This window comes from Halorubrum sp. ASP1 (assembly GCF_005435135.1).
In the GTDB taxonomy this organism is placed as follows: Archaea; Halobacteriota; Halobacteria; order Halobacteriales; family Haloferacaceae; genus Halorubrum; species Halorubrum tropicale.
The window spans coordinates 113325-167788 of the sequence record NZ_SGUA01000006.1; the positions used below are offsets into that span (position 1 = coordinate 113325).

General features: G+C 71.7%; 59 protein-coding genes and 1 pseudogene (2 of these 60 cut by a window edge). 25 read left to right on the plus strand and 35 right to left on the minus strand.

Annotated features, from left to right (window positions below; translation table 11 throughout):
- A protein-coding gene (gene sucC, locus EXE48_RS10680; RefSeq protein ID WP_053771354.1) for an ADP-forming succinate--CoA ligase subunit beta crosses the window boundary here: on the minus strand, positions 1-1051 show its 5' portion. Its footprint begins 95 nt before the window's first position; 1051 of the gene's 1146 nt are visible here — the first part of the coding sequence; it begins with the start codon at positions 1049-1051; its stop codon lies beyond the left edge, outside the window.
- Positions 1052-1190: 139 nt separating this feature from the next.
- On the opposite strand from sucC, the gene EXE48_RS10685 reads away from it, so the two are divergent.
- On the plus strand, positions 1191-1574 hold the full coding sequence (locus EXE48_RS10685; protein ID WP_053771355.1) for an ACT domain-containing protein: 384 nt from the start codon (positions 1191-1193) through the stop codon (positions 1572-1574).
- A 44-nt stretch (positions 1575-1618) separates the two neighbouring features.
- On the opposite strand, the gene EXE48_RS10690 is transcribed toward EXE48_RS10685, so the two are convergent.
- Positions 1619-3028, minus strand: a complete 1410-nt coding sequence (locus EXE48_RS10690) for a class II fumarate hydratase (protein WP_137711388.1) — start codon at positions 3026-3028, stop codon at positions 1619-1621.
- A 194-nt stretch (positions 3029-3222) separates the two neighbouring features.
- Between EXE48_RS10690 and EXE48_RS10695 the strand changes: the two genes are divergently transcribed.
- Positions 3223-3813, plus strand: a complete 591-nt coding sequence (locus tag EXE48_RS10695) for a hypothetical protein (protein WP_137711389.1) — start codon at positions 3223-3225, stop codon at positions 3811-3813.
- 11 nt (positions 3814-3824) lie between these two features.
- On the opposite strand, the gene EXE48_RS10700 is transcribed toward EXE48_RS10695, so the two are convergent.
- From EXE48_RS10700 to EXE48_RS10725, 6 genes are all read right to left on the minus strand, one after another.
- Positions 3825-4358, minus strand: coding sequence for a hypothetical protein (locus EXE48_RS10700; RefSeq protein ID WP_394347757.1), 534 nt, complete (start codon positions 4356-4358; stop codon positions 3825-3827).
- A 44-nt stretch (positions 4359-4402) separates the two neighbouring features.
- Positions 4403-4726, minus strand: coding sequence for a BolA family protein (locus EXE48_RS10705; protein ID WP_053771358.1), 324 nt, complete (start codon positions 4724-4726; stop codon positions 4403-4405).
- Between the two features lie 128 nt (positions 4727-4854).
- A complete protein-coding gene (gene mvaD, locus EXE48_RS10710) occupies positions 4855-5853 on the minus strand; it encodes a phosphomevalonate decarboxylase MvaD (RefSeq protein ID WP_053771359.1) in 999 nt (332 codons plus the stop codon).
- A 73-nt stretch (positions 5854-5926) separates the two neighbouring features.
- A complete protein-coding gene (locus tag EXE48_RS10715) occupies positions 5927-6319 on the minus strand; it encodes a PIN domain-containing protein (RefSeq protein WP_137705324.1) in 393 nt (130 codons plus the stop codon).
- Positions 6316-6558 (minus strand): antitoxin VapB family protein, encoded by a 243-nt coding sequence (locus tag EXE48_RS10720; RefSeq protein WP_053771361.1) that lies wholly within the window; start codon positions 6556-6558, stop codon positions 6316-6318. The genes EXE48_RS10715 and EXE48_RS10720 overlap by 4 nt, the downstream gene beginning before the upstream one ends.
- Before the next feature lie 76 nt (positions 6559-6634).
- Positions 6635-6895: a hypothetical protein gene (locus EXE48_RS10725; protein ID WP_137705325.1), complete on the minus strand. Its 261-nt coding sequence runs from the start codon at positions 6893-6895 to the stop codon at positions 6635-6637.
- 157 nt (positions 6896-7052) lie between these two features.
- Here EXE48_RS10725 and EXE48_RS10730 point away from each other — a divergent pair, with 157 nt between their 5' ends.
- Positions 7053-7394, plus strand: coding sequence for a 2Fe-2S iron-sulfur cluster-binding protein (locus EXE48_RS10730; protein ID WP_053771363.1), 342 nt, complete (start codon positions 7053-7055; stop codon positions 7392-7394).
- Between the two features lie 56 nt (positions 7395-7450).
- Here EXE48_RS10730 and EXE48_RS10735 read toward each other — a convergent pair whose 3' ends face one another.
- Positions 7451-7771 carry an ASCH domain-containing protein gene (locus EXE48_RS10735; protein ID WP_053771364.1) on the minus strand — a complete coding sequence of 107 codons (321 nt, stop codon included), beginning with the start codon at positions 7769-7771 and terminating at the stop codon, positions 7451-7453.
- A 189-nt stretch (positions 7772-7960) separates the two neighbouring features.
- Between EXE48_RS10735 and pyrB the strand changes: the two genes are divergently transcribed.
- The 3 genes from pyrB to EXE48_RS10750 all read left to right on the plus strand — a co-directional run bounded on the left by pyrB (position 7961) and on the right by EXE48_RS10750 (position 10543).
- A complete protein-coding gene (gene pyrB, locus EXE48_RS10740; RefSeq protein ID WP_137711390.1) occupies positions 7961-8902 on the plus strand; it encodes an aspartate carbamoyltransferase in 942 nt (313 codons plus the stop codon).
- Positions 8899-9357 carry an aspartate carbamoyltransferase regulatory subunit gene (gene pyrI / locus EXE48_RS10745; RefSeq protein WP_053771366.1) on the plus strand — a complete coding sequence of 153 codons (459 nt, stop codon included), beginning with the start codon at positions 8899-8901 and terminating at the stop codon, positions 9355-9357. Before pyrB ends, pyrI begins: the two co-directional genes overlap by 4 nt.
- Before the next feature lie 325 nt (positions 9358-9682).
- Positions 9683-10543, plus strand: coding sequence for a glycoside hydrolase family protein (locus EXE48_RS10750; RefSeq protein ID WP_137711391.1), 861 nt, complete (start codon positions 9683-9685; stop codon positions 10541-10543).
- Between the two features lie 178 nt (positions 10544-10721).
- Here the strand turns inward: EXE48_RS10750 and EXE48_RS10755 are convergent, their stop codons facing one another.
- Positions 10722-11465: a ThuA domain-containing protein gene (locus tag EXE48_RS10755; RefSeq protein ID WP_137705326.1), complete on the minus strand. Its 744-nt coding sequence runs from the start codon at positions 11463-11465 to the stop codon at positions 10722-10724.
- A 92-nt stretch (positions 11466-11557) separates the two neighbouring features.
- Between EXE48_RS10755 and EXE48_RS10760 the strand changes: the two genes are divergently transcribed.
- Entirely contained in the window at positions 11558-11773 is a 216-nt protein-coding gene (locus EXE48_RS10760) for a hypothetical protein (RefSeq protein WP_053771369.1), read from the plus strand.
- Between the two features lie 15 nt (positions 11774-11788).
- Here EXE48_RS10760 and EXE48_RS10765 read toward each other — a convergent pair whose 3' ends face one another.
- A complete protein-coding gene (locus EXE48_RS10765; RefSeq protein ID WP_053771370.1) occupies positions 11789-12172 on the minus strand; it encodes a TlpA family protein disulfide reductase in 384 nt (127 codons plus the stop codon).
- A gap of 130 nt (positions 12173-12302) precedes the next feature.
- Between EXE48_RS10765 and EXE48_RS10770 the strand changes: the two genes are divergently transcribed.
- The 6 genes from EXE48_RS10770 (at position 12303) to EXE48_RS10795 (ending at position 17522) form a co-directional block, all read left to right on the plus strand.
- Positions 12303-13220 (plus strand): PLP-dependent cysteine synthase family protein, encoded by a 918-nt coding sequence (locus EXE48_RS10770; protein ID WP_137711392.1) that lies wholly within the window; start codon positions 12303-12305, stop codon positions 13218-13220.
- A 91-nt stretch (positions 13221-13311) separates the two neighbouring features.
- Complete coding sequence (locus EXE48_RS10775; RefSeq protein WP_053771372.1) at positions 13312-13701, plus strand: hypothetical protein; 390 nt, start codon at positions 13312-13314, stop codon at positions 13699-13701.
- Complete coding sequence (locus EXE48_RS10780) at positions 13701-14294, plus strand: MOSC domain-containing protein (RefSeq protein WP_137711393.1); 594 nt, start codon at positions 13701-13703, stop codon at positions 14292-14294. The genes EXE48_RS10775 and EXE48_RS10780 overlap by 1 nt, the downstream gene beginning before the upstream one ends.
- Before the next feature lie 152 nt (positions 14295-14446).
- Positions 14447-15583: a DUF3179 domain-containing protein gene (locus tag EXE48_RS10785; RefSeq protein WP_137711394.1), complete on the plus strand. Its 1137-nt coding sequence runs from the start codon at positions 14447-14449 to the stop codon at positions 15581-15583.
- Positions 15573-16205 carry a hypothetical protein gene (locus EXE48_RS10790; protein WP_053771375.1) on the plus strand — a complete coding sequence of 211 codons (633 nt, stop codon included), beginning with the start codon at positions 15573-15575 and terminating at the stop codon, positions 16203-16205. Before EXE48_RS10785 ends, EXE48_RS10790 begins: the two co-directional genes overlap by 11 nt.
- A gap of 99 nt (positions 16206-16304) precedes the next feature.
- Positions 16305-17522 carry an MFS transporter gene (locus EXE48_RS10795; RefSeq protein WP_137711395.1) on the plus strand — a complete coding sequence of 406 codons (1218 nt, stop codon included), beginning with the start codon at positions 16305-16307 and terminating at the stop codon, positions 17520-17522.
- Between the two features lie 65 nt (positions 17523-17587).
- Here EXE48_RS10795 and EXE48_RS10800 read toward each other — a convergent pair whose 3' ends face one another.
- On the minus strand, positions 17588-19660 hold the full coding sequence (locus tag EXE48_RS10800) for a peroxidase family protein (RefSeq protein WP_053771377.1): 2073 nt from the start codon (positions 19658-19660) through the stop codon (positions 17588-17590).
- A gap of 210 nt (positions 19661-19870) precedes the next feature.
- Between EXE48_RS10800 and EXE48_RS10805 the strand changes: the two genes are divergently transcribed.
- Positions 19871-20656, plus strand: a complete 786-nt coding sequence (locus EXE48_RS10805; protein ID WP_053771378.1) for a PHP domain-containing protein — start codon at positions 19871-19873, stop codon at positions 20654-20656.
- Between the two features lie 147 nt (positions 20657-20803).
- Here the strand turns inward: EXE48_RS10805 and EXE48_RS10810 are convergent, their stop codons facing one another.
- Entirely contained in the window at positions 20804-21655 is an 852-nt protein-coding gene (locus tag EXE48_RS10810; protein WP_199236380.1) for a DUF502 domain-containing protein, read from the minus strand.
- Positions 21656-21859: 204 nt separating this feature from the next.
- On the minus strand, positions 21860-23098 hold the full coding sequence (locus EXE48_RS10815; protein WP_137711396.1) for a mandelate racemase/muconate lactonizing enzyme family protein: 1239 nt from the start codon (positions 23096-23098) through the stop codon (positions 21860-21862).
- A 96-nt stretch (positions 23099-23194) separates the two neighbouring features.
- Here EXE48_RS10815 and EXE48_RS10820 point away from each other — a divergent pair, with 96 nt between their 5' ends.
- Positions 23195-23671: a TRAM domain-containing protein gene (locus EXE48_RS10820; RefSeq protein ID WP_053771380.1), complete on the plus strand. Its 477-nt coding sequence runs from the start codon at positions 23195-23197 to the stop codon at positions 23669-23671.
- 13 nt (positions 23672-23684) lie between these two features.
- On the opposite strand, the gene EXE48_RS10825 is transcribed toward EXE48_RS10820, so the two are convergent.
- On the minus strand, positions 23685-24815 hold the full coding sequence (locus EXE48_RS10825; protein ID WP_137711397.1) for a geranylgeranyl reductase family protein: 1131 nt from the start codon (positions 24813-24815) through the stop codon (positions 23685-23687).
- A gap of 90 nt (positions 24816-24905) precedes the next feature.
- Entirely contained in the window at positions 24906-27143 is a 2238-nt protein-coding gene (locus EXE48_RS10830) for a thioredoxin domain-containing protein (RefSeq protein WP_137711398.1), read from the minus strand.
- 140 nt (positions 27144-27283) lie between these two features.
- Here EXE48_RS10830 and purD point away from each other — a divergent pair, with 140 nt between their 5' ends.
- Positions 27284-28567 carry a phosphoribosylamine--glycine ligase gene (purD, locus tag EXE48_RS10835; RefSeq protein WP_121599514.1) on the plus strand — a complete coding sequence of 428 codons (1284 nt, stop codon included), beginning with the start codon at positions 27284-27286 and terminating at the stop codon, positions 28565-28567.
- Positions 28568-28629: 62 nt separating this feature from the next.
- A complete protein-coding gene (locus EXE48_RS10840; protein ID WP_137711399.1) occupies positions 28630-29178 on the plus strand; it encodes an acyltransferase in 549 nt (182 codons plus the stop codon).
- Positions 29179-29190: 12 nt separating this feature from the next.
- Here the strand turns inward: EXE48_RS10840 and EXE48_RS10845 are convergent, their stop codons facing one another.
- Positions 29191-29502, minus strand: a complete 312-nt coding sequence (locus EXE48_RS10845) for a DUF5798 family protein (protein WP_137711400.1) — start codon at positions 29500-29502, stop codon at positions 29191-29193.
- A 155-nt stretch (positions 29503-29657) separates the two neighbouring features.
- Here EXE48_RS10845 and surE point away from each other — a divergent pair, with 155 nt between their 5' ends.
- A complete protein-coding gene (gene surE, locus EXE48_RS10850) occupies positions 29658-30452 on the plus strand; it encodes a 5'/3'-nucleotidase SurE (RefSeq protein WP_137711401.1) in 795 nt (264 codons plus the stop codon).
- A 27-nt stretch (positions 30453-30479) separates the two neighbouring features.
- Here surE and EXE48_RS10855 read toward each other — a convergent pair whose 3' ends face one another.
- The 10 genes and pseudogenes from EXE48_RS10855 to budC form a co-directional block, all read right to left on the minus strand.
- A complete protein-coding gene (locus EXE48_RS10855) occupies positions 30480-31151 on the minus strand; it encodes a nucleotide exchange factor GrpE (protein WP_121599516.1) in 672 nt (223 codons plus the stop codon).
- 299 nt (positions 31152-31450) lie between these two features.
- Complete coding sequence (locus EXE48_RS10860; protein WP_137711452.1) at positions 31451-32980, minus strand: cryptochrome/photolyase family protein; 1530 nt, start codon at positions 32978-32980, stop codon at positions 31451-31453.
- A gap of 90 nt (positions 32981-33070) precedes the next feature.
- Entirely contained in the window at positions 33071-33517 is a 447-nt protein-coding gene (locus tag EXE48_RS10865) for a phosphate-starvation-inducible PsiE family protein (protein ID WP_053771388.1), read from the minus strand.
- A gap of 39 nt (positions 33518-33556) precedes the next feature.
- The gene (locus EXE48_RS10870; protein WP_137711402.1) at positions 33557-35989 is read right to left on the minus strand and encodes a DEAD/DEAH box helicase; all 2433 of its coding nucleotides are present in this window, start codon (positions 35987-35989) and stop codon (positions 33557-33559) included.
- A gap of 81 nt (positions 35990-36070) precedes the next feature.
- Positions 36071-36733, minus strand: a complete 663-nt coding sequence (locus EXE48_RS10875; protein ID WP_137711403.1) for a GNAT family N-acetyltransferase — start codon at positions 36731-36733, stop codon at positions 36071-36073.
- Between the two features lie 75 nt (positions 36734-36808).
- A complete protein-coding gene (locus tag EXE48_RS10880) occupies positions 36809-38026 on the minus strand; it encodes a sensor histidine kinase (protein ID WP_137711404.1) in 1218 nt (405 codons plus the stop codon).
- A 61-nt stretch (positions 38027-38087) separates the two neighbouring features.
- Positions 38088-38876: a mechanosensitive ion channel domain-containing protein gene (locus EXE48_RS10885; RefSeq protein WP_121599522.1), complete on the minus strand. Its 789-nt coding sequence runs from the start codon at positions 38874-38876 to the stop codon at positions 38088-38090.
- A gap of 3 nt (positions 38877-38879) precedes the next feature.
- Complete coding sequence (dacZ, locus tag EXE48_RS10890) at positions 38880-39689, minus strand: diadenylate cyclase DacZ (protein ID WP_053771393.1); 810 nt, start codon at positions 39687-39689, stop codon at positions 38880-38882.
- A gap of 112 nt (positions 39690-39801) precedes the next feature.
- Positions 39802-40263: pseudogene (locus EXE48_RS10895) on the minus strand (GMC oxidoreductase); the annotation flags it as partial.
- A 38-nt stretch (positions 40264-40301) separates the two neighbouring features.
- A complete protein-coding gene (gene budC, locus EXE48_RS10900) occupies positions 40302-41030 on the minus strand; it encodes a meso-2,3-butanediol dehydrogenase (protein WP_053771395.1) in 729 nt (242 codons plus the stop codon).
- A 268-nt stretch (positions 41031-41298) separates the two neighbouring features.
- Here budC and EXE48_RS10905 point away from each other — a divergent pair, with 268 nt between their 5' ends.
- The 4 genes from EXE48_RS10905 (at position 41299) to EXE48_RS10920 (ending at position 45216) form a co-directional block, all read left to right on the plus strand.
- Positions 41299-41919 (plus strand): class I SAM-dependent methyltransferase, encoded by a 621-nt coding sequence (locus EXE48_RS10905; RefSeq protein WP_137711405.1) that lies wholly within the window; start codon positions 41299-41301, stop codon positions 41917-41919.
- Positions 41920-42003: 84 nt separating this feature from the next.
- Positions 42004-43116 (plus strand): aldo/keto reductase, encoded by a 1113-nt coding sequence (locus tag EXE48_RS10910; RefSeq protein WP_137711406.1) that lies wholly within the window; start codon positions 42004-42006, stop codon positions 43114-43116.
- Between the two features lie 79 nt (positions 43117-43195).
- Positions 43196-43861, plus strand: coding sequence for a hypothetical protein (locus tag EXE48_RS10915; protein ID WP_137705342.1), 666 nt, complete (start codon positions 43196-43198; stop codon positions 43859-43861).
- A complete protein-coding gene (locus EXE48_RS10920) occupies positions 43861-45216 on the plus strand; it encodes a hypothetical protein (RefSeq protein ID WP_137711407.1) in 1356 nt (451 codons plus the stop codon). The genes EXE48_RS10915 and EXE48_RS10920 overlap by 1 nt, the downstream gene beginning before the upstream one ends.
- 78 nt (positions 45217-45294) lie before the next feature.
- Here EXE48_RS10920 and EXE48_RS18780 read toward each other — a convergent pair whose 3' ends face one another.
- A complete protein-coding gene (locus EXE48_RS18780; RefSeq protein WP_167551897.1) occupies positions 45295-45465 on the minus strand; it encodes an HVO_0758 family zinc finger protein in 171 nt (56 codons plus the stop codon).
- 173 nt (positions 45466-45638) lie between these two features.
- Here EXE48_RS18780 and EXE48_RS10925 point away from each other — a divergent pair, with 173 nt between their 5' ends.
- The 3 genes from EXE48_RS10925 to EXE48_RS10935 all read left to right on the plus strand — a co-directional run bounded on the left by EXE48_RS10925 (position 45639) and on the right by EXE48_RS10935 (position 48655).
- The gene (locus EXE48_RS10925) at positions 45639-46823 is read left to right on the plus strand and encodes an MFS transporter (protein WP_053771400.1); all 1185 of its coding nucleotides are present in this window, start codon (positions 45639-45641) and stop codon (positions 46821-46823) included.
- A 114-nt stretch (positions 46824-46937) separates the two neighbouring features.
- Positions 46938-48125, plus strand: coding sequence for a glycosyltransferase family protein (locus tag EXE48_RS10930; protein WP_137707554.1), 1188 nt, complete (start codon positions 46938-46940; stop codon positions 48123-48125).
- A gap of 2 nt (positions 48126-48127) precedes the next feature.
- Positions 48128-48655, plus strand: coding sequence for a DUF7109 family protein (locus EXE48_RS10935; RefSeq protein WP_137711408.1), 528 nt, complete (start codon positions 48128-48130; stop codon positions 48653-48655).
- Between the two features lie 31 nt (positions 48656-48686).
- Here the strand turns inward: EXE48_RS10935 and EXE48_RS10940 are convergent, their stop codons facing one another.
- From EXE48_RS10940 to EXE48_RS10970, 7 genes are all read right to left on the minus strand, one after another.
- The gene (locus tag EXE48_RS10940; RefSeq protein ID WP_053771403.1) at positions 48687-49139 is read right to left on the minus strand and encodes a DUF5804 family protein; all 453 of its coding nucleotides are present in this window, start codon (positions 49137-49139) and stop codon (positions 48687-48689) included.
- 47 nt (positions 49140-49186) lie between these two features.
- Positions 49187-49903, minus strand: a complete 717-nt coding sequence (locus EXE48_RS10945; protein WP_053771404.1) for an SDR family NAD(P)-dependent oxidoreductase — start codon at positions 49901-49903, stop codon at positions 49187-49189.
- Positions 49904-49951: 48 nt separating this feature from the next.
- Positions 49952-51154: a methionine adenosyltransferase gene (locus tag EXE48_RS10950; RefSeq protein ID WP_053771405.1), complete on the minus strand. Its 1203-nt coding sequence runs from the start codon at positions 51152-51154 to the stop codon at positions 49952-49954.
- 113 nt (positions 51155-51267) lie between these two features.
- Complete coding sequence (locus tag EXE48_RS10955; protein ID WP_137711409.1) at positions 51268-52389, minus strand: pyridoxal phosphate-dependent aminotransferase; 1122 nt, start codon at positions 52387-52389, stop codon at positions 51268-51270.
- 76 nt (positions 52390-52465) lie between these two features.
- Positions 52466-53482, minus strand: coding sequence for a transcriptional regulator TbsP domain-containing protein (locus EXE48_RS10960; protein ID WP_137711410.1), 1017 nt, complete (start codon positions 53480-53482; stop codon positions 52466-52468).
- 84 nt (positions 53483-53566) lie between these two features.
- Entirely contained in the window at positions 53567-54307 is a 741-nt protein-coding gene (locus EXE48_RS10965; protein WP_137705347.1) for a tRNA (adenine-N1)-methyltransferase, read from the minus strand.
- Positions 54304-54464, minus strand: partial view of a nascent polypeptide-associated complex protein gene (locus EXE48_RS10970; protein WP_137711411.1) — the 3' portion only. It continues 247 nt past the right edge of the window; only the last 161 of its 408 coding nucleotides appear in the window; its start codon lies off the right edge, out of view; the stop codon is at positions 54304-54306. Before EXE48_RS10970 ends, EXE48_RS10965 begins: the two co-directional genes overlap by 4 nt.

The window sequence follows — 54464 nt, forward strand, 5'->3', positions numbered from 1 at the left end:
TCCCCTCCTCGGCGTTCGTCCCGGCGAGGCGGACGACCACCTTCTTCGGGATCTCGTCGAACTGTTCGAGGGCCTCGTTGATCCCCTTCGCGACCTCGTCGCCGCGGGTGATCCCGCCGAAGATGTTGAAGACGACCGCGTCGACGTTGTCGTCGGAGAACACCATGTCGAGCGCGTTCGCGACGCGCTCGGCCTTGGCGCCGCCGCCGATGTCGAGGAAGTTAGCGGGCGCGCCGCCGTAGTAGTCGACCAGGTCGAGCGTCGTCATCACGAGCCCGGCGCCGTTGCCGATGATCCCGACGTTCCCGGAGAGGCGGACGTAGTCGAAGCCGTACTCGCCGGCCTTGCGTTCGAGGTCGTCCTCGTAGGACTCCTCGGCCATGTCGGCGAGGTCGGGCTGGCGGAACAGCGCGTCCTCGTCGATGTTCATCACGGCGTCGGCCGCGATCACGTCGCGGTCGCTCGTGATCATGACGGGGTTGACCTCGATCTCCGAGGCGTCGTTCTCCTCGTAGAGCTCGTACAGCGTCGAGAGGATCGACGCTACGTCGAGCGCCACGTCGGCGTCGACGCCGGCCTCGTAGACGACCTTCCGGGCCTGGTAGGGGTGGAGCCCGAACGCGGGGTCGACGTGTTCGCGCGCGATGGCGTCGGGGTTCTCCTCGGCGACCTCCTCGATGTTGACGCCGCCCTCGGTCGACACCATCAGGACCGGCTTGCCCTCGCCGCGGTCCATCGTGACGCCGACGTACAGCTCGTCGACGAAGTCGACGCCCGCCTCGACGAGGACCTGGTCGACCGTGTACCCCTTGAGGTCCATCCCGAGGATCTCGTCGGCGTACTGCTCGGCCTCCTCGCGGTCCGTCGCGATCTTGATCCCGCCGGCCTTGCCGCGGCCGCCCACGTGGACCTGCGCCTTGATCGCGGCCGGGTAGCCGATCTCGTCGACGGCGTCGAGGGCGTCCTCGACGCTCGTCGCGAGCCGGGAGTCCGGAACCGGGATCCCGGCGTCCGCGAAGAGAGACTTCGCTTGATACTCGTGAAGTTTCATCCGTGTGGGATCGGTACCGACACCGGCTTAAATGGTTCCGATTCGGCGCGAACCGCGGCGACCGCGGGACGGAGCGGACCGGTCGCGGCGGGGTCGGCGGACGGCGCGCCTTTTTGCCCCGCGGGCGCCTGCGGCCCGCATGGATCCGGCCGAGTTCCTCGACGGCGGCGCGGTCAGCGTGTCGGACGAGACGTACGCGGTGTGCCGGACCGACCGCGGACACCCGGACGCGTTCGCGACGGTCCGCGCGGACGGCGAGACGACGGTCGTCGTGGACGAGGGCGATGTCGACGCGGTCGACGCCGCCGCGGTCGAGCCCGGCTGGAGGCGCCTGACCTTCGAGATGGACCTCCCCTTCGAGCTCGTCGGCTTCCTCGCGGCGGTCGCAACGGGGCTCGCCGAGGTCGACGTCTCGGTGTTCGTCGTCTCGTCGTTCGCGACGGACCACGTGTTCGTCGGGGACGACGACCTGCCGGCCGCCGTGCGGCGGCTGGAGGCCCTTGGCTGCGAAATCGTCGACTGACGGCGGGGAAACGGAGGGCGCCTCTCGGGGGACGCTCGACCCCGTCAGTCCTCGTCGCCGAGGATGACGCGGTGGGTCATCGCCTCGGGGTCGAGGACCTCGTCGGCCTCCTCCTCGGTGAGGTGGCCGGCCTCGACGGCGGCCTCGCGCACGCTCTTGCCCTCCTTCAGGGCCGTCTTCGCGACCTTACTGGCCTTGTCGTAGCCGATCGCGGGGTTGAGCGCCGTCGCCAGCGCCATCGACTGCTCGACGCGCTCGCGGGCGAACTCCTCGTTGGCCTCCAGCTTGCCGACGAACCGCTCGCCGAACGTCTCGGCGACGTTCGAGAGCAGTTCCGCCGACTCGAGGAAGTTGTGCGCGATGACCGGCTTGTAGAGGTTCAAGTCGATCTCGCCGCGCGCGGCGCCCGCGGAGACGGCGGCGTCGTTGCCGACGACCTGCTTGTGGACCTGGTTGACCGACTCGGCGACGACCGGGTTGATCTTCCCGGGCATGATCGAGGAGCCGGGCTGGTTCTCGGGCTGCTCTATCTCGCCCAGGCCGTTCCGCGGCCCGGAGGCGAGGAGCCGGAGGTCGTTGGCCATCTTGTTGAGGCTGCCGGCGATGGTCTTGAGCGCGCCGTGGCCCTCCGCCATCGCGTCGTGGGCCGCCTGCGCCTCGAAGTGGTTCGCCGCCTCGCGGAACTCGGTCCCGGTCTCGTCGGAGATGTACTCCGCGGCGAGCTCCGGGAAGTCGGGGTGGGTGTTGAGCCCGGTCCCGACAGCCGTGCCGCCGAGGGCGAGCTCGCGGAGGTTCGACTGGACGCCCTCGGCGCGCTCGATGCCCTTCGCGACCTGCGTGCGGTAGCCGCCGAACTCCTGGCCGAGCCGGATCGGCGTCGCGTCCTGGAGGTGCGTCCGGCCGGTCTTGACGACGCCGTCGAACTCCGCCTCCTTCGCCTCCAGCTCGGCGTGGAGCGTCTCTAAGGCCGGCACGAAGTCCTTCTCGACCGCTTCGAGCGCGGCGACGTGCATCGCCGTGGGGATCACGTCGTTCGACGACTGGCCGTAGTTGACGTGGTCGTTGGGGTGGACGACGCGGTCGCCGATCTCCGCGCCGGCGATCTCGGCGGCGCGGTTGGCGATCACCTCGTTGGCGTTCATGTTCGAGGAGGTGCCGGAGCCGGTCTGGAACACGTCGACCGGGAACTGGTCGTCGTGCTCGCCGGCGATCACCTCGTCGGCGGCGGCGACGATCGCCTCCGCGGTGTCGTCCTCGATGAGCCCGAGGTCGCGGTTCGCCTGCGCGGCCGCCTTCTTCACGACGCCGAGCGCGCGGATGAACCGTCGGCTCATCGGGATCCCCGAGACGGGGAAGTTCTCGACGGCGCGCTGGGTCTGTGCGCCCCAGTAGGCGTCCGCCGGCACCTGCATCTCGCCGAGGCTGTCCTCTTCCGTGCGGTAGTCGTCACCCATGCGCCGACCTTCCCGCGAGACGCTGTAAAAGGTACTGGAAACCGGCAGCGCGCGGGATCGTGCGGGCTGCTACCGAGACAATTGCTACCGCGAGACGTTGTCGGAGCGAGGCGTTAAGCCGAGCGAAAACGGCCGAAAATCGGCGCAAACGCTTCCGGCTTCTATGTCGGTCCGTCCGCAACGGCCGGGCGCACATGAGCTCGAACGACTCAGCGATCGGCGCGGCGCTCGACCGCGACACCGTCCGGTCGACGAGCAGGCTCCTCATCGGCGCGCTGGCGATAGTCGGCGTCCTCGCCGTCGTCACACTGCTGCCGGGCGTCGACCGACTCGTCCCCTTCGCGCCCGCGACGTTCGCCGCCGTCGCGACGGCGGTCGTCGCGCTCGCGGTGGCGGGCACCCTCCTGTACGCGGCGCCGAAGTTCGCGCTGCTGACGCGGCTGGCGCTGGCCGAACCCGACGCCGAGGGCGACGCCCGGTCCGACCGGATCGTCGAGAACGCGGGCGGTATCGTCCACTGGCTCGTCGTCTTCGGGGCCGTCCTCGTCGCGTACCGCGGGCTCGCGGGCGTCGCGGTCCCCGTCCTGGACGGCGCCGCATGGGCGTACGACGCCGGGTTCCTGTTCGTCGCACTCGTCCCCGTGGTGTTCCTCGTCGCCCGCCTGACGGTCACGGTCGACCCGCTGGCCGAGCTGGTCGCCGACCGCGTCGCGGACGAGGGATCCGACGGCGACACCGCCGAAGCCGCCGAAACCGATGAGGCGACCCCGGACGGCGACGGCTGACCGGAAGCTCGTCAATCCTCGGTAAACAGAAACGGGAGCGTCACGAGCGCCCCGTTGAGACCGAACAGCAGCGAGAGCACCAGCCCGAGCGGCGGCTCGTCGCCCGGGTGGACGGCGAGGAGGACGAAGGACCCGACGCCGAGGGCCGCCAGCCCGAGCGTCAGCGCAGCGTCCGAGTACCGGTTCCACGCGTCGTCGAGCGCCGGTTCGAGCCGCGCGAGCGGCCAGTCGGCCTCGGCCTCGGCGTCGGCGCGGTCGGCGCGGTCGGTCCACGGCGTCTCCTCGGCCGACTCGCCGAGCCAGGCGTCCGCTTCGGCGGGAGAGTCCTCAGTCTCGTCGGAGCCGGAGTCGCTCCCGAGGACCAGTCGACGGAGTCCCGAGCGGCCGGCCGCCGCCAGCATCGCGAGCGTCCCGACCGCGGTGAGGGCGGCGAGGACGGTCGGTGACGCGAGGCGCGCTTCGGCGGCGAGGAAGGCCGCGAGGAACGCCAACAGCGAGACGGCGGCGAGGACCCCGCGTGCGGCGCGCACGGCTGCGGATGGGATCGGCATGGAGGGCGAGAATGGTTCGACGGGACCGGGGTCGGCGATCAGGCCTCGTCGACCGGGAGCAGCCCGGCCTCGCGGAGGTCGTCGTCGAGGGCGCCGTCGCCGTGTTCCGCGTACGCCTCAGGGGTGTACGTCTTGATCTCCAGGGCGTGGACGGACCGGGTCATGTGGTCGCCGACCGCGTCGTACACTAACTGGTGCTGGTCGACGAGCGACTCGCCCTCGAAGGCGGGCGAGACGACGACGGCCGCGAAGTGGGCGTCCTCGTCCTCGTCGTCGTGGATCCTGGGCGCGGTCACGCTGGCGACCGCGTCCGGGAGGTGCTCCTCGATGAGGTCCGCGACGTCGTCGGGTGCGATGGTCATGGTCCCGCTCGGACGCGAACGGCCAAAAGTCGACCGGCCCGGTCGAGCCTGGAGAGCCCGTGTCAGACGGCGTCCACGAGTCGCGGACTCGGGTCGCAGCCGGAGCGACCCCGTCTCCCGACCGTTCGCTAGAAGAGCGCCTCGCTCTCGTCGAGGACGCGCGCCGGGCCGCCGACCTCCCAGACGTCGGTGTCGATCCCGACCTCCGCGATCCGGCTCTCCACCTCGTCGGCGTGGTCTGCGGGCGTGTTCACGTACACCGACGCGCCGGTGTCGGTCGAGAAGTAGACCGGGACGCCCGACTCGCGCAGCTCGCGGACCGCGTTGAACACCGCGATCGTCTCGGGCTGCCAGTACACCCACCCCGCGGGGCCGGTCATCGTCGTGGCCGTCAGCGAGAGCGAGTCGTGTTCGGCGGTCTCGAAGATCCGCTCGAAGGAGCCCGCGCGGAGCGCGTCGGTCATCTCGACCAGCTGGTCCTGGACGTGCGCGGTCCGCGCCTGCATCATGTGGCTCGCGGCGGCCTCGCGGTGCGCCTCCTCCGTCTCCTTGTACGCCGGGACGTGCGCGGCGACGATCCGGAGGTCCTCCTCGGGGTCGAAGCCGTCGTCGCTCACGCCCACGTCGAGCCGATGCGAGCGGCAGTCCTCGTCGTTGAGACCGGCGTCGAGCCGCGAGTACGCGCCCGTCACCGAGCGCGCCGCCGACGAGGAGCCGCGGCGGGCGACCGTGGAGACCTCGGTGAGCGTCATGTCGAGCCCGGCGGCCTCGGTCAGGGCGAGCGCGGCGGCCGCGAACCCGGACGACGAGGAACCGAAGCCGATGTTCGACGGGAAGGAGTTCTCGCTCTCCAGCCGGACCGCGGCGTCGACCCCGGCCAGGTCGCGGACGTGGTCGACCACCATGTCGATGCGCTCGGCGGCGCGCCCGTCGACCTCCTCGCCGCCGATGACGTAGGTGTCCTCGCTCGCGTCGGGCCGCCACTCGACGGTGGTCGTCGTCGCGGTCGGGGCGGTACAGAGGCTGATGCTGTCGTGGTACGGGAGCCGAAGCTCCGCGTCCCGCATGCCGTGGTACTTGACGAGCCCCTGGATCGGGTGGGCTCGCGCGGTGGCCTTGCCGGTCATACCTCGGGAAGCGTTCGGCGGGGGATTAGTCGTTGCGATAGGTGGGAGGGAACCGACAGCCGTCGACGAGCGCTCAGTACGTCTCGACGTCGAGGCCGTCGATGCGCTCGAAGTGATCGCGGTTGCGGGTCACGACCGGTTCGTCGTTCAAAAGCGCAGTCGCCCCGATGATACAATCCTCTCTGTCGGTCTCCTCACCCCGAGCGCGAAGCGAGCCGGAGATCTTCCCGGCCTTTCGCATTACGGTCTCGTCGGCGACGACCGCGTGGCGCGTGTCGAGCACGTCGAGGATCGCTTGTCGGCGCTCTTCAGGAGCGTTCAACTGTGGAACCGCTTCGTACAGTTCGAGTACCGTTATCGAGGAGATCTTCTCGGGACGATTCTCCCGTTCGATGAGATCGAGGTATCGGACTGCGTCCCGATCGTCGTGTAGAACGTCGATGATGAAGGCGGTGTCCTCGATCATTCGACGTCCCGTACATCTGCGTCGATCTGTTCGCGCCGGTCGCGAGAACGAGACCGCCCCTCCTCCACGAGAGATTCGAGCTCGTCGCCCTCCTCTTCGGAGAGAATTCCTGCGACTTCCGTCCACGATCGCTCACCGGCGATCCGTTTGACCACGTCGGAAAACGACTCACCCTCCCGCTTGTGCGATTTGAGCCGCTCGTAGGCCTCTTCGTCGAGCGAGATCGTTTTCGTCGACATTACAGTACACAGTTGCGTGTGTATATTTAAAAATGTCAGCACCGAAATCGAGGTTACGACCCGACGGCAGGTCACTCTACGCCGATTCACGGACTAGCAAATAAATCACGACAACCAACAGCATCACGTCCAACTCCGCGATCACCGTTAGCGGAGTGCCGAACCCCCATTGCCACGCCCAGTCGCTGCCTCTGTCCTTCGCGTCTTTATACACCCATCTGCCGAGTGTCGCCCACAGGACGAGCAGCGTCGCCAACAAGAGCAGTTCGTCGCGGGCGACGGTAGCGCCCCAGATCCGATACGTCGGTAGCTGCGTCGCTGAGGGTGCGAGGACCATCGATGGGGTTGGATAGTTGCCCCGTTTATAAAAAAACCGAAATAGAGGAATTAACTTGTCCCAGATAACTCACTATCTCTTTCACTCGCTTCCGTCCCCGAGACAGCGACGAGATTGAGGGGAACCCTTTTTGACGGGGCGGCGGGTACTCGGCGCCATGACCGAGTACACCGTCGAGTTCGTCGGCACCGGCGAGACGATCGAGGTGGCCGACACGGAGACGATCCTCAGCGCCTGCTTCGACGAGGGGATCGCCCAGGAGTACTCCTGCCGCGTCGGGATGTGTCTCGCCTGCTCGGCGGAGATCGTCGAGGGCGAGGTGACCCAGCCCGCGGCCCGCGGCCTCACCGACGAGGAGGCCGAGGAGTACGCGCTCACCTGTATGGCCCGCCCGCAGTCGGACCTGAAGCTCGACCGCGGGAAGTACCCGCCGAGCATCGAGGACGACGCGGCGACCGCCGCGGGAGAGGGCGACGGCGCGGCCGCGGACGACGACTGAGTCGGCTCGGCGGCGCCGGTCGCCGTCCGGTGATCGGTCCGCTACTTGTCGGTCAGCTACTCGTCGACGCGCTCGAAGCGGTGTCGCACCACGTCGGCGTCGTCGTCCCACTCGAAGCTGCCGCCGTGCGCGCGGACCATCCGCTCTTTGTACGCCTCCAGCGAGGGCGACCCCTCCCGCTTCGCGTCTTCGTCGGTCATGTCGCCGAGCGTGCGCTCGGTGACCTCCGTCAGTTCGAACGCGACGCCGTCGACCTCGAAGGTGTCGCCCTCGTCGCCGTAGCGGTTCCCGCGGTGGAGCTGCGTCACGTCGCCGTCGAGCGCGCTCTGCTTCACGCGGTCGTTCGGCAGCAGGTCGGCCGGACCGTTCTCGGACATGCGGATCGGTTCGGGCCGCGGCGCCTTATGATCGGCGGCGGTCGGCGCTCGACCCGGTCGCCGGTCCGTGCGATCGGGGCGGCGTTACGGATATCGAAACGGTCGTCTCGCCGGTGCCCACGTCCGTGAATACCCGCGCTGCGGCCGGAGCCGAGGGATTCAAGATACTGCCGAGTCCCATCTCAGACGATGCGACAGGACCACCTCATCACCGCGACCCAGCTCTCGCGGGATGACATCGAGGCCGTGCTCGACCGGGCCCGAGCGGTCGCCGACGACCCCGCCGCCTACGCGGACCGGCACGCCGGTCGCGTGCTCGCGCTCTGCTTCTTCGAGCCCAGCACGCGGACGCGGATGAGCTTCGACAGCGCGGCGAAGCGCCTCGGGATGAACACCATCGACATGGGCGACGTCGACTCCTCGTCCGTCTCCAAGGGCGAGTCGCTGTCCGACACCGTCCGCGTCATCGAGGGGTACGCGGACGCCCTCGTCCTGCGTCACCCCAGCGAGGGCGCCGCGACGCTGGCCGGCGAGCGCGTGGACGTCCCCGTCGTCAACGCCGGCGACGGCGCGGGCCAGCACCCCTCCCAGACGCTGCTCGACCTCCACACGATCCGCGAGGACCACGGGCTCGACGACCTCACCATCGGGATCATGGGCGACCTGAAGTACGGGCGGACGGTCCACTCGCTGGCGGCCGCGCTCACCGAGTTCGACGCCAACCAGCACTTCATCAGCCCCGAGTCGCTACGGCTCCCGCGGTCGGTCCGCTTCGACCTGCACGAGACGGGCGCGCAGATCCGCGAGCACGAGGACTTAGCGCCCGTCCTCGACGATCTGGACGTGCTCTACGTCACCCGGATCCAGAAGGAGCGGTTCCCCGACGAGAACGAGTACCACCGCGTCGCCGGCGAGTACCGGATCGACGCCGAGACGCTCGACGCCGCCGACGACGACCTCACCGTCATGCACCCGCTCCCGCGCGTCGACGAGATCGCGCCCGACGTCGACGAGACGGACCACGCGCGCTACTTCGAGCAGGCCCACAACGGCATCCCGGTCCGGATGGCGCTGCTCGACACCCTCTTAGAGAACGCCGACCCCGACGAGGGGCCGGAGGTGGACCGATGAGCGAGCACGAGCTCCGCGTCTCGAAGATCCGCGACGGCACCGTCATCGACCACGTCGAGGCCGGGCAGGCGCTGAACGTCCTCGCCATCCTCGGCATCGACGGCGCCGAGGGGTTCGGCGTCTCCGTCGGGATGAACGTCCCCTCCGACCGGCTCGGCCGCAAGGACATCGTGAAGGTCGAGGACCGGGAGCTGTCGCAGTCCGAGGTCGACGTGCTCTCGCTCATCGCGCCGGAGGCGACGATCAACATCGTCCGCGACTTCGAGGTGGTCGAGAAGAACCGCGTCACTCGTCCCGACGGCGTGACCGGGGTGCTCTCCTGTCCGAACCGCAACTGCATCACGAACGCCGGCGAGCCGGTCGAGACCCGCTTCGACGTGGTCGCCGACGGCGTGCGCTGCGACTACTGCGCGACGATCCTGCGGTCCGACATCGCCGAGCACATCGACGTCTGAGTCGCCGACCGGGGGTCGGCGTGCGGCCGTCTCTCACGCGCGCCCTCCGGTAAGTTTTAGCGCCCGCCGCACGAACCGTATGACATGAGCAAGAAAGCCAAGCTCGTCCTCGTGCTGTCGCTCGTCGCGCTCGCGTACTTCCTCTTCGCCGGCGACAAGCAGCCGGTCGAAGTCGAGTAACGCCGCGGCGCCGCGCCCGCGCCCTCCGCGGACCGCACCGCCCCCGAACCGCACCGCTCGGCGATCCGCATCGCGCGGCGGCCGCCTCCCCGGCCGACCGCGGCGAGACCGTCCGTTTTTACCGACCAGCCACGTAGCTGAAGCCATGTACGGGGTCGTCACGCGCAACGCCGACGAGGTCGAGATGGAGCCGTTCGACCTCGGCTTCTACGAGGTCAAAGACGTCACCGGCCGGGCGGCCGAGCCGCTGCCGAACGCCGTGAACATGGTGTCGTGTTTCGGCGACAACGCCGCCGCGAGCGAGAACGAGGACCTCGTCCCGGTGGACGAGCGCGGCGAGCCGGCGACCCGCGACCGCGAGTACTTCGACTGGGCGTACATCTGCCCGACGCACCCCGAGTACCGCGAGGGCCTGTTCGAGATAATCGCGGACTGCGCGGACGCGAACGCCGGCGTTCGCCTCGACGACGTCGGGTTCCCCCGCGAGGGGTTCTGTCACTGCGACCGCTGCGAGCGCCTGTTCGCCGAGAGCGACCGCGACGACTTCGCAGACTGGCGCGCCGACGTGATCACCGAGTTCGTCGCCGAGGCGGCCGACCTCGTCCCCGGACGGCTCCTGCTCACGCTGTACCCCGACCCCTACCCCGACCACCTCTACGAGCGCGCCGGCCTCGACCTCGACCGGCTCGCCGACCACGTCGACGAGTTCGTCGTCCCGCTGTACGACACCGAGTACGCGACGACCTACTGGCTGGAGACCATCGCCCGGGGGTTTCGCTCGCGGCTCGGCGGCGACTACGACCTCCACGGCGCGCCGCCGGAGACGCCGTTCTCGCTGGAGCTGTACGCGGTCGAGGTCGACGTCGACGACCTGATCCACGCCGCCGAGGTGGCCGAGACGTACGCGAAGGACGTGTTCTTCGGCTACGACGCGAACAACGCCGCCGCCGCGCTCCGCCGGAAGGACGCCGACTCGCGCGACGGCGAGGTCCACCGCCCGGAGTAAACGAGGGGTTATATACCCGGCCGGCCGAGGGCAACTCGACCGGCCGCCGGCGTGCGACACCACCGGTCGTCTCGCGTTCGCGCGAGGCGGTCGCCTTTCAACGTCCGCGCCGTAGCGGCGGTCGCTCTACGCCGTTGAGCCGCCGGCTCGTCGATTTCTCCGCGGGCGCTCGTGCCGATCAGTGAACCGTCCGGTCGTCGCTCATGTCGATATCCGCGACCGGCTCCGAATTGCCGAACTCGGGCGCGGGGCCGTCGCCCGGCGCCGCCCACTCGACCGCGTTCCGAAGGACCTGTCGAACGTCCTCGTCGTCGTATATCGGGTACGTCTCGTGGCCGGGTCGGAAGTAGAACACCCTCCCGCTCCCGCGGCGGTAGCAGCAGCCGGACCGGAACACTTCGCCGCCCTCGAACCAGGAGGTGAACACGAGCGTGTCGGGCGCGGGCACGTCGAACCGCTCGCCGTACATCTCGGTCTCCGCCAGTTCGACGTACTCGCCGATCCCCTCCGCGATGGGATGGCCCGGTTCGATCGTCCACAGGCGCTCGCGCTCGGCGGCCTCGCGCCACTTCAGCGAGCAGTTGGTGCCCATCAGCCGCCTGAATATCTTCGAGTAGTGCGCGGAGTGAAGCGCGATCAGGCCCGTGCCGTTCAGGACGCGCTCGTGGACGCGGTCGACGACCTCGTCGCGCACCTCGTCGTGCGCGGCGTGGCCCCACCAGACGAGCACGTCGGTGTCGTCCAAGGCGGCCTCGGTGAGCCCGTGGTCCGGGCCCTCGTCAAGCGTCGCCGTGCGGACCTCGTGGCCGCCCTCGCGGAGCGCGTCCGCGACGACGGCGTGGATCCCCTCCGGGTAGACGTCGGCGACGACGTCGCTCTCGCGCTCGTGACGGTACTCGTTCCAGACCGTGACGCGTGCCATGCCCGTGGTCGACGCCGAACCGACTTTAGCGCTCCCCCGCCGCGCGGCGCCCGGACCCGAAGGCACTTCCCTCGGGCTGGAGATGACCGCATATGGCAGGTCCCCGACAGCTGTACCGACGCGCCGACGACTGGGCGCGCGGCCTCTCCCGGTTCCGGTACGCCGTCGTCACCGGCGTGATCGCGACGGCGTCGGTCCTCGTGGTCGGCGTCCTATCCGACACCTCCATGACATTTCAGGCGGTCGCGATGGGCGTCACGATGGCCGCGCTCTACTACGCGTTCGACATGAACGCGAGAGCCGACTGAGCGGCGAGAAAAGGGTCAGGCGGTCGCCTCGACGTCCGCGAGCCGCTCGGCCAGGAACTCCGCGATGGAGACTTCTGCCTCCTCGACGAACCGCGCGAGCTCCTCGCCCTCGGGCGACTCGACGACGACGGTCGGGATCAGCTCGATCCCGTACTCCTCGACTAACTCGCCCTCCTTCCCGTCCGGCCCCTTCGTCACCGGGAACTCCCGGATGCGGTCGTCCGGGACCCCGGCGGCCGCGAGCGCGGCGCCGAACTCGGGGAGCTGGCGCCGGCAGTCGCCGCACCAGTCGCCGCCCCACACCTTGAAGACGTAGTCGTCGGCTCCGAGCGCTTCGAGCACGGACTCGTCGAACGCGTCCGCGTCAAGGTCGGCGGGCGCGAGCGTTTCGAGCGTCATTTTGCGGAGGTAGGTCGCGGAGGCACCTAAACGGTGCGTCGGTGGCAAGACGAGCCCTCGGCGGTTCGCGGCCGACATCGATTGCCGCAGTCCGCGGGGCCTTTGGGTCGCGGTCGCCTCGGATCGGGTAATGGACGACGACATCCTGTCGACGCTCGGCTCGCCGCTGGTGCGGGTCGACGCGCCCGCGGGAACGACCGTGGCGGCGAAGGTCGAGTCCCGGAACCCGGGCGGCTCGGCGAAGGACCGTCCCGCGCTGTACATGATCGAGGCCGCCGAGTCGGCCGGCGAGATCGAGCCAGGCGACCGCATCGTCGAGCCCACTTCGGGCAACACCGGCATCGGGCTGGCGATGGCGGGCGCGGCGCGCGGCTACGACGTCACGCTCGTGATCCCGGAGGGGAAGTCGATCGAGCGCCGGCGCCTGATGAAGGCGTACGGCGCGACCGTCGAGCTCGTCGACGGCGACATCTCGGCCGCGAAGGAGCGCGCGGACGATCTCGAAGCGGAGCCGAACACCGTTCAGCTGCGGCAGTTCGAGAACCCCGCCAACCCCCGCGCGCACTACGAGACGACGGGGCCGGAGATCCTCGATCAGGTTGGCGACCGCACCGTCGACGCCCTCGTCGCCGGTGTCGGTACCGGCGGCACCCTCTCCGGGATCGGCCGCCGACTGCGGGAGACGTTCCCGAACGTGCGCATCGACGCCGTCGAGCCCGCGGACAACGCCGTCCTCTCCGGCGACCCGCCGGGCGACGACCGCTTCCAGGGGATGGGACCGGGGTTCGTCGCGCCGAACCTCGACGTCGACCTGATCGACGAGGTACACACGGTCGAGCTCGCGGACGCGGAGGCCGAGTGCCGGCGGCTCGCCCGCGAGGAGGGAATTCTGGTGGGCCAGTCGTCCGGAGCCTCCAACCTCGCGGCCAGGAACGTGGCGGCGGAACTGCGCGAGGCCGGGGCGTACGCGGGCGCCGAACCCCTCGTCGTCACCGTCTTCTGGGACAGCGGCGAGCGGTACCTCACCGCCGGCACCTTCGACGAGTGAGCGCCCCGCACCGCGGCGACGCTCGGGCGCCGACGACCGTCGCGTCCGCGGGCACCCGGACGTTGATTAGCGCGCGGCGCCGAGGGCCCCCGTGAGCACCCGCGACTCGACGACGGCCGCGCCGGACGCGGACCCGACCGACCCGCAGGATCGGCGCTTCGACGGGCCGTGGCTCGCCGCGCTCGCCGCGGCCGTCGTCGGCTGGACGCTGTTGTACGCGCTCGACTGGGCGTTCCTGACGCCGTCGACCCCCGTCGGCGCGGCCGTGGCCTTCGCGCACGGCTACCTCCTCGCGCCGCTGGCGACCGCGACGCTGCTGCTCGACTCGCTCTCGCTGGCCGAGCGGCGCGTCGCCGACCTGGGACTGTTCAAGTGGATCTACGCCCTCGCCGCGCTCCCCGCCCCGCCCGTCGCCGCGGTCTACTACCTCCACCGCGAGTGGCTGAGGCCCGACGACGCGACCCTCCTCGGGGGCCCGTGATGCCGGCCGAGGATGGCCGCGACGGCCGAGCCGGGGGCGACCTCGGGCCCCGCGGACCGGACGAGACCGGTCGCGTCGCGTCGCTCGTCACGGCCCCGGAAGGGGGCGCGCCGCCGGTCGGTCGGGACGCGGTCGACGTCCGTCCCGACGGGGTCGAGGGGGACCGCTACCGCCGCGGGGACGGTCACTTCCAGCTGGACGGCTGCGCGGTGACGCTCGTCTCCGCGGCGGCGCTCGCCGCCGTCCGCGAGGAGACCGGGGTCGACCTCCGCGACGGTCGACACCGGCGGAACGTGGTGGTCGACGGCTTCGGGGGCGGACTGGACCCGCTGCTCGGCGCGACGGTGGCCGTCGGCGACGCGCTCCTGCGGCCGACGCGCCGCCGTCCGCCTTGCGCGCGCCTCGAATCGCTCACCGGCGCCGACGGGATCGCGGCCGCGCTGCGCGAGCGCGGCGGGCTCTGCTGTACCGTCGTCGAGCCCGGCCGCGTGGTGGTCGGCGACCCCGTGACAGTGCGCGAGGCCGACCCTCGGACGGCGGGCGCGGCGATCGCCGAGCGGCTGCGCGGCGGCTCGGAAAGCGGTCACGAGTAGCCGTCAGCCGGTCCCGGCAGCCGGTTCTCCCCGACGGCCTCGGCCCGCTCCGGTACCGCGGGGCGCCCGAGAACCGCCCCGCGCCGGGCGGGTGTGCGTGCAATTCACACCCCCGCTTCGGGCTTTATACGGTCGAAGACGGAGACGGGGGCATGAATCGAACTCGGCGCGCGGCGCTGTCCGGACTCGCGGCCGTCGGCGCCGCCGTCGCCGGCTGTCTCGGCGGTCGAGCGACGAGCGGGGCCGACCGCGACGGGGAGTCGGCCGGGGCGTCGAGCGACGGGGCGTCCGGCGGCGACGGGAGCCCGCCGCCCACCGTCGAAACCGAGTACCACCTCGCGTACGAGCCGGCGTCGCTCCTGTCGGAGTCGCTCGACGGCGGCGTCGGCAAAGACGGGATCCCGTCGGTCGACGACCCGCAGTTCCGGCCGATCGCGGACGCGGACCTCGCGGCCGACGAGCCGGTGTTCGGCGTCGTCCGCGACGGCGAGGCGAGGGCGTACCCCCGGCGGATCCTCTCGCACCACGAGATCGTCAACGACGAGATCGCCGGCGAACCGATCGCGGTCACCTACTGCCCGCTCACCGGGACGGCACAGGGGTTCCGGCGCGGCGCCACGACGTTCGGCGTGTCGGGCCGGCTGGTCAACTCGAACCTGATCATGTACGACCGCGCCACCGACAGCTGGTGGCCGCAGATGCTCGCGACCGCGATCGACGGCCCGCTCGCGGGCGCGACGCTCGACGAGTTCCGGGTCGTGTGGACGACCGCGAGCGAGTGGGCCGCGCGACGGCCGGGCTCGCTCGTCATGACGGAGGCGACCGGCCACGTCCGCCGCTACGACAGCGACCCGTACGGGAGCTACGCCCCGGTGAACGGCTACTACGCCCGGAACGGGACGCTGTTCCCGCCGCTGGCGTCGACGGAGGATGGCCACCCGAAGTCCGTCGTCGTCGGGGCGCGCACCGCCGACGGCGCCGTCGCGTTCGACAAGGCCACCCTCCTCGACGAGCGGGTCCTGACCGGGACCGTCGGCGGGGACGGGGGGGCCGTCGTCGCCGTGGCCGAGCCCGCCCTCTCGACCGGGCACGTCTACCGGAACCCGGACGGGGCCGCGGTCGCGACCGACGGCGACGGGTACAGGGTCGGGGGCGAGGGCGGACTGGCCGCCGCGGACCTCCCGCTCGACCGCGTCCTCGCGTTCGACGCGATGTGGTTCGCCTGGGCCGGGTTCTACCCCGACACCGCGTTCGTCGGCGACCACACCTGGGCCGGGTATGGCCGCTGAGACCGCCGCGCCGACCGAGGCCCCGCGCGAGTGGCTCGTCGGGCTCGGCCGGCGGACGGCGTTCGCCGTGCGCGCGTCTCTCGGTCGACGCGACGGCCGCGCGACCGCCGCGGTCGTCGCGGTCGCGTACCTCCTCGCGTACCACGTCGGGCTCGGCCACCTCGGGGTCCGCGCCGGCGCGAGCGGCGGCGCGCCCCCTCGGTTCGACCTCGTCGTCGCGGAGACGCCGGGCGCGCTCGCCCTCCGCCGCGTCGCACCGTTCCAGTACGAGCCCGTGGCGCTGCTCTCCGTCGGGCCGGTCGAGTACCTCTTCGCCCCGGTCAACGCCGCGCTCGGGCTCGGGCTCGCGGCGCTCGTCGGCGTCACCCTCGCCGTCTCCGTCGTCGCGTGGCGCGGGCCGTCGGCGTGCCGGATCGGGGCCGGCGCGGGCGCGGTCGCGGGGGTCCCAGGGGTCCTCTCCGGGTTCGCCTGCTGCGGCCCCACGCTCCTCGCGGTGATCGGCGTACAGGCCTCCGCGGGGCTGCTCGCCGCGTTCCAGTGGTTCCTGCCCGCCTCGGTCGGCGGCCTGCTGCTCACGCTGCTGTGGGTCGGGAGCCGCGTGGACCCGGCCGCCGTCGGGTGAGTCCCGCTCGCCAGAAACCCCCGCTACGGCGTTCCGCGCCCCGCCGGGATCGAAAGCGTTGACCGGCGACCGCCCCGACGACACGCCCGTGACTGTCGGATGAACTGGCGGTACCGCCACGCGGTGTTGACCCTGTGTATGCTGGCGTTCTTCGTCACGTACTTCGCCCGGCTGGCGATCAGCCCGGTCGTCCCCCTGATCATCGACGACTTCGGCGTGTCGAACACCGCGGTGGGGGTCGCGCTCTCCGGCATGTGGTTCGCCTACGGGCTCTCGCAGTTCCCGAGCGGCATCCTCGCCGACCGGTACGGCGAGCGCCGCGTGATCCTCGTCGCCGTCGGCGGGACGACCGCGACGAGCCTCCTGCTCGCCGTCGTGCCGGTCTTCCCCGCGTTCGTGCTGGCCGCGGTGCTGCTCGGGCTCGCGGCGGGGCTCCACTACGCGGTAGCGACCACGCTGCTCTCGCGGACGTTCGACGACCTCGGGACCGCGGTCGGGATCCACTCGCTCGGCGGGCCGCTCGCGGGGCTGGTCGCGCCGGTGGCCGCGACGTGGGTGGGGTTCCGCTACGGCTGGCGGCCCGGCGTCGCGCTGGCCGCGCTCGTCGGCGTCCCCATCTTCGCCCTGTTCGCGCGCCGGGTGCGCCCGACCGAGCCGCGGCGCCCGGAGCAGCCGATGGCCGAGCGGCTCCGGCTCGCGCCGCTGCTCGAACTGGTCGGGCGCCGGGAGGTCCTCGTTCCGCTCGCGGTCGCGACGCTCGGCACGTACGTCGCGCAGGGCGTCATCTCCTTCCTTCCGACGTTCCTCGTCGAGCTCCGCGGGTACTCGCCCGGCTTCGCCGGCGGCGTCTTCTCGGCGTTCTTCGTCGTCCGCGCCGGCGCGCAGGTCGGGCTCGGGCGGCTCTCCGACCGGCTGGGCCGCGACGCGAGCATCGCCGCGGCCCTCCTCGGCGGGGCGCTCGGCCTCGGCGCGCTGGTCGCGCTCCCGGGCCTCCTGCGGCTCCCGACAGCGGTCGGGCTCCCGGCGCTCCCCGCGGTCGCGGGGCTCGGCGTCGCCGTCTTCCTCGCCGGCCTCGGGTCGAGCTTCTTCTCGGCCATCGACCCGCGGTTCATGGACGCGCTCGGCGACGCGGAGCGGGGCGCCGGGTTCGGCCTGATCCGGACCGTCTACACCGTGATCGGCTCGGCCGGCTCGGTGGGCGTCGGCCTCGTCGCGGACCTGCTCGGCTGGGCCGCGTCGTTCGCCGTCATCGCCGGCATGTCCGGGCTCGCGTTCCTCGTCATCTCCGCGAACGCGGTCGTCGGCGGGGGGCGGTGACGCGGGTCGGGCCGCGTCCGAGTCGGCGCGTCGGCACCGCGCCCCGTCGGCGCGTCGCGACCGACTCACCCGACGTACCGCCGGCGCGTCGACCGCTCGCCGTCGGGGTCGAAGACCGCGACGGTCTCTCCGGCGTCGTTGAGCGCCGGCGCGCCGCGGTCGAGGTAGTGGTCGGCGGCGGTGTCGGTCCCCGGGCCGATGTGGACCGTCAGCGTCTCGTCAGGGTCGAGCGTCGCGTCGGGCAGGTCGTCGCGCTGCCCGCCGAGGTCGATCGCGTACCCCGACAGGTCGATCGGCTCGGCGGCGGCGTTCCGGAGCGTCACCGACTCGTCGAGCGGGTCGCCCCCGGCGCCCGGGCCCGGATCGATCGCGTCGATCACGAGGCCGTCCGGCCGCGCCTCGGCCGCGAACGCCGTGATGTCGGCGAGGGTGTAGCCCGCCGTCGCCGTCGGCTGCGGGAGGCTCGGCTCCCAGTCGTCCGGCGCGGCGTTCGGGTAGGCGGTCTCGTCGGCCTCGATCAGCCCGATGAGCGTCTCGGCGACGATGCGGCTGCCGACCGCGCCGAGGCGCTCGCCGTCCTGCTGGAACTCCGCCTCCGCGAGCACGTAGTACCACAGCGGCGAGTCGGGGTCGGCGCCGCGTTCATGGGCCCGCAGCGCCTCCATGATCCCCGAGTCGTGGCCGAACGCCTCGTTGCGGATCGGATCGTTCCCCATCCGTGCGGCCACGTCCTGCCCGGAGGGGAGTCCGAGCGCCTCGCCCCGGCGGAGGTTCCGGACCGCGAGGGACGGCTCGCCCCCGAACGGGAGTTCGAAGAGCGTCGGCGCGAGCAGCGGTTCGATCTTCCGACCCGGCTGGAAGTCCCCGTCGCCGGCGTCGAGCAGCCGCGACCAGTCGACGACGAGGTCGCTCGGCACCGGTCGGCCGCCGCGGAGGTTCCGGCCGTCGCCCGGGCCGGTGGGGAACAGCGGCACCTCGCCGACCTCGTCGTTGACGTCGAACGCGTGGCGGATCATGCTGTGCCCGAAGCGGTAGGCGGCGCCGCCGAACTCGACTGGGATGGCCGGCGTTCGTCCCGGCGGCACGAAGAACTGCCGGCCGCGGTCCTCGATGTCGTCGAGGACGTACCGGTCGCAGATCCGCGGGAGGAAGTCGTGGCGCACGACCCACTGGTAGTGCCATCTGACGAGCCGCTGGGCGGCTTCGAGGACCGACTCGCCGTCTTCGACGAGGTCGGCGCCCGGGCCCCGGAGGTGGTCGACGACGCGGTTGTGGAAGTTCACGAACGCGAGCTGGAGCTGCGAGACGACGACGTTCTCGTCGTTTCGCGGGTCGCCGATCAGCGCGACGCCCTGATCGTTACGCTGGAGGTCGGTCCCGGGAAGCCCCGAGAGCCCGCCGCCCTCCGCCGCGTCCGGCGCGCCCGCCTCGCCGGTGAGCAGCTTGCGCTCGTCCCGCTCGTGGTCGTACAGGAACGGCGCGGCCTCGGCGTTCGTCCGGTACAGCGAGTCGAGGTCGAGCGCCGGCGTGCGGAAGTTCCGCAGCGCGGCGGGGTCGTTCCGCCGGTCGATGTCGGAGGTGGGGTCGAAGGTGATGTCGTGGTCGACGAACTGGCCGAAGATCCCGTACCCGGCCGGCGTCTCCGCCTCGCCGACCGGAGCGTCCGCGGGCTCCATCATCGGCGCGCCCGCCTCGCCCCCCGTGCCTCCGAGCGTCCGCAGGAACGCCTCGCTGCGCTCGTAGGGCTCCAACTCGGGGAACTGCGTGTGGAACCGGTGGCTCCGGACCGGCCCCGCCGCCGTCTGGGCCGCCTCGTTCATCCCCCGGTGTTCGATACCGCCGTGGACCGTCATCCGGCGCGCCTTCACCGTGAGGTGGAGCGCGTGCTCGGCGTCGTCCGGGGTCCGCCGCCGTCGCACGGGCTCCTCCGCGCCGCCGCGTGCGGGGTTGCGAACCGTAAACGAGACGTCGTCGACGCCGCCGTCCGTCTCGACGACGAATCCGCCGTCGTCGTCGGTGGTCCAGTGGCCGACCGGTTGGCCCCCCTCGCCCGGCCGCTCTCCTACGACCACGCGCCCCGCCAGCGGTCGGGACTCGTCGTCGACCACGCGACACCGGATCTTGTTACTTGTCCTCATGACCCATACAATTAAACATCAGTAGCAAAAAATTTTCTAAATGAATTTTCAACAGGTTTCGCGGATTATGCTGTGGGTAGACTGCGACCGTCCGGGGAACGAGACGTGAGAGCGGACGAGGCGGGTTACGTGGAGAAGCGCCGTGGAGAGGCGCGACGCCGCGTCACGTGCGACCCGAACCTTCGAGTCGCCTCGCCACGAAGAACCTCCGTGTACGACTTCCACGCCCACACGAACTACTCGGACGGGGCGTTCCTGCGATGGATGGTCGAGGCGGCAGCGGACGCCGGGCTCGACGGGATCGGTCTCGCCGACCACTGTAACGTCTCGCCGGCCCCGACCGCGCGGCGGTACAAGCGCGCGTTCGGGTTCAATCTCGACCTGACCTACGAGCGGCGCCGCGAGGCGATCGAGGCGGTCCGCGACGAGGTCGACGTCGACGTGTTCGACGCCGCCGAGATGGACTACGACCCCGCCCACGAGGGGGCTATCGCCGAGTTCCTCGACGACGCCGGCTTCGACTACGCGGTGGGGAGCGTCCACGAGCTCGACGGCGCGAACGTCCACACGCGGTCCCGCTTCGCGGACAAGCCGGAGTCGGAGCGGCGCGAGTTGGTCGACCGCTACTTCGAGAAGCTGGTCGCCCTGATCGACTCGGAGCTGTTCGCGATCGCGGCGCACCCGGACTTGGTCGAGCGCAACCCGCACCTCCGCGGGTTCGCGACCGAGGACCACTACGCCGCCGTCGCGGACGCCTTCCGGGACTCGCGGACCGTCCCCGAGATCAACGCCGGCCGCCTGTTGGACGACTACGGCGAGTTCCACCCGGCGCCCCCGTTCCTCGACCGGCTCGTCGACGCCGGCGTCGACGTGACCGTCGGGACCGACAGCCACGAGCCGGACGCGATCGCGCCCCGGGTGCGGGAGGTCGAGGCCGAACTCGCCCGGCGCGGGCTACAGCCCGTCGGACTCGATCGGGTGGTGAAACGGAGCTGACGCGCTCGGCTAACGGCCGTGACGAGGGCGCTGATCGTCGGACGACGCGGCGGCGTCGAGGTCCGAAGCGACCGGCGGGCGCCGGTCGTCGAACGCTCGCTCCCTCGCGGTACAACAGACCCTCCCGGGCCGTCAGAGTCGTCGCGCCTACTCCCGGTCGTCGTCGTCGTCGTAGTCGGTCGTGACCACCGCGCTGCGAATGTCTTGGTACCGCTGTGAGTTCTGTAGCTCTTCGAGGCCGATGTTGAGAGTCCCCGAGGCGCCTTGGTCGGTCGCGACACCGCTCGTGAGGACGCTCTGAATCCCCTCTTCGATGGTCATGTCTATGTCGTAGACGTCCGACTGCGGGATGTACGTCAACAGGCCACCGGTCACGGGGTTCGGCGCCAACGGCAGAAACATCGAGACCATCTCCTCGTGACCGGTCGACTCTTCTATCGTCACCGGGGCCTCGCCGGTCTTGAACCCGAGCACGTAGACGTTCTCGTCGAAACACTGGACGAGCTTCACCTCCTGAAACTTGTCGTCCTGCTCGTCGAGAACCACGTCTCCCATCCGCCGGAAGCTCTTGTACACCGTTCCGACGCCCGGGATCGAAGACACCACCAGATCGAAGACGTCCACGACCCGCTGCCCGTAGCGGTTGCGTCCCACGACCCCGACGACAGCGATGACGAGCACGAGGACCGCGATCGCGATGAGCTCGGAGACGAACGCCACGACGTCGGCGTAGATCCCGATCTCGATGAGCAGCTGGACGAATCCGCCCGACTCGATGCGCTGGATGAGACCGGCCCACCGTAGGACCCGAATGAGCGGGTCCAGCGCGTTCCGAACGAACCCGATCGCGATGCTGACGATGTACAGCGTCACGACGACGGGGATCATGATCGCGACGCCCGTGATCAGCGAATCGTACGCGCGCGAGTACAGGGATTGGCCGGTCTGTTTCGCCCGGGTCGCTACTTGGGAGGGGTCGCTATCGTCGGGGGACGACATAATGCGTTCCTCGCGGGGAACGGTAAAATAAATGCTCATTCACGCACCCGTCGACGGGGGCGCACCCGCTCAGCTATCGAGTACGATCTGGCTTCCGCCTCGTCGAACTGCGAAAATCGGAGATTTTTGGGCTCGACTTCGGCTTCCGCCTCGTCGAACACCGATAGGCTCGCTCCGCTCGCCTATCGAGTTCGACGAATCGTTTCACTCCTCGTCGAACAACGTCTCGCCCTCGACCATGTGTTCCTCGACGGTGTCCATGTCGAGCGTGAGCCCGAGACCCGGCTGCTCCGGCACCTCGATGTAGCCGTCCTCGATCACGTCCTCCTCGACGAGGTCCTCCCACCAGCCCAGCTCGTAGGAGTGGTACTCGATCGCGAGCGAGTTCGGGATGGAGGTGCCGACGTGGGCCGCCGCCATCGTCGCGATCGGCGAGGCGACGTTGTGCATCGCGACCGGGACGTAGTACTGGTTCGCCACGTCCGCGATCTTGCGCGTCTCGCGCATGCCGCCGACTTTCGGCAGGTCGGGGGCGACGATGTCGACCGCCTGGTTCTCGAGGAGGCGGCGCAGCTCGGTGACGCGGTAGCGGTTCTCGCCGACCGTGATCGGCGTGGTCGTGCTCTTCGTGACCTCCTCCTGGACCTCGAGGTTCTCCGGCGGCACGGGGTCTTCGAGCCACCACACGTCGTACTCCTCGATGGCGTCCGCGAGGCGCTTCGCGGAGCCGCCCGAGAACGTCCAGTGGCAGTCGAAGGAGACGTCGGCCTTGTCCTTGACGCGCTCGGTGACCTTCTCGACGATCTCCGCCTTGTGGCGGATCTCGCCGGGGCGGAGGTGGCGGTTCGCGCGGTCCTTCTCGAAGCCGCTCGGCACGTCGAGGTCGAACTTCAGCGCGTCGTAGCCGAGCTCGTCGACGACGCGCTCGGCCTCGTCCGCGCACGCCTCGGGGTCCGCCTCGTCCTCGGTGTGGCAGTCGCAGTAGACGCGCATCTCGTCGCGGTACTTCCCGCCGAGCAGCTGGTAGGCGGGCACGTCGAGGATCTTGCCGGCGAGGTCGTGGAGCGCGACCTCGATGCCGGAGATGGCCGTGACGGTGACGCCCTCGATCGAGCCCTCGCCGGACATCTTCTGGATGAGGTGCTCGTAGAGGCGGTCGATGTCGAGCGGGTTCTCGCCGACGACGAACGGCTTCATGCGCTCGATGAGCTCCGGGACGCCCGCGCCCCAGTACGCCTCGCCGGTGCCGACGACGCCAGCGTCGGTGTACACGCGGACGAGCGTCCACGGGAAGTTCCCGTCGACCATCGTCGTCTGAACGTCAGTGATCTCGACGTCGCGGCCGCCCCCGCGCGTCCCCGTGGTCCCCATCGTCTCGGCGGAGAGCTCCCGCATCGTGTACTCCGCGTTCGGGTCGTGGAGCGACTCGTAGTTTCGGCTCATACCGCGTTGGTTAATTCGGGACAGGGTAAACGTTTACCTTCGCCCGTCGTCCGCACGAACAGGTGGCTTTTCATCCCCGTGCGCGCAATAGCGCTCATGGTCGAAATTACTGATTCTCTCGCGTGTCTGTACACCGGACGGGTGGAGTCCCGCGGCGACGACTACGTCGTCACCGTCCCGACCTCGGAGATCGAACACGGAAGCGTCAGCGTGGGCGACACGTATCGGATCGCCGTCCTGGACCGCGCCGAATCGGCGGCGGAGTCGACGGGCGACGCCGACGGCGCGTCCGTCCCCGAGACGAACGGCGCGTCCGACGGGACCGCGTCCGACGACGGCCAGCGGCCCACCTCCCGCGGGGCCGCCGGCGCGGTCCAGCCGGACCCGCCCGTCTCGGAGGGGGAGGTACGGGACGTGACGATCGAGACGCTCGGGGACAAGGGCGACGGGATCGCGAAGATCGAACGCGGCTACGTCGTCATCGTTCCCGACGCGGAGCCCGGCGAGCAGCCGACCGTCGAGATCACGAGCGTCCGCGAGAACGTCTCGTTCGCGAACGTCGTCGACGAGTAGCGACCGCCCGGGGTCACTTCGCCCCCCGGTCGTCGGGATGTATCCGTTCCGGGGGGGTCGCCCGCGAGAACAGCGACCGCAGGTGCGACGCCGAGAAGAACGAGGACGGCTCGTCCATGTGGACGCCGATCTCGCCGGACAGCGCCCGTAGCCCGACCCGCTGAACCGGTTCCGGGAGCGAGTAACACCGCCTGATCGCCTTCCCGAGTCGGATCTCCGTGGCCAGCTCCGCGCGCCACCCGGACTCGTAGTCCGCGAGCGTCTCCGGGTCCGCCGGGTCGATCGCCGCCGCGGCCACGTCGGCCGCGCGCATCCCGTAGAGGATGCCGCCGCCGGTGAACGGCTTCGTCTGCGCGGCGGCGTCGCCGATCAGGAAGCCGCGGTCGCTCGTCGTCCGCGCCGGCGGGCCGACCGGGATGGCGCCAGAGCAGCGCCGGTCGGTCGTCGCGCCGTAGGCGTCCGTGAGCCGCTCGAACATCTCCGACACGTCCTCGCTCGGCGGCGCCGCCAGCCCGTACTCGACGCCCGCGTCGCCGCGGGGGATCCGCCACGCGAAGAACGTCGGCGCGGTGAGGTGGACGTCGACGTAGTCGCCCGCGTCCGCCGCGGGGTCGAACCCGAGGACGCCGTGGAGCAGTTCGTCCGGCTCCGGGAGGTCGAGCGCGCGCCGCACCCGCGACGTGGGCCCGTCGCAGCCGGCGACCATCCGGGCCTCGACGCGCTCCACGTCACCCGCTGGCGTCCGAACGTCCACGGCGACCCGGTCGGCCCGCTCCTCCACGCCGACGACCGTGTGGTTCTCTCGGACGTCGGCGCCCGCCTCGCGCGCGGCCTCGGCGAGGGCTCGGTCGAGCCCGACGCGGTCGATCACGTTGGAGACCGGTTCCCGCTTGTAGAACGGGTAGGACCGCGAATCCGGACCGCCGACGTGGAAGCGGGCCCCGTACACCCGGTTCTGGAGGAGGTCGTCGCGGGCGCCGTCGGGGGCGTACTCCCACACGTCGTCGGAGACGTGCCCGGAGCAGGCGAGCGGCTCGCCGACCGACCCCTTCTCAAAGGCGACGACGTCGCGGCCGTCCTCGGCCGCGCGTCGGGCGAACCGCGACCCCGGCGGTCCCGCGCCGACGACGACGAAGTCGTACATGGTCGGGTCGTGGTGACGGGGGTAGTTAAGCGCGACGCGCCGACCCGGCCGGTCCCGACGGAGCGAGGGCCGAGGGGTCGGAACGGCCGCCTACTCGGACGACTCCCGCGTTTCCAGCCACGAGAGCGCCGCGTCGAGGTCCGTCCGCGGCGGCGAGCAGGTGAAGCCCTCGCAGACGTACGCGGTCGGTTCGCCGTCGACCGCGTCGCGGCCCGCCCAGATCGGCGGGGCCTCCGCCATGCCGAGGCGGTCGAGCCACTCGTCGAGGTCCGCATCTGTAGCGGGTCGCGGCGCGACCAGCGCGCCCGGCAGGTATCGCTCGCCGAGCGTCTCGCGCCAGTCGTCGGGGACCGCGTCGGCGGCGACGGTCACCTCGATCCCGCCGGTCTCGACCAGGTCGACCGCCCGCACGAGTGAGGCGTGTTCGAGCGGGCTCCCGCGGATCCGGTCGGCGTGGGTCCGCACGACGCGCTCGGCGATCTCGCGGAACTCGCCGTCCGTCCGGAAGCCGTCGAGGAGCGCGAGCGTCTCGGCGGCGACCCCGAGGCTCGACGGCGTCGACCGGTCGGTGAACTCCTGCGGCCGCGCGATGAGGGGGCCGGCGTCGGCGGTCTCGCCGCCGGCGTCGCTGGAGCCGTCTCGCGCCTCGCCGTCGAGGTCGCGGGTGAAGTAGATCGTCCCGTCGTCGGCGTCGTGGAACTCGTCGACGAGCGCGTCGGCGAGGTCGAGCGCGAACCCGAGCGGCTCCGGGTCGCCGGTCGCCGCGTAGGTGTCGAGCGCGCCGCGCGCGAGGAACGCGTAGTCGTCGAGGTACCCCGGCCCGCGCACGTCGCCGTCGAGCCAGCGCCGGGCGAGCGCGCCGGTCTCGCGGTCGGCGTCGTAGAGGCGCTCGCGACAGAAGTCGAGCGCCTCGCGGGCGATCTCGGCGTACGCCTCGCCGAGCGCGCTCCCGGCCCGCGCGAACGCGGAGATCGCTCGCCCGTTCCACGAGGCCAGCACCTTCTCGTCGCGGGCGGGACGCGGGCGCTCCTCGCGGGCGTCGAACAGCTCCGTGCGCGCCTCGGTCAGGACTTCTCGGACCGCCTCGGGCGACAGGTCGCGGTCGGCGGCCAGCTCCTCGACGGACGCGGCGATCGTCGGGACGGTCGTGCCGCGCTCGAAGTTGCCCCCGGCCCGGATCCCGTACCGCTCCTTGGCGAGCGGCGCGGCCGGCTCGTCGAGGACGGCGTCGACCTCCTCGGGGGTCCACACGTAGAACGCACCCTCGACGTCTCCCTCCCCGTCGTCGCCCCCGCGGCCCGCGGGCGGTCGGCTCCGCGCGTCGAGGGTGCTGAAGAAGCCGCCGCCCTCGTGGCGGAGCTCGCGGTCGAGGAACGCGAGCGACTCGCTCGCGACGCGGGCGTACGCGGGGTCGCCCGCGAGGCGGTAGCCGTCGAGGTAGGCCATCGGCAGCTCGGCGTTGTCGTACAGCATCTTCTCGAAGTGCGGGACCGTCCACTCGCGGTCGACCGCGTAGCGGTGGAACCCCCCGCCGATCTGGTCGTACATGCCCCCGCGGGCCATCCCGTCGAGCGTGCCGGTCGCGGCCGACAGCAGGGCGTCGCGGCCGCGCCCGGCGTAGGCGCGCATCAGGAGGTCGATCCGCCCGGGCATCGGGAACTTCGCGCCGCCGCTCCCGAAGCCGCCGTGCTCCTCGTCGTAGCCGCGCAGCGCCGCCGCGGCCGCGGTGTCGAGCAGGTCGTCGCCGGCGGGACCGGCCGCGTCCTCACCGTCCGGACCGGCCGCGTCCGGCGTCGGCACCGACTCCAGCTCGTCGCGCGCGCTCTCGGCCCACTGGTCGGCGCGCCGCCGCATCTCCTCGCGCTGCTCGGGGTCGCTCCAGGAGTCGGCGATGCGTTCACAGAGGTCGCGGAAGCCGGGCTGGTTCCGCCGCGGCTCGGGCGGGAAGTAGGTCCCGACGTAGAACGGCCTCCCCTCCGGGGTACACCACGCCGAGAGCGGCCACCCGCCGCCGCCCGTGACCAGCTGGCAGACGGTCATGAACGTGCTGTCGACGTCGGGGCGCTCCTCCCGGTCGACCTTGATCGAGACGAACTCCTCGTTGAGCAGCGCGGCGACCGACTCGTCCTCGAAGCTCTCCTCGGCCATGACGTGACACCAGTGACACGAGGAGTAGCCGATGGAGACGAACACCGGAACGTCGTGCTCCTGAGCGCGCTCGAACGCCTCGTCGCCCCACGGCTGCCAGTTGACGGGGTTGTCGGCGTGCTGTTGGAGGTACGGGCTCGCCTCGCCGTCGAGGCGGTTCCGCTCGGTCGGCTGTGACATGGGCTCGATTCGGCCCGGCGGGGCAAAAGCCGTCCGCACCGGGGCGATTCCCGCTTCGGGCGCAGTTCTATCCACGTCCGCGCATATATCGGGCCCGATAGAGAGTAAGGTTTACACTACCGTGCGGACACCCGTCGGGCATGACGGAGACCGTACTCGTGGTGGGGGGCGGCGGGCGCGAACACGCGATCGCCCGCGCCGTGGCCGACGACTGCGCGCTGTACGCCTGCGCCGGCGTTCGGAACCCGGGGATCCGACGGTTGGCGGACGGGTTCGCGGCGATCGACGAGACCGATCCGGCCGCGGTCGCCGACTACGCGACCGAGGTCGGCGCGGACCTCGCGGTCATCGGCCCGGAGTCGGCGCTTGAGGCGGGGGTCGCGGACGCGCTCGACGACGCCGGCGTGTACGCCTTCGGCCCGCGGGCCGCCGAGGCCCGGCTGGAGACCGACAAGGCGTACCAGCGGGAGTTCATGGAGGAGCACGCGATCCCGGGCTGTCCGGACTACGCGGTGTTCGACGACACGGAGGCGGCCTGCGAGTACATCGACGAGTACGACGGCGACCTCGCGGTCAAGCCCGCCGGGCTCACCGGCGGGAAGGGCGTGAAGGTGATCGGCGACCAGGTGACGAGCGAGGAGGCGAAGGCGTACCTCCGCGACTCCGGCTACGACCGCGTGGTGCTGGAGGAGCGACTCGTCGGCGAGGAGTTCACGATCCAGGCGTTCGTCGCCGACGGCGATCTGCGGACGACGCCGGCGGTCCAGGACCACAAGCGCGCCTACGAGGGCGACGAGGGACCCAACACCGGCGGGATGGGCTCGTACTCCGATACGGGGCGCTCGCTGCCGTTCATGCGCGACGGCGACTACGAGGCCGCGGTCGACGTGTTAGCGGCGGTCGTCGACGCGCTCCCCGAGTACAAGGGCGTCCTCTACGGCCAGTTCATGCTCACGGACGCGGGCCCGAAGGTCGTCGAGTTCAACGCGCGCTTCGGCGACCCGGAGGCGATGAACACGCTGCCCGTCCTCGACACGCCGTTCGTCGACGTGCTCGCCGCCGCGCGCGACGGCGAGCCGCTCCCGGAGCTCTCCTTCTCCGGCGAGGCGACCGTCTGTAAGTACGCCGTGCCGGACGGCTACCCGACCGACCCCGACGCGGGCGCCGAGATCGCGGTCGACGAGGAGCACGCGGGCGACGCGCTCCTCTACTACGCCAGCGTCGACGAGCGCGACGGGCGCCTGTACACGACCACGTCGCGGGCGTTCGCCGTCGTCGGCCGCGGCGACTCCGTCGCGGCCGCCGAGGCGCAGGCGGAGGACGCCCTGGCGGCCGCGGGCGATCGCGTCCGCATCCGTCACGACATCGGTACAGCCGATCTCGTTCAGCGCCGGATCGACCACATGGACGACCTCCGGAGCTGACCGGCGCCGGGCGCCGACCGCCCGGAGCGACCCTTTTATTCTCCCCGACCGAAGGGACGGACGTGACCGACGACGACGCGGCGCGCGACGACGCCGAACCTCCACGAAGCCACGGACTCGACCGATTCCCGACGCCGGGACCCCGGAACTCCCTGTGGTCGTGGCCCGACGCGAAGTCGCCGCTCGCGGTCGTCCGAAACTACGTCGTGATCGTCCTCGCGCGGATCTGTCCGAGCCTCCGCCTGAAGAACTGGCTGCTGCGCCGGATCGGCGTCACGGTCGGTACCGGGGTCGCGTGGGGGCTGGAGTCGACCCCGGACGTGTTCTGGCCCGAGCGGATCCGCGTGGACGACGACGCGATAATCGGGTACGACGCCACGCTGCTGTGCCACGAGTTCCTCACCGACGAGTACCGGCTCGGCGACGTGGTCGTCGAGGCGGACGCGATGGTCGGCGCGGGCGCGGTCGTCCTGCCCGGCGTCACCGTCGGCGAAGGCGCGCGGGTCGCCGCGAACTCGCTCGTCTCGGAGGACGTGCCGCCGGGCGCGACGGTCGCGGGCGTGCCCGCGGAGGTCGTGTCGCGAGCCGACGGCGCCGCGGGCGGCGACTGACCGACCCGACGACTACGCCGCGTCTTCGCTCGCGCCGTCGTCCGCGGCGGTCCGGTCGCCCTCGCCGGCCGTCTCCTCGGCGTCGGTGATGTGCGCCTCGGTGCTCACGCGGTCTAAGTCGACGCCGACCTCCTCAGCGACGGCGTCGAGGACGGCGCGCTGTTCGGCCATCTCGTTTTCGAGCGTCTTGACGCGCTCGGAGGTGTCTATCACCGTCTCTTGGGTCTCGTCGACCTCGTCGCGGAGCTCGCTGATCTTCTTGTAGGTGCGCTCCGCGCGGTCGGCGAGCGTCTGAACCTTCTTCGCGGTGTCGCCGAATCCCATACCGGCGAGTCGGTCCGGCGGTACGTGTGCTTTTCCGTTCGGTTCGGGTCGGCCGGGCGGTTCCTCCCATGCCGGGTGCCTTCCCTCCCGTCGACCGTCTCCGGAGAGCGCCCCGCCGACGGTGGACTTTTGCCCGACTCGCCCGTGATCGGTGTATGAGCGTCGACCGGATCCTCCTGACCAACGACGACGGCGTCGACGCCGCGGGGCTGCGCGCGCTCTACGACGCCCTCGCGACCGAGTACGCCGTGACCGTCGTCGCGCCGGCCGACGACCAGTCGTCGGTCGGGCGACTGCTCTCCGACGACGTATCGGTCGCCGACCACGAGCTGGGGTACGTCGTCGAGGGGACCCCGGTCGACTGCGTCGTCGCAGGACTCGACGAGCTGGTCCCCGAGACGGACCTGGTCGTCGCCGGCTGTAACGAGGGCGCGAACCTCGGGGCGTACACCCTCGGGCGGTCCGGGACGGTCTCGGCCGCCGTCGAGGCCGCGTTCTTCGGCGTGCCCGCGGTGGCGGCGTCGATGTACGTCCCCGGCGGCGACGACTGGTGGAAGCGGGAGTTCGAGGGCGACGACTTCGCGCACGCCGCCCGCGCGACGCGGTTCCTCGTCGACGAGGCGGTCGACGCCGGCGTGTTCGAGCGGGCTGACTACCTCAACGTGAACGCGCCCATCGCGGACGAGGACCGCGCGCCGCTCCGCGTCACGACGCCCTCGACGTGGTACGGGATGCGCGCGGAGCGGAACGGCGACGGCCGCGTCGGGTTCTCCGACCCGATCTGGGGCCGGATGAACGACGGCGACGTGCCGGACCCCGTGGGGACCGACCGGCGCGCCGTCGTCGACGGCGAGGTGTCGGTCTCGCCGCTCTCCGTGCCGCACGCCGCGGCGACGAACGCGGGCCTCGACGACCTCGCCGACGCCTACGAATCGGCGGTCCGGTCCTGACGCGCCACCGGAACAGAGGCGCGCGAGCTATTCGCCGTCGCCGGTGCTGACGGTCACCTTCGCCTCGCTCAGCACGCGGTCGCCCATCTCGTAGCCGGGCTCGTACACCTCGTGGATCGTCCCCTCTGGGCGGTCGCTGTCGACGCGGAGCATCACCTGGTGGCGAGCCGGGTCGACCTCCTCGCCCGGCTCCGGTTCGATGGGTTCGACCCCCTCGTCGGCGAGCACGTCGTCGAACTTCTCCAGCGTCGACTCGACGCCGGGGCGGAGGTCGCTCCCCTCCTCCTGGTCGAGCGCGCGGAGGAGGTCGTTCCGGACGGGCGCGATCCGCTCGACGAGCGCCTCGGAGGCGCGCTCGCGGATCTCCTCCTGCTTCCGCTTCGCGCGCTGCTTGTAGTTGCTGAAGTCCGCCTTCACGCGGGCGAGCTTGCTCGTCAGTTCCTCGACCTCCTCGTCGCGCTCGCGCAGCGCCTCGCGGGTGTCGGCGAGGTCGGCCTCCAGCGCCGCGACCTCGCGCGCGAGCGCCTCGTCGTGCTCGGCGACGGCCGCGGCGAGCGCCTCGTCGTCGTGACGGGCGTCGCCGTCGGTCGACCCGACGGTCGCGTCCTCGGCGGTCGCCTCCGCCGTGCCGTTCGTCCGCGCCGCGTCGCCCTCGTCGTCCTCGGGTGACTCGACGTCGACGGCGTCGTCGTCGCTCATACCCGATCGAAGTCGGTCGGCGGGGATAAGCGTTCAGAAGCGCGGCGCCGCGTGCCCGAGCGTCCGGCGGCGACCTGCCGTCGGGCCGGCAGCGCCGTGGCGACGCCGTTCGTCCGGCTGAACCGGTACGGGCTCGTCGCCGCCGGGTCGGTGCCGGCGACGGTCGTTCCCGTCGTCCCGTTCGTCGCGCTCCAGCGGTACTACGGGGCGGGAGATGGTGGTCGCAGTCGCCGACTGAGCCGGCGTCGTCGTCCCGTTTTCGTCGTCAGAACGAACGCAGATCCTGTTCCCCGAGGCGCTCAGTCCTCCGGGTCCTCGCCGCGCGCCCGCTTGTACATCGCGAGGGCTTCCTCGCGGCGCTCGGAGTGGTCGACGATCGGCGGCGGGTACTCCGGCGCGGCGTTCGCGCGCTGGGTGGGCGACAGCTCGTGCCACTCGTGGATCAGGTCGGCGTCGAGCCCGCGGAGCTCCGGGACGTACTCCGTGATGTACTCCGCGTCGGGGTCGTAGCGCTCGCCCTGCGTCATCGGGTTGAAGATGCGGAAGTACGGCTGCGCGTCGGTCCCGGTCGAGGCCGCCCACTGCCACCCGCCGTTGTCGTTGGCGGTGTCGTGGTCGGCCAGGTGCTCGCGGAAGTGGTCGTAGCCGTGGCGCCAGTCCGCGAGGAGGTCCTTCGTGAGGAAGGAGGCGACGATCATCCGCACCCGGTTGTGCATGAACGCCTCCTCGCGCAGCTGGCGCATCCCGGCGTCGACGATGGGGTACCCCGTCTCGCCGCGCTTCCACGCGGCGATCTCCTCGGGGTCGTCGCGCCAGTCGATCCCCTCCTCGTACTCCTTGTAGTTCTCGGAGACCACCTCCGGGTTGTGGAAGAGGACCTGCGTGTAGAACTCCCGCCACGCCAGCTGCTGTTGGAACTCCTCGACCTGCTCCGGGGCGTCCTCGGGCCGCGAGTCGGACTCCGCCTCGGCCATCGCCGCCTCGGTGGCGGCGTACGCCTCGCGGACGCCGATCTCGCCGTACTTGAAGAACGCGGAGAGCCGCGAGGTCGCCTCCCGGGCCGGGTAGTCGCGCTCGGCCTCGTAGGCGAACACGGCCTCGTCGAGGAAGTCGTCGAGGCGCTCCCGGGCCGCTTCCGTCCCCGCGGGGCCGACGTCGGCGTCCGGTTCCGCGAAGCCGAGGTCCGCCGGCGTCGGGAGGTCGCCGACCGCCGCGCCGAGCGTCGCCGCCTCGCCGCCGTCCGCGACCGCGCCCGACGGGTCCGTCCCGTCGACGGCGTCGGCCGCGTCGGCGAGCCGATCGGTATCGGCCAGGCCCGCCTCGGTCGGCGCCGGCGCCGGGTCCTCTTTCGCGCGGTCGGTCCACTTCTTCCAGTAGTAGCTGTACACGGAGTAGGGGTTGCCGGCGTTCGTCCGGATCGCGTCGGGGTCGTGGAGGACCGCGTCGTGGTGGGCCTCGCGCGCCACGTCGACCGCGTCGAGCGCGCGTCGCACCCCGGCGTCGCGCTCGCGGGCGAGCCCGGAGTAGTCGCGGTTCCAGACGACGCGCTCGGCGTCGAGCGCCGCCGCGAGCCGCGGGAGGACGGTCTCCGGGTCGCCGCGCGCGACGAGCAGGTCGCTCCCGCGTGCGCGGTAGTCGTCGCGCAGCGCGGCCAGCCCGTCGATCAGGCGGCGCACGCGCACGTCGCTCGCGTGGTCAAGGACGGACGGATCGAAGACGAACACGGGCGCGGCGGGACCGCGGTCGGGGTCGTCGCCGGCCCCGCTCGCGGCCGCGAGCCCGACGTTGTCGGCGGCTCTGAGGTCCCGTCGGTGCCAGAACAGCTCCATGGGTTCCACACGGGCGCGTCCATCGTGAAACCACCGGGAGCGGCGCGGGGGTCTCGGCCGGCAGCGGGCGGCGCTCCGGTCGCACCGCGATCAGAGCTCCAGCCGCCCCGGGACGCTCACCCGGTCGAGCAGGAAGTAGCCGACGGTGAGCGCGAGCACGAGCACGCCGAGCGCCGCGGCCGCGAGCAGCGCCTCGTTGCCGCCGCCGTAGTCCTCTAAGCGGAAGCTGATCACGCGCCGGGAGACGGCGATGATCGCCGCGCTCACGACGATCCGGAGGACCGGCTGGCCGCGCGCGTACGCCACGAGCGTCCGGTGGACCTCGACGATGATCAGGAGGAGGAGGACGCTGTCGAGGAGCGCGACCACCTCGGCCGGGTCGGTGAAGTTCCCCGCGACGAGGAGGCGGTACAGCGAGACGAACAGGTCGAACACGCCGATGAGGAACAGGAGCAGGAGGAAGTACGCCGCGCCGAGGACGAGCCACTCCATCGCCCGGGCGGCGGGGTCCGCGGCGTCGTCGAGGTCGAGCGCCATCGACGGAACGCTCGACGGCCGGAGGCAAGTCAGTTTGGGTCAGGCGTCCGCGTCGGTGCCCGTCAGCGATTCGAGCAGGCGGACGGCGGGCGCCTTCGCCAGCGGGTCGTTCCCGTTGCCGCAGTGGGGCGACTGGACGCAGGCCGGGCAGCCGCCCTCGCAGTCGCAGCTGTCGATGAGCCGCGCCGTCCGGGTCATCAGCTCCTCGATCCGGCGGTGGCCGCGGCGCGTGAGCCCGACGCCGCCCGGATAGCCGTCGTAGACGAACACGGCCGGCCCCTCGGTGTGCGGGTGGTGCGGCGTCGAGATGCCGCCGACGTCGGCGCGGTCACAGAGGAGGTGGAACGGGAACAGCGAGATGATCCCGTGTTCGGCCGCGTGGATCCCGCCGTTGAACGCGTACTCGCCGCCCGGGATCGGTTCGTCGCCGTCGCCGGGCGCCTCGCCGCCGTCGGCGCTGACTTCGGGGTCGCCCGCGTCCTCGCCGTCGAGCGCGTCGCCGAGCCGCCGCATCTCGCGCTCGAGATCCCTCGGCACCGGGAAGTACAGCGCCTTCGTCCGCAGCGTCGTCTCCGGGAGGTCGAGCGTCGACTCGCCGAGCGACTCGCCCGTGGCGGCGTCCTTCCGCACGAAGCCCGTAATCTGCTCGGTCACGGTCACGTCCGCGAAGCGGACCGGCACGTCCTCGCGCGCCGAGAGCGCGCGCTCGTCGAGGTCCTCGTTCACGACGATGTCCTTGTCCGACCGCACCTGCGTGTAGTAGTCCGCCCACGACTGCTGGAGCTCCGCCACGTCGCGGTCGAGGTCGAGGTCGACCACCTCGTAGGTGCGGCCCTGCTGGTGGTAGATGGCGCCGGGGTGGGCGTCGCGGAGCGCGTCGGCGAACCCGAGCGCGGCGACCGTCTCGCCGCTCGACCGCTCGATCAGCGATATCTCGCGCTCCTCGGCGGTGCGGAGGTTCACGGACTGCTGCGGGCTCGACTCCCCGGCGTGGACCCAGCGCGTCCCCTTGGCGGCCTCGCGCCGGTTCAGGACGCCCTCGTCGGTGAGGTCGGCCACCACGCCCGGGAACGAGTCGCCGAAGAACCGCTCGTCCCCGGGCGAGAGCCAGTTCTCGTCGGCCGCGCAGGCGACGTGGTCGGGCATGAGCTGGCCGTTCTCCGGGTCACAGATCGCGTCCTCGGGCGGCGCGTCGAAGAAGTCGCTCGGGTTCCGCATCAGGTACTGGTCGAGCTGGTCCTCGCCGCCGACCAGCACCACCAGCGCGGGGTCGTCGCCGCGGCCGGCCCGGCCCGCGCGCTGGTGGGCCGACATCCGCGTGCCGGGGTAGCCGTCGAGGACGACCGCGTCGAGCCCGCCCACGTCGACGCCGAGTTCGAGGGCGCTCGTCGACCAGACGCCCCGCAGGTCGCCGGCGTGGAGGTCGGCCTCGATCTCCCGGCGGCGGTCGTCGGTGAGCGCCGCCTGGTACGCGCCGACCTTCCCGGCGAGGTCGCGCTCGCCCCGCTCCCGGAGGTCGCTCGCGCTGTCGGTCGCGTACTGCTCGGCGGTCTGTCGCGCCCGCGTGAACGCCAGGGTCTGTGCGCCCGCCGTCACGAGGTCGACGAACAGCCGCTTCGACTCCGTGTGGCTCGACTTCCGCCGACCGCTCCCGCGCTCCTGCCAGTCGTCGTCGTACTCCGGCGGGTTCCACAGCACCCAGTCGCGCGGCCCGCGCCCGGAGGTGTCCTCGTCGACGAGGGCGATCCTCTCGGGGTCGCGGCCGGTGACCGTCGCGACGTGGTCGACGGGGTTGTTGATCGTCGCCGAGCAGCAGACGAACTGCGGCGACGAGCCGAACCGCTCGCAGGTTCGCGCGAGCCGCCGGAGGGTAAGCGCGACCTGCGAGCCGAACACGCCGCGGTAGCTGTGGACCTCGTCTATCACGACGTGCTCCAGCGACGAGAAGAACCAGTCCCAGAGGCGCCCGGCGTACGGCAACAGCGCGTAGTGGAGCATGTCCGGGTTCGAGAGGAGGACGGTCGGACGGCGGTCGCGCACGTCCCGTTTCTCCGACCGCGAGAGCCGCCCGGTGTAGGAGTCGACCGAGACCCGGCTGCCGAAGCCGAGGTCGGCCGCGAGGTCCGACAGCGACTCCTCCTGGTCGGCGATCAGCGCGTTCTGCGGGCCGAGGTAGAGCGTCCGCCCGCCGTGGTCCATCGCGGCCTCGAAGGCGGGGACGGTGTACGCGAGCGACTTGCCGCTGGCCGTCTCGGTCGCGAGGACGACGTCGTCGCCGTCGCGGACCGCGCCGATCGCGTCGGCCTGGTGGCGGTAGAGCCGGTCGATCCCGCGGTCCGCGAGCGCGTCGGCGAGCCGGGGTTCGAGGTCCACGTCGCCGAACTCGGGCTCGCGCGCCGGGAGCCGCCGGTGGTCGGCGATCTGTCCCTCGTAGAAGGGGCGGTTCCGCAGCCACTCGATGGCGTCGTCCACGGTTACGGTACCCTGGGGTCGGCGGGGCCTAACGGTTGCGGTGACGGCGGTCCGGAGGGCGGGTCGCACTGCCGCCCCGCCTCAGTCGTCGGCCGGAGAGCGTCCGGGGCCGCCGTCACGGGGAGAGAGGTCGACCGCCGGCTCGGCGGGGCCCTGACGGGCGAGCGGCGGCCAGCGGACCTCGGTCGCGATCGGTTCGTCGAGGTCGAGCTCCATCCGGAGGTCGCCGCGTCGCTCGGCGACCTCGAAGCCGACCGTGCGGTAGACGCTCCGCGCGACGCGGTTCCCGGTCTCGACGTGGAGTTCGAGCCCCTCTCGGTCGGCCGCGGCGGCGTTGGCGATCACGTGCCGACACAGCTCCGTCCCGACGCCGCGGTCCTGCGCGGCGGGGTGAACGAAGACCGCGAGCTCGGGCACCGCGGCGTCGGTCGGCGTGTACATCGCGTGGCCGAGCAGCTCGCCGTCCCGCTCCGCGACGACGTTGTTCGCCTCGCGGAGCATCGTCTCGACCCAGTCGGCGCAGCGCCGCCGGCTCACCGGCGGGAGGCCCTGCGCGCGGTGAGTGCGGTCGAACGCGTCGTACATCTCGGCGAGGAACGGCTCGTCGGCGTCCCTCGCCGGGCGGATCGTCCAGCGCGTGCCCTCCTTGTCGACGAACCGCGGACAGCGCGGGGGGCAGTGGGGCGTCCCCTCGCACTCGCTGCCGTCCCAGCCGTCGCAGACCGCGGTGGCGTCGTCGTTCATACGCGGGTATCGATCGGCTGGTAAGTTATATCGTGAGAGAGGATCTCACGAGGTGGGAACGTTCGCGCGGCGCGCTCACCGCCGGAGGACGACGGTGATCGCGGTCCCGCCGGCCTCGCTCTCCCCGACGCGCAACTCGCCCCCGGAACTACGGACGATCCAGCGGACCAACCAGATCCCCATGCCGGTGCTGTGTGTGAGCTGCGTCTCGTCCGAGCGGGTCAGCACCTCCCGCTCGTGCGCCGGGAGCCCCGGGCCGTCGTCCGCCACCGTGAGGAGCGCTCTGTCCCCTTCCTCCCGAACCGCCACGCGTACCCGGGGAGACGGTCCGCAGTGCTCGACCGCGTTCTCCAGGAGGTTGTCGAGCGCGAACGGCAGCAGCTCGTGGGCGACGGCCTTGACGGCGTCCGGTCCCCCGACGGTGAACGCGGCGTCCCCGACGGCGGTATCGAATTCCCGGACTCGATCGCGGGCGAGCGCCGACAGGTCGAACGTCGTCCGGCTCGCTTCGCCGTCGGACTCCTGAAGCCGCTCGGCGCGTCTGGCCGCGTCGCTCAGGTCGACGATCTCCGCGAGCCGCCGCTCCATCGCCGCCACGTGCGGGTCGTCGTCGGGTCGCTCGGCCGCGAGCGCTTCGAGGTGACCCAACACGACGTTCACGTCGTTGCGAATGTTGTGCCGCAACACACGGTTGAGTACGGTCAGCCGCTGTTCGCGGCGCTTCCGCTCTCCGACGTCGGCCGCGACGTACGTGGCGCCGGCGAAGTCGTCGTGTCGATCGCGGAGGGGGGCCGCCCAGAACCGGATCTCCACCAGCGAGCCGTCTCGGTGTGGGTGGCGCGTTTCGACCCCCGTCAGACGCTCGCCCCGTTCGAGCCGCGAGAGGGAGTCGCCGAACGGCCCGCTCGCGTCCGCCTCCTTCGAGACGAGGCGACCGCCGAGCGCGTCCGACTCCGTCCAGCCGAACAGCCGTTCGGCGCCGTCGTTCCAGAGCTGGACCGCACCCTCTGCGTCGACGACGACGATTGCGACCGGCGCGACCTCGACGACGGAGACGAGGCGGTCGAAGAGGAACTGGATCGCGTCGGTGAGGACGACGGCACCCTCTCGGCGGCCGAGCTGCTCGTTGAGCGCGGCGACGAGCTCCGTTATCAGCCGTTCAATCAGTTCGTCGCGACCCTCGGACGCGCTGGACTCGTACGCGCGTAACAGGCGCTTTCGGGCCTCGTCGTGCCCCTCAGTCTCCAACACGTCGAACAGGGCACCGACGAGCTGTTCCTCCTGTCGCCTCATTTTAGGCGGGCCTAAAACACGACCGGGTAAGTGCGTTCCGAACTCGGCGCCGCCGCGCGAGTCACTCCCGGATCAGTACGATCCCTTCGCGGAACACCGCGTGGTTCGGGAGGACGTGCTCTTCCCCGTCCGTCTCGATGTGGGTGACGAAGAGGTCAACCTCTTGGACGACGCCGCGCTCGCCGGCGACCCGCACCTCGTCGCCGATGCCGTACGGCTGGCGGAGGAGGAGGAAGACGCCGGCCGCCGCCGAGGCGACGAGGTCCTTCGTCGCGAGCGCGGCGAACAGCACGAGCGCGAACGCGTACGCCGCGAGCAGCACGATGAGCGCGAGCGTCTGGACGCCGACCTGACCGAGCGCGATGAGCGTCGCGACGTACACGACGCTGTACTTCACGAGCGTCGGGAGCACGCCGAGCTCCGGGAGCTTGATTCCGCGGAGGCGCTCGGCGACGAGCAGCTCCGCCTTGTCGCCGACGACGATGCCGACGATGAACACGACCACCGCGACGAACAGCCGCGGGAGGAACGCGGCGACCCCCGACCAGAACTGTTCGAGGTAGTTCACGTCCGCCACCGTGAGGGCGACGATGACGGCGACGGCGACGATGAAGTAGCTGGACAGCCGCGCGAGGATCCCCACCGTCGAGGTGTCGAACTCGCGGGCGGTCCGCTCGAAGGCGGTCCCCTCGATCACCTCCGGGACGCCGGCGCGGCGGAGCAGTCGGCGGTTGACCACGCCGGTGAGGTACGCTAACACGAGCCCGAGCGCGAACACCCCGAGCGCCAGCCAGATCCGGTACGGGACTGTCGCGACGAACTCGGGGACGGAGACCTGGCCCGCTGACATCGCTTAGTACTCCTCCGGATCGATCTCCAAGACGAGTTCGCCGGCCTTGAACGCCCGGACGAGCCCGTCCGACTCGGAGAGGACGATAGCGGTCGCGTTGGTGTCGCGGGTGATCGCGCCGCCCGCCATGTGGCGCGCGCCGAGCCCCTTCGGGATGTCGACGCCCTCGGCCGCGGGTTCGAGGTATCGGTACGCCGAGACGATCTTCCCGGAGTCGGAGACGACGAACGCGCCGTCCAGCCGCGAGAACTCCTTGAGCATGACGTTCACGATGGGGTCGCCGACGTGGACGTGGCTCTTCTCGAAGGGGTTGTACGACAGCGGACGGGACTTGTTCATCACCTTCCCCGCGTCGCCGACCACGAACAGCGCGCCCACGGGCTTCCCCTTCTGCCCCTTCTGTCCGAGTTCGATCGCGACCTCGAACACGTCGCGGATGACGCTCGGCTCGGCCCGGGAGTTGGCGAACAGGTCGTAGATGCCGGTGTGGATCCCCTCGTCGACGGTGACGCGGACGACCGCGTCCGAGCCGCCGTCGAACACCGACGCGACGCAGGCCACCTCGTCGCCCTCCGCGAGGAGGTCCGCGTCCATGGCGCCCTCGATGCCGAACCCGATCCGGTCTTTGACGTTGTCGAAGGGGAGCGGCAGCTCGACGAACGTCTCGGCGTCGACATCGTTGTCGGGCGCGACGACGACGACCTCGACCTCGGCGTCAGCGAATCGCTCGTAGAAGGAACTCGTCGGCGAGAACAGCAACGCGGCGTCGACGTCCGCGACGAGGTCCGCCAGGTGGTCGGTGAGCGAGGCCATTACCGCACGTGACTCCCGGAGTCCGTATAGTCGTTGCGTCGTGCGCGCGTCTGACGCCGAGGCGCGGCCGACGTGTTGCTCGCCGCGGAAGGTCGGACGACCGTCGGTCGGGCTAATCGCCGGCGGCCGACGTCCGCCTCTCGCCGGTCGCCGTCCGATCGTCGCGGATCAGGTCCGCCGCCCGCTCGGCGAGGGCGATCGTCGGGGCGTTCGTGTTGCCGCCGACGATCGCGGGCATCACGCTCGCGTCGACGACGGGGCGCCCGTCGACCCCGTGGACCCGGAGCTCGTCGTCCACGACCGCCGCCTCGTCGTCACCCATCTTACACGTCCCGACGGGGTGATACACGGTGTGACACGTCCCCCGGACGTGGCGGGCGATTTCCTCGTCGGTCTCAACGTCCTCGCCGGGCCACCGCTCGCGGCCGACGTACCCCGAGAGGGCGTCCTGCCGAGCGATGTCGCGGGCCCGCCTGACCCCCTCGACGAGCGCGTCGAGGTCCGCGCGCTCGTCCAGGTAGTTCGGGTCGATCGCGGGGTCGGCGAACGGGTCGTCCAGGTCACGGCGAATACGACGGGACAGGACGAAGTCGACGCCGACGGGGGCGCGCGCTAGTGCGTCGTCCACCCGCCGTCGATCGAGAGGTTGACTCCGGTGATGTACGAGGCCTTGTCTGAAACGAGGAACGCCGCCGGTTCGGCGATCTCTTCCGGTTCGGCGATTCGGCCGATCGGCGTCTGGCTGAGGACGAACTCGTAGAAGGAGTCGTCGTTAAGCTCGGACTCGGTCATCTCGGTCTCGACGAAGCCGGGACAGATGCTGTTCACCCGGACGCCGGCGTCGGCGTAATCGACGGCCGTCGTTCGTGTGAAGTTGACGACGGCGCCCTTCGCGGTTGCGTACGCGGCCGTCTGGGGCCCCCCGACCAGCCCGAACACGGACGCGACGTTGAGGACCGCCCCCGAGGACTCGCGCAGGGACGGCATGGCCGCTCGCGTCCCGTAGACGACGCCGTTGAGGTTGATCTCTAACAGCCTGTGCCAGTCGTCGAGCGTCGTCTCCTCGACCGTTCCGGTGAGCCCGATCCCGGCGTTGTTCACGAGGATGTCCAGTCCGCCGTGTTCGTCGACCGTCCGTTCGACCAGCGATTCGACGGACTCGTACGACGAGACGTCGCACTGGACGAACGAACAGCCGAGCTCTTCGGCGGTCTCTCGGCCCGTCTCCTCGGTCCGGTTCGCGATCACGACCGACGCCCCTCGGTCGACGAACTCCGCAGCGATGGCCTTTCCGATGCCGGCCGAGCCGCCGGTGACGATCGCCGTCTTTCCGTCGAGCATATTTACTCGTTTGTGTGTATATTTTGTATTTCTTTCGGAATATTTATGCTAATATGCGCTTCCCTCGTTTCGTTCCGCCGGGAATCCGCGGTGGATTGAGGACCGAGACGACCGAACTCGTAGCTTCAGACGCACGCTAACTACCGCGGACGAAGCGCGAGCGACCGGAGCCGGGCGGCGCCTGACGCGTCCGAGCGGGCCGCGGTGGCACCGGCGCGCGCCGGGCGCCGTCCGACGCCGTTATCCCACCCCGCCAGAGTCGTTACCCGTGAACATCGACACCGTCCGAGACGCGTGGACGGACCGGGCGGGAGAGTACTCGCCGACGTACTACGCCCACCGCGGGCCGAACGAGACGAGCGAGCGGATCCGCGAGGCGCTGACCGCGCACCTCGACCGCGAGGCGGCCGTCCTCGAACTGGGCTGCGGGTCGGGCCGCCACCTCGGTCACCTCGCGGCCCACGGCTTCGACGACCTCTCGGGCGTCGACATCAACGGCGACGCGTTCGACGTGATGCGGGAGGCCTACCCCGACCTGGCCGCCGACGGGACGTTCTACTGCGGCGCGATAGAGAACCTCGTCGGCGAGTTCGGGGACGGGGCGTTCGACGCCGTGTACTCGGTCGAGACGCTCCAACACCTTCACCCCGACGTCGACTGGGTCTTCGAGGAGATCGCGCGGATCACCGATGAGGTCCTCGTCACGGCCGAGATCGAGGAGCCGGCGGGGGAGACGGAGGCGACCGATCCGGACGTGAACTACGTCGACGACGAGACGCCGCTGTACTACCGGGACTGGGGCGATGTGTTCACCTCGCTGGGACTCGTCGAGGTCGACGCGGTCCGCGGCGACAGGGACACCGCGCGGACCTTCCGCGTGACCGACTGACGGGCGCCCTCGCGGGGTCGGGAACCCCGGCGGCGACCCCGCATCCCGCGCGACTTTTACCAGCGAGCCGACTACCACGACCACATGGCGACTCGCGAGGCCCTCTGGGGGTACCGGAACCGGTTCGGCGACGCCTTCGGGCGCACCTACTTCCGCCGCTTCGGCCCCGGCGTCGTCTCCAGCCTCGGGATCGGGACGTACCTCGGCGAGCCGACGCCCGCGGTCGACGACGCCGCCCGGGAGTCGATCGGACTGGCGCTCCGCTCGGGGGTGAACCACGTCGACACCGCGGCCAACTACCGCTGCGGCCGCGCCGAGCGCGTCGTCGGCGAGGCCCTCACCGAGGCGCCCGTCGACCGCGAGTCGGTCGTCGTCGCGACGAAGGGCGGCTTCCTCCCGTTCGACGGCGAGCGCCCCGCGGACCCGAGCGCCTACGTCCGCGAGCGCTTCGTCGAGCCGGGGATCGTCGACCCGGGCGACCTCGCGAACGGCGCCCACGCGATGACGCCGGCGTACCTGGAGTGGTCGCTGGACCGCTCGCTCGACCGGCTCGGCCTCGACTCCGTCGACTGCTTCTACGTCCACAACCCCGAGACCCAGCTCGCCGTGCGCTCGCGGTCCGAGGTGTACGACGCGCTCGAAGCCGCCTTCGAGGCCCTCGAACGCCGGCGCGCCGCGGGCGACGTCGGCGCATACGGCGTCGCGTCGTGGAGCGCCTTCCGCGTGCCGCAGGGGGCCGACGGCTACCTCTCGCTCGCCGAGGTGCTCGCCCGCGCCGAGGCCGCGGGCGAGGCGGTCGGCCCCGACGACGACCACGGGTTCGCGGCGGTCCAGCTCCCGTTCAACGTCGCGATGGCCGACGCGTTCACCCGGCGGAACCAGCCCGCGGCGCCCGGCGCCGACGCCGACGGGCCCGTCTCGACGCTCACGTTCGCTCACGAGGCCGGGCTCTCGGTGGTGACGAGCGCGAGTCTCGGGCAGGGCGACCTGGCTGTCGAGGGCGCGGTCCCCGCGGACGTGGACGCGACGCTCGCGGGGGAGACCCCGGCCCAGCGCGCGCTCAACTTCGCGCGGAGCGCCCCCGGCGTCACCGCGTCGCTCGTCGGCACGACCGACCCCGAGCACGTCCGCGAGAACGTCGCGGCCGGCACGTTCGACCCGCTCGGCGCGTCGGCGTTCGACGCGGTCTTCGAGTGAGTCGGCCGCGGCGCGAGGAGGGAGAGCACGTCGGGCGAACGCCACAAAACGTTTGTCCGGACCGATTCAACCGGGGCGTATGTCCCCCACGCGACGTGCCCTCCTGGGTAGCGCCGCCCTCGGCGCGGTCGGCGCGCTCGCCGGCTGCTTCGGCGGCGACCCGGCCGACGGCTCCGACCCCGTCGCCAGGTCGTCGGCAGTTTCCGGAACGGACACGGACCCGACGGTGGTGAAACCGCGGAACCCCGACGGCGATCGCGTCCTCGTCGACGGGAGCGAGGCGACCGACGACGGGGAGCCGGTCTCCGTCGGGCGCGAGCTCGTCACGACCGCCGACCGCGCGGCCGAGCTGCTGCCCGCCGAGGGCGTCGCCGAGGAGGACCGGCGCCGGGTCCGCGAGTTCTTCGACGAGACGGACTACGACGCGGAGACGGTGTACGTCTCGCCGGCCGGAATCCTGTCCTGCCAGCGGCTGGAGATCCACTCGGTGTCGTGGCGGCCGGGGCGGGTCGAGTACGAGTACTGCCGCGAGTTCAGGCCGCCCGACGCGGCGTGCGAGGCCGACACCAGGGTCTCCCTGGCGCTGCTCTTCCGGCTACCGGTCGCGCTGGACGAGCGGATCCGCGGCTCCGGCTCCAGCGGGCGGTCGCCGTGCCGGACGACGAACACCGAGTACTCGGTGATCGACGGGAACGCGACCGTGCCCGGCAACGCCACGGCGACCAACGAGTGGGGTGACTTCTGATGTCTCGGAGGCTCACGCGACGCGACGCGCTCGCCGCGGCGGGCGCCGTCGCGCTCGGTTCGCTCGCCGGCTGTTCCGGTCGGGGAGGCGACCCGCGTTTCTGGGACGACCCGCCGTCGCTCGACATCGAGCGCGTCCCGACCTCGTTCGACGAGCCCGTCCCGGAGCGCCCCCGGCTCGTTCCCGTCGACGTCGAGCCCGAGGTCCCGGCCGCCTTCGCGGACCGGGTCGACCGGCTGCTCAGTCCGATCCCGGAGCCGCTGACGGCGGAGACGCTCCCGAACGGCGAGTTCCGCGAGCAGATCGAGACCGAGCGGACGGCGGCCCGCGAGGCGCTGCCGGGCGGACCGGCGTCGCTGACGCCGCTGGGGGCGGTCGAGCGGTACGCGACGGCGCGCGAGCACGCCGCGACCGCCGTCGGCACGTGGGCGGCCGTGACCGTCGAGGGCGACCCGACCGCGGTGGCCCCTGATCTCGGAACGGTGCGTCGCCGAGCGTCCGAGACGTTGCGGGAACTCCCCGGTCCGGCGGCGGACCCGCTCGCGGCCGCCGCGGTGTACGGGCCGATGGAGCGGTGGTACGACGTGGCGCGCCGACGGACGCTCGTCGGCGGCGGCGTGGGGCCCGCAGACCGGGCGAACCCGCTTCGGACGGGAGACGCGATTGGCGAGATCGAGCGCGTCCAGTCGCACGTCGAGGCGGGCCGGTACCTGCGCGACCGGTACACGGCGTCGCTCGGCGATCCGGCGTCCGTGGCCGAGCCGCTCCGCCGCGAGATGAACCGGATCGGCCGCGCGGTCGGCGACCGGCTCCGCGAGCTCCACGGCGAGGGCGTCGAGGACCTCCGACACAGCCCGGGCACCGAGGCGTTCGTCGACGAGCGTGCGGTCGAACGCGGCGCGCCGAGCGACGCCCTGCTGTCGAGCGCCGTCTACCGGAGCTTCGACGGCATGTGGTTCGACCCGGTCGCGTTCGGCGACTACGAGCCCGACAACCCGGCGACGGGGCTGACCCGAACGGCGCTCGCGTGGACGCGGCTCCGGGCGCTCGACGCCGTGGCGTCGCGGGTCGAGGAGGGAGACGCGATGTTCCCCGACGACCCGGCGGCGATCGGCGATGCGCGCGAGGGGGCCGTCGAGTCGGCGTCGTCGCTCGCCGGGAGCGAGAACCCGCTCGCTCTGTGGCTGGCGGCCGAGTTCCTCGCGCTGTTCGACGAGCCCGACGGCGCCCTCGCGGCGGCCGACCGGACCGCCAGGTCGACGGTCGAGGCGTACACGCGATACCGGTGGATCGAGATCGTGACCGACGAGGCGCTGGCGGTGGCGGCGTCGGTCGCGGACTCGTTCGGCTCCTGAACGACGGCGGGCGAGGAGAGGGCGACGGTGGAGGCGCTGACTCGGGCGGCGGGTCGACGTCTCGGGCGCGCGGCGACCTCAGCGGAGTTCCTTGTACCGCGTGCCGCACTCCGGACAGATCCGGACCGAGAACACCTCGTCGGGATCGTTCTCCTTCTTCAGGACCTGGTCGCAGTCGGCGCAGTTGAGCCGCTCGTAGGTGTCCTTGACGAGGTCCCCGTCGCGGAGCCCCTTACGCGTGGATTTCATACCCGGGGTTTGTCGCCGGGGCGCATAAAAACCCTGTACGACGTCGGTCTGACGACCTCGGCGAAACCGCGGGCGGGCGGAACGGTGCGGGCTCCCCCGTCGAGACCGAACGCTCGCGGTGCCCGACCGGGCGCTTTCGCAACCCTTGTGTCCGGGCGCGCGGAATCGCCGCCGTGTCACGGACCAGGCTGTTCGGCTCGCTCTGCGCGCTGGTCTTCCTCGTCAACTTCGCCCGGGTCGTGTTCGCACCGCTCGTGGGCGAGTTCATCGACGCGTTCGGGATCCGCGAGGGGACCGCCGGGCTCATCGTCACGCTCGCGTGGCTCGGCTCGGCCGCCCCGCGGCTCCCCGCGGGCTGGGCGCTCACCCGGTTCGCGCGGCGCAGCGTCATCGTCGTCTCCGGCGCGATGCTGACCGCCGGGGCGCTCGGCGTCGCGCTCGCGCCGGGCGTCCTCGCGCTCATGGTCGCCGCCTTCGCGGTGGGCCTGGCCTCCGGGGTCTACTTCGTCGCCGCCAACCCGTTCATCTCTGAGCTGTTCCCGCAGCGCGTGGGCCGCGTGATGGGCGTCCACGGCATGGCCAGCCAGCTCTCCGCGGTCATCGCCGCGCCCGCCGTCACCGTCGCGCTGTGGTACGACTGGCGCTACGCCTTCTACGCGCTCGCGCTCGCCGCGGCCGTCAGCACGCTGCTGTTCGTCGCGCTCGCGAAGCGGACCGACCTCCCGGACGCGGGCGCCGGGGACACCGACTTCCTCGCGGCGGCCCGCGGCGAGTGGAAGCTGATCGTCGCGGGCGTCGTGCTGATGGGCCTCACGAGCTTCGTGTGGCAGGGCCTGTTCAACTTCTACGAGCTGTACATGATAGACAAGGGACTCCCACGGGCGACGGCCCGGAACCTCCTGACCGTCATCTTCGCCGCCGGCGTCCCCGCCTTCCTCGTCTCGGGCGACCTCGCGGACCGGCTCCCGCACGTCCCCTACCTGCTCGGCATCGTCGCCTCGTTCGTGGGGGGCGTCGTCCTCGTCGTCGTCGCCGAGGGGCTGGCGGCGGTGATCGCCGCGAGCGTCGTCGTCGGGTTCGCCATCCACATGCTGTTCCCGGCCGGGGACACGTACCTGCTGGCGTCGCTACCGGACGAGTCGCGCGCGTCGGCGTACGCGATGTTCTCGGCCGGGATGATGTCCACGCAGGCGGCGGGCTCGTGGGTCGTCGGCGAGGCCGTTGAGGCGGGCGCGGGCTACGACGCCGTCTTCCTCGCGCTCGCGGGCGGCTTGGCGCTCCTCGTCGCCGGGTACGCGGTCCTCTACCGCCTCGGGCGCGTCCCGGGCGGAGCGACGGGTTCGACGCGGGCGACCTGACGCGACGGCAAGGCGCCGCCGGCGACGGGACCGGAGCGCGGAGCCCGTTCGGACGCTTCGAACGGGTCGGGGGTACCGCACCTGTTTTGGGCGTCGCTCCCGTGTGATCGGTAAATGGAGTACGTTCAGGAGCGCGTGACGACCCTCCACGCGTTGACCGACCACCGGCCCGACGCCCCGACGGACCGCGCGGCGGTCGTCGTGCCGATGACCGAGCGCGAGTACGGGACGCTCGCGGCCGAGCGCGTGCTGTCCACGCTGGAGACGGTCGACCCCGCCCGGGTCATCGTCCCGCTGCGGGCGTCGGCCGACCGCGCCGGCCCGTTCGCCGACTGGCTCGACGGGTTCGACATCGACGTGGAGACGCTGTGGTGCGACGGCCCAAAACTCGCCTCGCTGCTGGAGGCGCGCGGGCTCGACGGCGACCGCGGCAAGGGCCGCGACGTGTGGCTCGCCCTCGGCCGCGCGCTCGACGAGGAGTTCGTCGTCGTCCACGACGCCGACACCAAGACCTACTCGCCCGCGTTCGTCAACCGACTGCTGTTCCCGCTCGGGCGCGGCTACGCCTTCTCGAAGGGGTACTACGCCCGCGTCGAGGACGGCTCGCTGTACGGGCGGCTGTTCAGGCTGTTCTTCCGGCCGCTGGTCCGGGCGCTCGGTGACGCCGCGCCCGGGCGAGAGCCGGCGGTCCTGGAGTACCTCTCGGCGTTCCGCTACGCGCTCGCCGGGGAGTTCGCGGCGACGAGCGACCTCGTCTCGCGGCTCCGCGTCCAGCGCGGCTGGGGGCTCGAGGTCGGGACGCTCGGGGAGGCGTTCGACCACGCCGGCTTCGCGGACAGCGCGCAGGTCGACCTCGGCCGCTACGAGCACGACCACCGCTCCGTCGAGGGCCCGACCGGGCTCGCGGACATGAGCCGCGCGGTCGGCGCGGCGACGCTGCGCGCGGTCGAGGACGCGGGCGTGGACGTCGACTACGAGGGCCTCGCCGACCGGTACCGCGACGCGGCGGCGACGCTGGTCGACGGCTACGCCGCCGACGCCGCGTTCAACGGCCTCTCGTACGACGCCGACGACGAGCGCTCGCAGGTGGCGACCTACGCCGAGGCCCTCGGCGAGCCCGGCCCCGACACGCGGCTCCCCGCGTGGCAGGACGCGCCGGTCGACCCCGACGAGGTCCGAGAGGCCGCCGAGGCGGACCTAGTGGCCGTCCGCGGCGACGGCTCGGAGGCCAGCGGGAACGACGCCGTCGGCGGCTCGGCGACCGACGACGGACACGCGGAGCCCGCGCCGGGGGAGGACTGACGATGGCGGACGCGAGCGGGCCGAGCGTCGCCGCGCGCGACGACCTCGCGGGCGTCGTCGACCTGTTCGGCTGGCTCACCCGGGCGGAGCTGTCGCGGGCGCTCTCCGAGCTGGCGTTCAAACAGCGGGCCGAGGTCGACGAGGCCGCCATCGACGCCGCAATCGACCTCGCGGTGGCCGAGTACGCGCTCGTGCCGGCGCCGTCGGCCGCCCTTTCGAGCGCAGGCTCCGAGTCGGCGTCCGAACGGGAGACCGCGCTCGCGGTCGGTCCCGCCGCGTTCCCGACGCTTCCGGCGGGCGCCGAGGACCTCCCGCACATCCTCGAAATCCCGGATCGGGAGGTCGACCGCGAGGCACTCTCAGACGCCGTCCTCGAACGGCTCCGCGAGGAGGCGGTGGCGGCGATAGGCGACAGCGACGACGAGCAGCTGGAGACGCTCGCGGACGTGACCTACGACGTCGAGGCGTGGGCGCCGGTCGACGTCGACCCCGTTCGGACGCGGATCCTCGCCGAGGTCGACGAGGCGTAAGTCGGCGGGCGCCGCGGTCGCCGCGCACGCCTCAGCCGGAGAACTCTGACTCGCTCACGCGGACGACGACGGTCTCCTCGACGTCGCGCAGGTCGTACTCCGGCGTCTCGCCCTGTCGCCGGCGGACGAACAGCGGCTCGACCGGGCGCCCGTCGACGAGCCCGAACACCTTCAGTCGCTGGTCGGTCTCCTCGGGCGGCACCTCGCCGTCGCGGACCTCGCGGGCGAGGTCGCGGGAGAGCCACTCGTCGGTCGCGACGGACGGCTCCAGGACGAGCGCCTCCGCGACGAAGCGGGCGAGGTACCAGTCGAGGTCGTTGAGGAGGGAGACGGCGGCGCCGAGGCTCACGGTGTCGACGGCGACGCTGTTCTCGAAGGGCTCCTCGATGTCGTAGGTGGCGAGCGCGTCGCGAGCCGTCTCGCGGGAGAGCAGCTCGTAGGAGAGCTCCACGTCGGGGTCGCCGAGGAGACACACCCGCGTCATGCCCGGGGTTCGGACCGGGCGGCGCAAATCCGTTGCGGTCGCCGACGCTACCAGGGGACCCGCTCGCGGTCCTTCCAGAGGTGCCCCGCGGGGCTCCCCGGCGCGAACCGCGCGAGCCAGACCGGCGTTTCGGCGCCCTTCGACGGGGTTCTCGGGGCCTCGTCGCCGCCCATGTCCGTCCGGACCCACCCCGGCGAGACGGCGTTCGCGATGAGGCCCCGATCGCCGTACTCCCCGTCGAGGTACGCGGTCAGCCCGCCGACGCCGACCTTCGAGAGCCGGTAGGCCGGGTAGCCGCCGCCCATCTGCCCCTCGGTGAACTGCCCCAGCTCCGACGAGAGGCTCACGACGCGACCGCCGGTTCCCTCCAACAGCAGCGGCAGCGCGTGCTTTGTCAGGACGACCGGGCCGCGGAGGTTGACGGCCGTCGTGCGGTCGAAGTCCGAGACGTCCATCTCGTGGAGCGGTCCGGAGCGGGCGAACACGCCCGCGTTGTTCACGAGGACGTCGAGCGATCCCGCCTCGCGCTCGATCCGGTCGACCGCGGCGCTGAGCTCGTCGTCGTCGGTCACGTCCAGCCGGACCGCGCGCTGGTCCGCCGCGGTCACGTCGTCGGGGTCGCGCGCGCCGGCGTAGACGGTCGCGCCCAGGTCCGCCAGTTCCGCGGCGATCTCGGCGCCGATCCCGCGCGTCGCGCCCGTGACGAGGGCCACATCGTCGGTCAGGTCGGCCTTGAGGTCGACGTCGGTAGGGGTGTCGGCCATGGCGATCGCTACGGCGCCGCGCCTGTAGAAACCCCGGGCCGACCGCCCTCAGAACGTCGAGACGTCGCCCTCGATGACGCTGCGGGTCACGTCGGTCACGTCGGCCAGTTCGCGGTCGACGATGGCGATCACGTCGTCCTCGATGTCGCCCAGCGCGACCTCGTCCTCGGTGACGATCTGCGCGTCGGCGACGTGCGGCTCGTCGATCGGGCGACCGATCTGCGAGAGCAGCCGGACCTGGAGGTCGCGGATGCCGTCGACCTCGCTCGTGACGGACTCGGCGACGCGGGTGGAGAGCAGGTTGTATATCTTCCCGATGTGGTTGACGGGGTTCTTCCCGGAGGTCGCCTCCATCGACATCGGGCGGTTCGGGGTGATGAGCCCGTTGGCGCGGTTCCCGCGGCCGACCGAGCCGTCGTCGCCCTGCTCGGCGGAGGTGCCGGTGACGGTGAGGTAGACGGACCCCTCGTTGTAGTCGTCGGCGGTGTTGACGTCGACGTGGACCTCGCGGTCGGTGTACTCGCGCGCGAGGTCGTCGACGTACTCGCGGACGGACGCGACCGCGTCGTCGTACTCGTCGAGCCCCTCGACGTAGGCGTCGACCATCGCGGCGGCGACGGTGATGTCGATCCGGTCGCCCTCGCGCTTGCCCATGATCTTCACGTCGGGGCCCAGCTCGGGGTGGTCGTCGTGGTAGGTCGTGTTGAGCGCGCGCTCGGCCTCGCGGACGATGGTCTCCGTCTCGGTGAGCGGCGCGTGGCCGACGCCGAAGGAGGTGTCGTTGGCCATCGGGACCTCCTGAGTCTCCTCGCCGAAGACGTCCTGGAGGTCGCCCGACCCCTCGCCGAGCCGCACGTCGACGACCACGTCGGTGCCGTACTCCAGCTCCGGGATCGCCTCGGCGAGGTAGTCGCGGGCGGCCGCGAGCGCGGTCGAGTCGACGGGCAGCTGCTCGCCGTCGTACTCCTTCGTGGCGCGGCCGACGATGAGGATGTAGATGGGCTCGACGACCTCGCCGCCGCCGAACGCGGGGGCCGCGCGGCCGGCGACGAGCTGCGTCTCGTCGGTGTTGTAGTGGAGGACTTTGCCGACGCGGTCGAGGTAGAGCTGCGAGAGCGCCCGCGAGACCGACTCCGCGACGCCGTCGCAGATCGAGTCGGGGTGACCGATCCCCTTTCGCTCGACGATTTCGACCTCCTGGTCCTCGACCGCCTGCCGGTCGAGGCGGCTGACCTGTATGTTCCGGTCCATTGCCCCTCGCTACTCCGTCGGCGGCAGTATAACTTGCGGAAACCACCTGCCCCGGGGTAATGCTCCATGGTTATGGTTCGGCAGATATTGCGGCCACGCCCCGGCCGACGCCGTCAGCGGACCGCCGCGTACGCCTCGGCCATCACGTCGAGGGCCTCGCGCAGCTCCGCCTCGTCGGTCGCGTACGAGATCCGCGCGTGGCCGGCGCCGCCCTCGCCGAACGCTTCGCCGGGGACGACGACCACGCCGCGGTCGAGGCACTCGTCGACGAACCCCTCCGGAACGCGGGGCATCGCGTAGAACGCGCCCTGCGGCGTCGGGCAGTCGAGGCCGATCTCGTCGAAGCCGTCGAGGAGGAGGTCCCGGCGGCGCCGGAACGACGCCGTCATCTCGTCGACGACGCCGCGGTCGCCGCGGAGCGCGGCCTCCGCGGCGTACTGGGCCGGCGCCGAGGCGCACGCCTGCGCGTACTGGTGGACGCGCAGCATGCGCTCGACGCGCTCGTCGGACCCGTACACCCAGCCGAGCCGCCAGCCCGTCATCGAGAACAGCTTCGAGGCGGAGTTGACGACGACGACGTTGTCCGTCTCCGCGAACTCGATCGGCGAGTAGTGCTCGCCGTCGAAGACGGTGTACTCGTACACCTCGTCGGAGATGCAGAGCACGTCGTGCTCGTCCGCGATGCGGGCGAACTCGCGCACGTCTTCCTCGGAGGAGACGGCCCCGGTGGGGTTGCCGGGGGAGTTGACGACGAACGCCGCCGTGTCGTCGGTGATCGCGTCCTCGATCGCGGCGGGGTCGATGGTGAGGTCGTCGCGGAGCGGCACGGGGACCGGCTCGCCGCCCGCCAGCTTCGTCAGGGCGTCGTACGAGACGAACCCGGGGTCCGGGATCAGCACCTCGTCGCCGGCGTCGACGTGCGCTTCGAGGGCGACGTGGAGCGCCTCGCTGCCGCCCGCGGTCGCGATGACGTTGCCCGGGTCGAGGTCGATCCCCTGGTCGGCGCAGTGCTTCTCGGCGATGGCCTCCCGCAGCGACAGAGTCCCCTTGTTCTCGGTGTAAGCGTCCGCCTTCCCGGACTCGATGGCGTCGACCGCGCCCCGCCGGGCGTGGTCCGGCGTCGGGAAGTCGGGCTGGCCCAGCCCCAGGTTGATCGCGTCGTCGCCGGCCGCCTCGAACACCTCGCGGATCCCGCTGATCGAGATCCGCTCGACCCTGTCGGAGAACGTCGTCATGTCTGTGTGGGCGCGCCGCCGAGAGTTAGTTCTTGCCACGTCGCCCGAGCGCCGCCCCCGACTCGACGCCGTCGAGTCACCAGCGCCGACGCTCCCAGACGGGGCGGCGCTCGCCCCGGCGGGCGTCGTCGCGGACCCGGCCGTCCGCGTCGGTCGGCAGCGCGAACCGACCCTCCAGGACGGCCGGTACCTCCGTCGGCCGCGCTCGCAACAGCGCGTCGTCGACGGCGCGGAGCCGGAGCATCGGCCGGCCCGGCCCCATCGGCACCTTGATCGACTCGATCAGCCCCCGGTCGACGAGCGCCTCCCGGTCGCGGGTGAACTCCTGCGCCGGAGCGATCCCGACGCCGTCGGTGCCGACCCAGCGCCGCAGGTCGCGGAAGAGGTAGTCGTGTCGCGCCGCGAGCGCGACGAGGAGCGTCCGGTCCGACGGCTCGGTCGTGCGGCCGAACTCGCCGGGGTCGAGCGTCGCGAGCACCGCCGCTAAGTCGTCGGCGAAGCGGTCGTCGAGGATCTCGCGCGCGGCGGCGAGCAGCCGCGTTCGGGAGGGCATCCCGACGGGTTCGGTCGTCGCCGCGTCGAACCGCGACTCGGCCGTCGCGCGGGCGCCATCGACCGCCTCGGAGTCGGTCTCGGCCGCGCTCGTCGCGAGGGTCCGGTCCCCGCGGGGGCCGACGACGGCGTCGGCGCGGTCCGGGCTCGCGAACAGCGTTTCGCCGGCCCCGTGGCCGAGCGGGTCGCCGGTTCGGACCCGTATCTGGTCGGTCTCGACCGCCTCGGCGACGGCGCTCCCGAGGACGAGGGCGCGCGAGAGCGCGTCGACGACGCCCGGCCGGCACGCGACCCGCCACGGCGGGCCCGAGGAGCGCTCGCGAGCGGCCAGCACGGACGGGAGCAGCCGGATCGGCACGCCGACCGCGACGACCGCGGACCGGTCGGCCAGCGCGGTCTCGACCGCATCGGCGAGCGGGTCGTCGGGGCGCGGGAGCGCGTCGGAGACCTCGCCCCTGTCACCGAAGCCGTCGCTCGCCGCCGCGGCGGAGTCGCCGGCGGCGTCGGAGTCGGCTCCGGGCGCGGCGTCGTCACCGGTCACACACGTCGTCACTGCCGCGATCCGAAAGAGCGTTGCGCCGGTCCGCGCGGACGCCGCGGGAAGCAGAGAGGGTCGGGAGCGCAGTCAGGGCGCCCGCCCGAACACGAGGTAGCCCGTGTGCCCAACGCCCGCGGTAGAGGGGCGGGAGCCCCGGTCGGAGAAGTCCATCTCGCGCTGGATCGTCTCCAGCGTCTCGACCTCGTCGAAGCCGGCCTCGCGCGCGGCGAGGGCCGCCTCGCGGGTGCCCTCGACGAACGGCGAGTAGACGGCGAGGCGGCCGCCGGGCGCCAGCAGGTCGTCCGCGCGCTCGACGACCGCCGGGGCGTCGCCCGTGTCGAGCGTGAGGGCGTCGAACGGCTCCTCGTCGGCGAGCGCGTCCAGCTCGTCGGTGAGGTCGCCGGTCCGGACCTCGACGCGGTCGGCGACGCCCGCGGTCGTCATGTTCTCGCGGGCGACCGCGGCGAACTCGGCGTCGACCTCGTAGGTGGTCACGTCGGCGCCCGCGCGGCCGAGGTACGCGGCGAGGATGCCGGTCCCGGTGCCGGCGTCGAGGACGCGGTCGCCGCCGGACGCGCCGGTGTGGCCCATCACGAGGCCCACGTCGCGCGGCATCATCGGCGCGCCGGTGCGTTCGAGGTGGTTGAACAGGTCGGGGCCGCGGAGCGCGCGGACCTCGAAGACGGTGCCGAGGTGGGTCTCGACCTCGTCGCCGGCCGCGACGTCCTCGGGGACCTCGATCACGCCGAGGTCCGTGCCGAACTCCTCGCCGGGCTCCAGCAGGTACTCGCGGTCCTCGTGGACGAGCAGGTACGCGGCGTCCGTCACTGCAGGTCCGAGATCGCTCGCGCCGGCTCGCCGTTGGCCGCCTCCAGCGCCTCGCGGGCGGCCTCCTTCGAGACGCCCGCCTGCTGGGCGACCAGCTTCACGTCCTCCTCCGGGATGCCGTCGTCGCCGCCGTCCGCGTCGTCGAGCGCCGGGTCGT

Bases quoted from the DNA above. Each gene is read 5' to 3' on its own strand.
- EXE48_RS10865 (WP_053771388.1), bottom strand. From the start codon at position 33,517: ATGGCGCTCGACCTCGACGACGCCGCGGACCCCGCCGCCCGGGCGATG.
- EXE48_RS10820 (WP_053771380.1), top strand. From the start codon at position 23,195: ATGGTCGAAATTACTGATTCTCTCGCGTGTCTGTACACCGGACGGGTG.
- EXE48_RS10770 (WP_137711392.1), top strand. From the start codon at position 12,303: ATGGACGACGACATCCTGTCGACGCTCGGCTCGCCGCTGGTGCGGGTC.
- EXE48_RS10685 (WP_053771355.1), top strand. From the start codon at position 1,191: ATGGATCCGGCCGAGTTCCTCGACGGCGGCGCGGTCAGCGTGTCGGAC.
- EXE48_RS10760 (WP_053771369.1), top strand. From the start codon at position 11,558: ATGGCAGGTCCCCGACAGCTGTACCGACGCGCCGACGACTGGGCGCGC.
- EXE48_RS10845 (WP_137711400.1), bottom strand. From the start codon at position 29,502: ATGGGATTCGGCGACACCGCGAAGAAGGTTCAGACGCTCGCCGACCGC.
- surE (WP_137711401.1), top strand. From the start codon at position 29,658: ATGAGCGTCGACCGGATCCTCCTGACCAACGACGACGGCGTCGACGCC.
- EXE48_RS10725 (WP_137705325.1), bottom strand. From the start codon at position 6,895: ATGGTCCTCGCACCCTCAGCGACGCAGCTACCGACGTATCGGATCTGG.
- EXE48_RS10945 (WP_053771404.1), bottom strand. From the start codon at position 49,903: ATGGCCGACACCCCTACCGACGTCGACCTCAAGGCCGACCTGACCGAC.
- EXE48_RS10735 (WP_053771364.1), bottom strand. From the start codon at position 7,771: ATGTCCGAGAACGGTCCGGCCGACCTGCTGCCGAACGACCGCGTGAAG.
- EXE48_RS10855 (WP_121599516.1), bottom strand. From the start codon at position 31,151: ATGAGCGACGACGACGCCGTCGACGTCGAGTCACCCGAGGACGACGAG.
- EXE48_RS10790 (WP_053771375.1), top strand. From the start codon at position 15,573: ATGGCCGCTGAGACCGCCGCGCCGACCGAGGCCCCGCGCGAGTGGCTC.
- EXE48_RS10915 (WP_137705342.1), top strand. From the start codon at position 43,196: ATGTCCCCCACGCGACGTGCCCTCCTGGGTAGCGCCGCCCTCGGCGCG.
- EXE48_RS10780 (WP_137711393.1), top strand. From the start codon at position 13,701: ATGCCGGCCGAGGATGGCCGCGACGGCCGAGCCGGGGGCGACCTCGGG.
- EXE48_RS10795 (WP_137711395.1), top strand. From the start codon at position 16,305: ATGAACTGGCGGTACCGCCACGCGGTGTTGACCCTGTGTATGCTGGCG.
- EXE48_RS10935 (WP_137711408.1), top strand. From the start codon at position 48,128: ATGGCGGACGCGAGCGGGCCGAGCGTCGCCGCGCGCGACGACCTCGCG.
- EXE48_RS10755 (WP_137705326.1), bottom strand. From the start codon at position 11,465: ATGGCACGCGTCACGGTCTGGAACGAGTACCGTCACGAGCGCGAGAGC.
- budC (WP_053771395.1), bottom strand. From the start codon at position 41,030: ATGCTCGACGGAAAGACGGCGATCGTCACCGGCGGCTCGGCCGGCATC.
- EXE48_RS10825 (WP_137711397.1), bottom strand. From the start codon at position 24,815: ATGTACGACTTCGTCGTCGTCGGCGCGGGACCGCCGGGGTCGCGGTTC.
- EXE48_RS10815 (WP_137711396.1), bottom strand. From the start codon at position 23,098: ATGAGCCGAAACTACGAGTCGCTCCACGACCCGAACGCGGAGTACACG.
- EXE48_RS10930 (WP_137707554.1), top strand. From the start codon at position 46,938: ATGGAGTACGTTCAGGAGCGCGTGACGACCCTCCACGCGTTGACCGAC.
- EXE48_RS18780 (WP_167551897.1), bottom strand. From the start codon at position 45,465: ATGAAATCCACGCGTAAGGGGCTCCGCGACGGGGACCTCGTCAAGGAC.
- EXE48_RS10950 (WP_053771405.1), bottom strand. From the start codon at position 51,154: ATGGACCGGAACATACAGGTCAGCCGCCTCGACCGGCAGGCGGTCGAG.
- purD (WP_121599514.1), top strand. From the start codon at position 27,284: ATGACGGAGACCGTACTCGTGGTGGGGGGCGGCGGGCGCGAACACGCG.
- EXE48_RS10765 (WP_053771370.1), bottom strand. From the start codon at position 12,172: ATGACGCTCGAAACGCTCGCGCCCGCCGACCTTGACGCGGACGCGTTC.
- EXE48_RS10955 (WP_137711409.1), bottom strand. From the start codon at position 52,389: ATGACGACGTTCTCCGACAGGGTCGAGCGGATCTCGATCAGCGGGATC.
- EXE48_RS10705 (WP_053771358.1), bottom strand. From the start codon at position 4,726: ATGACCATCGCACCCGACGACGTCGCGGACCTCATCGAGGAGCACCTC.
- EXE48_RS10860 (WP_137711452.1), bottom strand. From the start codon at position 32,980: ATGGAGCTGTTCTGGCACCGACGGGACCTCAGAGCCGCCGACAACGTC.
- EXE48_RS10920 (WP_137711407.1), top strand. From the start codon at position 43,861: ATGTCTCGGAGGCTCACGCGACGCGACGCGCTCGCCGCGGCGGGCGCC.
- EXE48_RS10715 (WP_137705324.1), bottom strand. From the start codon at position 6,319: ATGATCGAGGACACCGCCTTCATCATCGACGTTCTACACGACGATCGG.
- EXE48_RS10785 (WP_137711394.1), top strand. From the start codon at position 14,447: ATGAATCGAACTCGGCGCGCGGCGCTGTCCGGACTCGCGGCCGTCGGC.
- EXE48_RS10830 (WP_137711398.1), bottom strand. From the start codon at position 27,143: ATGTCACAGCCGACCGAGCGGAACCGCCTCGACGGCGAGGCGAGCCCG.
- mvaD (WP_053771359.1), bottom strand. From the start codon at position 5,853: ATGACCGGCAAGGCCACCGCGCGAGCCCACCCGATCCAGGGGCTCGTC.
- EXE48_RS10730 (WP_053771363.1), top strand. From the start codon at position 7,053: ATGACCGAGTACACCGTCGAGTTCGTCGGCACCGGCGAGACGATCGAG.
- EXE48_RS10750 (WP_137711391.1), top strand. From the start codon at position 9,683: ATGTACGGGGTCGTCACGCGCAACGCCGACGAGGTCGAGATGGAGCCG.
- EXE48_RS10875 (WP_137711403.1), bottom strand. From the start codon at position 36,733: ATGAACGACGACGCCACCGCGGTCTGCGACGGCTGGGACGGCAGCGAG.
- pyrB (WP_137711390.1), top strand. From the start codon at position 7,961: ATGCGACAGGACCACCTCATCACCGCGACCCAGCTCTCGCGGGATGAC.
- EXE48_RS10880 (WP_137711404.1), bottom strand. From the start codon at position 38,026: ATGAGGCGACAGGAGGAACAGCTCGTCGGTGCCCTGTTCGACGTGTTG.
- EXE48_RS10910 (WP_137711406.1), top strand. From the start codon at position 42,004: ATGGCGACTCGCGAGGCCCTCTGGGGGTACCGGAACCGGTTCGGCGAC.
- EXE48_RS10720 (WP_053771361.1), bottom strand. From the start codon at position 6,558: ATGTCGACGAAAACGATCTCGCTCGACGAAGAGGCCTACGAGCGGCTC.
- EXE48_RS10800 (WP_053771377.1), bottom strand. From the start codon at position 19,660: ATGAGGACAAGTAACAAGATCCGGTGTCGCGTGGTCGACGACGAGTCC.
- EXE48_RS10810 (WP_199236380.1), bottom strand. From the start codon at position 21,655: ATGTCGTCCCCCGACGATAGCGACCCCTCCCAAGTAGCGACCCGGGCG.
- EXE48_RS10695 (WP_137711389.1), top strand. From the start codon at position 3,223: ATGAGCTCGAACGACTCAGCGATCGGCGCGGCGCTCGACCGCGACACC.
- pyrI (WP_053771366.1), top strand. From the start codon at position 8,899: ATGAGCGAGCACGAGCTCCGCGTCTCGAAGATCCGCGACGGCACCGTC.
- EXE48_RS10940 (WP_053771403.1), bottom strand. From the start codon at position 49,139: ATGACGCGGGTGTGTCTCCTCGGCGACCCCGACGTGGAGCTCTCCTAC.
- dacZ (WP_053771393.1), bottom strand. From the start codon at position 39,689: ATGGCCTCGCTCACCGACCACCTGGCGGACCTCGTCGCGGACGTCGAC.
- EXE48_RS10690 (WP_137711388.1), bottom strand. From the start codon at position 3,028: ATGGGTGACGACTACCGCACGGAAGAGGACAGCCTCGGCGAGATGCAG.
- EXE48_RS10885 (WP_121599522.1), bottom strand. From the start codon at position 38,876: ATGTCAGCGGGCCAGGTCTCCGTCCCCGAGTTCGTCGCGACAGTCCCG.